At 40.5% G+C, this 57,671-nt stretch carries 53 protein-coding genes and 1 tRNA gene (1 of these 54 only partly in view); 33 read left to right on the plus strand and 21 right to left on the minus strand.

Going from position 1 to position 57,671, the window contains the following annotated elements:
- Positions 1–96 precede the first annotated feature (96 nt).
- The 4 genes from cmk to SD427_RS10275 all read left to right on the plus strand — a co-directional run bounded on the left by cmk (position 97) and on the right by SD427_RS10275 (position 2,096).
- The gene (cmk, locus tag SD427_RS10260) at positions 97–771 is read left to right on the plus strand and encodes a (d)CMP kinase (protein WP_320557698.1); all 675 of its coding nucleotides are present in this window, start codon (positions 97–99) and stop codon (positions 769–771) included.
- A 94-nt stretch (positions 772–865) separates the two neighbouring features.
- Positions 866–1,210 (plus strand): YtxH domain-containing protein, encoded by a 345-nt coding sequence (locus SD427_RS10265; protein ID WP_320557699.1) that lies wholly within the window; start codon positions 866–868, stop codon positions 1,208–1,210.
- Between the two features lie 76 nt (positions 1,211–1,286).
- Positions 1,287–1,595: a phage holin family protein gene (locus SD427_RS10270; RefSeq protein WP_320557700.1), complete on the plus strand. Its 309-nt coding sequence runs from the start codon at positions 1,287–1,289 to the stop codon at positions 1,593–1,595.
- Positions 1,596–1,598: 3 nt separating this feature from the next.
- On the plus strand, positions 1,599–2,096 hold the full coding sequence (locus tag SD427_RS10275) for a phosphoribosyl-ATP pyrophosphatase (protein ID WP_320557701.1): 498 nt from the start codon (positions 1,599–1,601) through the stop codon (positions 2,094–2,096).
- A 74-nt stretch (positions 2,097–2,170) separates the two neighbouring features.
- On the opposite strand, the gene SD427_RS10280 is transcribed toward SD427_RS10275, so the two are convergent.
- Positions 2,171–2,896 (minus strand): RNA methyltransferase, encoded by a 726-nt coding sequence (locus SD427_RS10280; RefSeq protein WP_320557702.1) that lies wholly within the window; start codon positions 2,894–2,896, stop codon positions 2,171–2,173.
- Between SD427_RS10280 and SD427_RS10285 the strand changes: the two genes are divergently transcribed.
- Positions 2,882–5,479 carry a BamA/TamA family outer membrane protein gene (locus SD427_RS10285; RefSeq protein ID WP_320557703.1) on the plus strand — a complete coding sequence of 866 codons (2,598 nt, stop codon included), beginning with the start codon at positions 2,882–2,884 and terminating at the stop codon, positions 5,477–5,479. The two genes, SD427_RS10280 and SD427_RS10285, sit on opposite strands and share 15 nt — an antisense overlap.
- 18 nt (positions 5,480–5,497) lie before the next feature.
- Positions 5,498–6,211, plus strand: coding sequence for a methyltransferase domain-containing protein (locus SD427_RS10290; RefSeq protein ID WP_320557704.1), 714 nt, complete (start codon positions 5,498–5,500; stop codon positions 6,209–6,211).
- On the opposite strand, the gene SD427_RS10295 is transcribed toward SD427_RS10290, so the two are convergent.
- The 3 genes from SD427_RS10295 to SD427_RS10305 are packed head-to-tail and all read right to left on the minus strand — an operon-like array spanning position 6,208 to position 9,020.
- Positions 6,208–7,242 (minus strand): hypothetical protein, encoded by a 1,035-nt coding sequence (locus SD427_RS10295; RefSeq protein ID WP_320557705.1) that lies wholly within the window; start codon positions 7,240–7,242, stop codon positions 6,208–6,210. The two genes, SD427_RS10290 and SD427_RS10295, sit on opposite strands and share 4 nt — an antisense overlap.
- Positions 7,243–7,281: 39 nt before the next feature.
- Complete coding sequence (locus tag SD427_RS10300) at positions 7,282–7,899, minus strand: vancomycin high temperature exclusion protein (protein ID WP_320557706.1); 618 nt, start codon at positions 7,897–7,899, stop codon at positions 7,282–7,284.
- The gene (locus SD427_RS10305; protein WP_320557707.1) at positions 7,896–9,020 is read right to left on the minus strand and encodes a ferredoxin--NADP reductase; all 1,125 of its coding nucleotides are present in this window, start codon (positions 9,018–9,020) and stop codon (positions 7,896–7,898) included. Before SD427_RS10305 ends, SD427_RS10300 begins: the two co-directional genes overlap by 4 nt.
- A 31-nt stretch (positions 9,021–9,051) precedes the next feature.
- Between SD427_RS10305 and SD427_RS10310 the strand changes: the two genes are divergently transcribed.
- The 12 genes from SD427_RS10310 (at position 9,052) to SD427_RS10365 (ending at position 21,867) form a co-directional block, all read left to right on the plus strand.
- Positions 9,052–9,606 (plus strand): TlpA family protein disulfide reductase, encoded by a 555-nt coding sequence (locus tag SD427_RS10310; RefSeq protein WP_320557708.1) that lies wholly within the window; start codon positions 9,052–9,054, stop codon positions 9,604–9,606.
- A 20-nt stretch (positions 9,607–9,626) separates the two neighbouring features.
- Positions 9,627–10,598 (plus strand): iron ABC transporter permease, encoded by a 972-nt coding sequence (locus SD427_RS10315; RefSeq protein WP_320557709.1) that lies wholly within the window; start codon positions 9,627–9,629, stop codon positions 10,596–10,598.
- A 45-nt stretch (positions 10,599–10,643) separates the two neighbouring features.
- Positions 10,644–11,567, plus strand: coding sequence for an ABC transporter ATP-binding protein (locus SD427_RS10320; RefSeq protein WP_320557710.1), 924 nt, complete (start codon positions 10,644–10,646; stop codon positions 11,565–11,567).
- 165 nt (positions 11,568–11,732) lie between these two features.
- The gene (locus SD427_RS10325; protein WP_320557711.1) at positions 11,733–12,179 is read left to right on the plus strand and encodes a MarR family winged helix-turn-helix transcriptional regulator; all 447 of its coding nucleotides are present in this window, start codon (positions 11,733–11,735) and stop codon (positions 12,177–12,179) included.
- A 74-nt stretch (positions 12,180–12,253) separates the two neighbouring features.
- Positions 12,254–14,647 (plus strand): 3-hydroxyacyl-CoA dehydrogenase/enoyl-CoA hydratase family protein, encoded by a 2,394-nt coding sequence (locus tag SD427_RS10330; RefSeq protein ID WP_320557712.1) that lies wholly within the window; start codon positions 12,254–12,256, stop codon positions 14,645–14,647.
- Between the two features lie 86 nt (positions 14,648–14,733).
- The gene (gene tnpA / locus SD427_RS10335; protein ID WP_320557713.1) at positions 14,734–15,246 is read left to right on the plus strand and encodes an IS200/IS605 family transposase; all 513 of its coding nucleotides are present in this window, start codon (positions 14,734–14,736) and stop codon (positions 15,244–15,246) included.
- A 117-nt stretch (positions 15,247–15,363) separates the two neighbouring features.
- Positions 15,364–16,542 (plus strand): acetyl-CoA C-acyltransferase, encoded by a 1,179-nt coding sequence (locus SD427_RS10340; protein WP_320557714.1) that lies wholly within the window; start codon positions 15,364–15,366, stop codon positions 16,540–16,542.
- A gap of 63 nt (positions 16,543–16,605) precedes the next feature.
- A complete protein-coding gene (locus SD427_RS10345) occupies positions 16,606–16,971 on the plus strand; it encodes a four helix bundle protein (protein ID WP_320557715.1) in 366 nt (121 codons plus the stop codon).
- Between the two features lie 78 nt (positions 16,972–17,049).
- The gene (locus SD427_RS10350) at positions 17,050–18,819 is read left to right on the plus strand and encodes an acyl-CoA dehydrogenase family protein (protein WP_320557716.1); all 1,770 of its coding nucleotides are present in this window, start codon (positions 17,050–17,052) and stop codon (positions 18,817–18,819) included.
- A gap of 151 nt (positions 18,820–18,970) precedes the next feature.
- Complete coding sequence (locus SD427_RS10355) at positions 18,971–19,243, plus strand: hypothetical protein (RefSeq protein WP_320557717.1); 273 nt, start codon at positions 18,971–18,973, stop codon at positions 19,241–19,243.
- A 120-nt stretch (positions 19,244–19,363) separates the two neighbouring features.
- Positions 19,364–19,810, plus strand: coding sequence for a phosphohydrolase (locus tag SD427_RS10360; protein WP_320557718.1), 447 nt, complete (start codon positions 19,364–19,366; stop codon positions 19,808–19,810).
- Between the two features lie 8 nt (positions 19,811–19,818).
- Complete coding sequence (locus SD427_RS10365; RefSeq protein ID WP_320557719.1) at positions 19,819–21,867, plus strand: M48 family metallopeptidase; 2,049 nt, start codon at positions 19,819–19,821, stop codon at positions 21,865–21,867.
- 25 nt (positions 21,868–21,892) lie between these two features.
- On the opposite strand, the gene SD427_RS10370 is transcribed toward SD427_RS10365, so the two are convergent.
- Together SD427_RS10370 and SD427_RS10375 are read right to left on the minus strand one after the other, a co-directional pair.
- A complete protein-coding gene (locus SD427_RS10370; RefSeq protein ID WP_320557720.1) occupies positions 21,893–22,609 on the minus strand; it encodes a DUF2490 domain-containing protein in 717 nt (238 codons plus the stop codon).
- Positions 22,610–22,685: 76 nt separating this feature from the next.
- The gene (locus SD427_RS10375; protein ID WP_320557721.1) at positions 22,686–24,497 is read right to left on the minus strand and encodes a TonB-dependent receptor plug domain-containing protein; all 1,812 of its coding nucleotides are present in this window, start codon (positions 24,495–24,497) and stop codon (positions 22,686–22,688) included.
- Between the two features lie 622 nt (positions 24,498–25,119).
- Here SD427_RS10375 and uvrA point away from each other — a divergent pair.
- Positions 25,120–27,912 (plus strand): excinuclease ABC subunit UvrA, encoded by a 2,793-nt coding sequence (uvrA, locus tag SD427_RS10380; protein WP_320557722.1) that lies wholly within the window; start codon positions 25,120–25,122, stop codon positions 27,910–27,912.
- A 488-nt stretch (positions 27,913–28,400) separates the two neighbouring features.
- Positions 28,401–28,475: transfer RNA gene (locus SD427_RS10385), tRNA-Arg, on the plus strand.
- A 153-nt stretch (positions 28,476–28,628) separates the two neighbouring features.
- On the opposite strand, the gene SD427_RS10390 is transcribed toward SD427_RS10385, so the two are convergent.
- Positions 28,629–29,546 carry a ClpXP adapter SpxH family protein gene (locus tag SD427_RS10390; RefSeq protein WP_320557723.1) on the minus strand — a complete coding sequence of 306 codons (918 nt, stop codon included), beginning with the start codon at positions 29,544–29,546 and terminating at the stop codon, positions 28,629–28,631.
- Between the two features lie 227 nt (positions 29,547–29,773).
- Here SD427_RS10390 and SD427_RS10395 point away from each other — a divergent pair, with 227 nt between their 5' ends.
- A complete protein-coding gene (locus SD427_RS10395) occupies positions 29,774–30,133 on the plus strand; it encodes a helix-turn-helix domain-containing protein (protein ID WP_320557724.1) in 360 nt (119 codons plus the stop codon).
- Between the two features lie 180 nt (positions 30,134–30,313).
- On the opposite strand, the gene SD427_RS10400 is transcribed toward SD427_RS10395, so the two are convergent.
- From SD427_RS10400 to SD427_RS10410, 3 genes are all read right to left on the minus strand, one after another.
- Positions 30,314–30,817 carry an endonuclease V gene (locus SD427_RS10400; RefSeq protein ID WP_320557725.1) on the minus strand — a complete coding sequence of 168 codons (504 nt, stop codon included), beginning with the start codon at positions 30,815–30,817 and terminating at the stop codon, positions 30,314–30,316.
- 32 nt (positions 30,818–30,849) lie between these two features.
- Complete coding sequence (locus tag SD427_RS10405) at positions 30,850–31,218, minus strand: glyoxalase (RefSeq protein ID WP_320557726.1); 369 nt, start codon at positions 31,216–31,218, stop codon at positions 30,850–30,852.
- 187 nt (positions 31,219–31,405) lie between these two features.
- The gene (locus SD427_RS10410) at positions 31,406–32,452 is read right to left on the minus strand and encodes a M28 family metallopeptidase (RefSeq protein WP_320557727.1); all 1,047 of its coding nucleotides are present in this window, start codon (positions 32,450–32,452) and stop codon (positions 31,406–31,408) included.
- An 88-nt stretch (positions 32,453–32,540) separates the two neighbouring features.
- On the opposite strand from SD427_RS10410, the gene SD427_RS10415 reads away from it, so the two are divergent.
- Entirely contained in the window at positions 32,541–33,680 is a 1,140-nt protein-coding gene (locus tag SD427_RS10415) for an aminotransferase class I/II-fold pyridoxal phosphate-dependent enzyme (protein WP_320557728.1), read from the plus strand.
- A gap of 123 nt (positions 33,681–33,803) precedes the next feature.
- Here SD427_RS10415 and SD427_RS10420 read toward each other — a convergent pair whose 3' ends face one another.
- From SD427_RS10420 to SD427_RS10430, 3 genes are all read right to left on the minus strand, one after another.
- Positions 33,804–36,527, minus strand: a complete 2,724-nt coding sequence (locus SD427_RS10420; RefSeq protein WP_320557729.1) for a sodium-translocating pyrophosphatase — start codon at positions 36,525–36,527, stop codon at positions 33,804–33,806.
- A gap of 365 nt (positions 36,528–36,892) precedes the next feature.
- Positions 36,893–37,504, minus strand: a complete 612-nt coding sequence (locus SD427_RS10425; protein WP_320557730.1) for an inorganic pyrophosphatase — start codon at positions 37,502–37,504, stop codon at positions 36,893–36,895.
- A 24-nt stretch (positions 37,505–37,528) separates the two neighbouring features.
- Positions 37,529–38,041, minus strand: a complete 513-nt coding sequence (locus SD427_RS10430) for a hypothetical protein (RefSeq protein WP_320557731.1) — start codon at positions 38,039–38,041, stop codon at positions 37,529–37,531.
- Positions 38,042–38,276: 235 nt separating this feature from the next.
- Between SD427_RS10430 and SD427_RS10435 the strand changes: the two genes are divergently transcribed.
- Together SD427_RS10435 and SD427_RS10440 are read left to right on the plus strand one after the other, a co-directional pair.
- Positions 38,277–39,077: a hypothetical protein gene (locus tag SD427_RS10435; RefSeq protein WP_320557732.1), complete on the plus strand. Its 801-nt coding sequence runs from the start codon at positions 38,277–38,279 to the stop codon at positions 39,075–39,077.
- Positions 39,067–40,881, plus strand: a complete 1,815-nt coding sequence (locus tag SD427_RS10440; RefSeq protein ID WP_320557733.1) for a S8 family peptidase — start codon at positions 39,067–39,069, stop codon at positions 40,879–40,881. The genes SD427_RS10435 and SD427_RS10440 overlap by 11 nt, the downstream gene beginning before the upstream one ends.
- A gap of 55 nt (positions 40,882–40,936) precedes the next feature.
- Here SD427_RS10440 and SD427_RS10445 read toward each other — a convergent pair whose 3' ends face one another.
- The 6 genes from SD427_RS10445 to pdhA form a co-directional block, all read right to left on the minus strand.
- Positions 40,937–41,803: a hypothetical protein gene (locus tag SD427_RS10445; RefSeq protein ID WP_320557734.1), complete on the minus strand. Its 867-nt coding sequence runs from the start codon at positions 41,801–41,803 to the stop codon at positions 40,937–40,939.
- Positions 41,800–42,477, minus strand: coding sequence for a RadC family protein (radC, locus tag SD427_RS10450; protein WP_320557735.1), 678 nt, complete (start codon positions 42,475–42,477; stop codon positions 41,800–41,802). Before radC ends, SD427_RS10445 begins: the two co-directional genes overlap by 4 nt.
- An 89-nt stretch (positions 42,478–42,566) precedes the next feature.
- Positions 42,567–43,025: a murein L,D-transpeptidase catalytic domain-containing protein gene (locus SD427_RS10455; RefSeq protein ID WP_320557736.1), complete on the minus strand. Its 459-nt coding sequence runs from the start codon at positions 43,023–43,025 to the stop codon at positions 42,567–42,569.
- A gap of 18 nt (positions 43,026–43,043) precedes the next feature.
- Positions 43,044–43,712, minus strand: a complete 669-nt coding sequence (locus SD427_RS10460) for an ABC transporter ATP-binding protein (RefSeq protein ID WP_320557737.1) — start codon at positions 43,710–43,712, stop codon at positions 43,044–43,046.
- Positions 43,713–43,882: 170 nt separating this feature from the next.
- Positions 43,883–45,505 (minus strand): pyruvate dehydrogenase complex dihydrolipoamide acetyltransferase, encoded by a 1,623-nt coding sequence (locus tag SD427_RS10465; protein WP_320557738.1) that lies wholly within the window; start codon positions 45,503–45,505, stop codon positions 43,883–43,885.
- A 109-nt stretch (positions 45,506–45,614) separates the two neighbouring features.
- Complete coding sequence (gene pdhA / locus SD427_RS10470) at positions 45,615–46,616, minus strand: pyruvate dehydrogenase (acetyl-transferring) E1 component subunit alpha (protein WP_320557739.1); 1,002 nt, start codon at positions 46,614–46,616, stop codon at positions 45,615–45,617.
- 126 nt (positions 46,617–46,742) lie between these two features.
- Between pdhA and SD427_RS10475 the strand changes: the two genes are divergently transcribed.
- Both SD427_RS10475 and SD427_RS10480 read left to right on the plus strand, forming a co-directional pair.
- Positions 46,743–47,345, plus strand: a complete 603-nt coding sequence (locus tag SD427_RS10475) for a phosphatase PAP2 family protein (RefSeq protein ID WP_320557740.1) — start codon at positions 46,743–46,745, stop codon at positions 47,343–47,345.
- A 9-nt stretch (positions 47,346–47,354) separates the two neighbouring features.
- Positions 47,355–47,840 carry a BlaI/MecI/CopY family transcriptional regulator gene (locus SD427_RS10480; protein WP_320557741.1) on the plus strand — a complete coding sequence of 162 codons (486 nt, stop codon included), beginning with the start codon at positions 47,355–47,357 and terminating at the stop codon, positions 47,838–47,840.
- 62 nt (positions 47,841–47,902) lie between these two features.
- Here SD427_RS10480 and SD427_RS10485 read toward each other — a convergent pair whose 3' ends face one another.
- Positions 47,903–48,343, minus strand: coding sequence for an RNA-binding protein (locus SD427_RS10485; protein ID WP_320557742.1), 441 nt, complete (start codon positions 48,341–48,343; stop codon positions 47,903–47,905).
- Between the two features lie 439 nt (positions 48,344–48,782).
- Here SD427_RS10485 and SD427_RS10490 point away from each other — a divergent pair, with 439 nt between their 5' ends.
- The 7 genes from SD427_RS10490 to SD427_RS10520 all read left to right on the plus strand — a co-directional run bounded on the left by SD427_RS10490 (position 48,783) and on the right by SD427_RS10520 (position 56,978).
- Positions 48,783–49,184, plus strand: a complete 402-nt coding sequence (locus tag SD427_RS10490) for an acyl-CoA thioesterase (RefSeq protein WP_320557743.1) — start codon at positions 48,783–48,785, stop codon at positions 49,182–49,184.
- Complete coding sequence (locus SD427_RS10495; RefSeq protein WP_320557744.1) at positions 49,181–49,741, plus strand: AraC family transcriptional regulator; 561 nt, start codon at positions 49,181–49,183, stop codon at positions 49,739–49,741. Before SD427_RS10490 ends, SD427_RS10495 begins: the two co-directional genes overlap by 4 nt.
- Positions 49,742–49,845: 104 nt before the next feature.
- Positions 49,846–52,677: a heavy metal translocating P-type ATPase gene (locus SD427_RS10500; protein ID WP_320557745.1), complete on the plus strand. Its 2,832-nt coding sequence runs from the start codon at positions 49,846–49,848 to the stop codon at positions 52,675–52,677.
- A gap of 4 nt (positions 52,678–52,681) precedes the next feature.
- Positions 52,682–53,416: a DUF72 domain-containing protein gene (locus SD427_RS10505; protein ID WP_320557746.1), complete on the plus strand. Its 735-nt coding sequence runs from the start codon at positions 52,682–52,684 to the stop codon at positions 53,414–53,416.
- Positions 53,417–53,477: 61 nt separating this feature from the next.
- Entirely contained in the window at positions 53,478–54,137 is a 660-nt protein-coding gene (locus SD427_RS10510; protein ID WP_320557747.1) for a YggS family pyridoxal phosphate-dependent enzyme, read from the plus strand.
- A gap of 57 nt (positions 54,138–54,194) precedes the next feature.
- Positions 54,195–55,379: a sigma-54 dependent transcriptional regulator gene (locus SD427_RS10515; protein ID WP_320557748.1), complete on the plus strand. Its 1,185-nt coding sequence runs from the start codon at positions 54,195–54,197 to the stop codon at positions 55,377–55,379.
- A 237-nt stretch (positions 55,380–55,616) separates the two neighbouring features.
- Positions 55,617–56,978, plus strand: a complete 1,362-nt coding sequence (locus SD427_RS10520) for an MATE family efflux transporter (protein WP_320557749.1) — start codon at positions 55,617–55,619, stop codon at positions 56,976–56,978.
- A gap of 292 nt (positions 56,979–57,270) precedes the next feature.
- Here the strand turns inward: SD427_RS10520 and SD427_RS10525 are convergent, their stop codons facing one another.
- Positions 57,271–57,671: the 3' portion of an N-acetyltransferase family protein gene (locus SD427_RS10525; RefSeq protein ID WP_320557750.1), read on the minus strand. Its footprint extends 103 nt past the window's final position; the window shows 401 of its 504 coding nt (coding positions 104–504); the start codon falls outside the window, past its right edge — the gene reads right to left on this strand; it ends in the stop codon at positions 57,271–57,273.

The following is a 57,671-nucleotide window of genomic DNA, read 5'->3' on the forward strand; positions in this document are numbered from 1 at the left end:
AGTTTAAATCAGAAAAAATGCACCAAAAATAAAAACGGCCTCAAGAAATTTCTTGAGGTTTTCTTATTTTTAAGAAAAATTCTTGAAATTTGCAGTATGAAAAAATCTGTTATAGCAATAGACGGCTACTCTTCCACCGGGAAAAGCTCAATATCTAAAATCATTGCCGAAAAACTCGGGCTTGTTCATCTGGATACAGGAGCCCTGTACAGAGGCGTAACCTGGTTTGCGCTGATGAACTGTCTTGATGAAGAAGGTAAGATTGACCTTAATAAGCTATTTTCATCATTCAGCCGGATTGATCTTGAGTTCAGGAATAACCAGGGTGAACTGATTCTTTTTCTTAATCAGGACGATATCTCAAAATCCATCAGGACGAACGAAGTCTCAGAAAACGTAAGCTTTATTGCAAAACAGAAAGAGGTAAGGGATTTTCTGCTCCGGTACCAGCGCAGCCTGGCAGATAACGGCGGGATTATCATGGACGGCCGGGATATAGGTACCGTGGTACTGCCTGGCGCCGATTATAAGTTTTTCATGACAGCCAGTATAGAAGAAAGGACAAAAAGGCGCTATCAGGAACTCATCAGCCTGGGTATTGAAGCGGATGAAAAACAGGTCATGGAAAACCTGATGATCCGTGATAAAATTGACAGCGAACGCGAAATAGCCCCGCTGAAACAGGCTGATGATGCGATTGTTATTGATAATACCAATCTTACCAAAAGAGAGACCATCGACGAGATTCTGTCCTATATCAGTAAGATTTAATATTTTTATAGGGCAGAAACCCCTTTTGGTATGTTAATTGTACATTTCACCACAAGTAAAAGCTAGTATTTATTAACTATTAAAAAAACAAAAAATGTCTAAGAAAAACAATACAGCAGGTGTTTTGGCAGGTCTTCTTGCAGGAGCCGCAGCAGGTGTTATTTTAGGAATGCTTTACGCTCCGGAAGAAGGTAAAGAAACAAGAAAAAAAATCAAGGAAAAGGCAGGAGATCTTAAAGATCAGGCTAAAAATAAGTACGGAGAAGTATCTGAGAAAGTAAAAGACCAGTACGGGAATATTTCTTCAACTTTTAAAGATACCGCCAGCAATGTAGCTCATACGGTAAAAGACGGATATGACAAATACAAAGATCAGATCGTTTCAAAAACTGCGGATGTAGTTAAAAATGTAGAAACTGAACTGAATGACTTAAAATAATAATTTATTCATATAAATTATCCAAAAGGAACTTTATAAACAAAAGTTCCTTTTTTTATAACTTTAAAGAAAAACAATGATTGAAACTTTAAAAGAATATGCGTCTAAAAGGATCGATCTCCTGAAAATTGAAGCTACTGAAAAATCTTCACTTTCAGCCGGAATGATTACGTATTTCGTTCTTATGCTGGTTGCGTTTAGTTTTTTTATCATCCTTTTTAATTTCGGGATTGCCTTCCTTATCGGTGAAGCATTGGGAAATAATTCTTACGGCTTCCTGATTGTAGCAGCTTTTTATATGCTGATCATGATCATCATTATGATATGTAAAAAGAGAGTTGTCAACTTTGTGGCAGACAAGGTTATTAAATTTTTAAATCATTAAACTATGGGCAGAAAGTATGATAGCTTAGAAGAATTAAGAAGAAAGAAAAAGCTGCTGAAAGACGAAGTCAGCGAGCTGGAAAATCTTCTTACATTCAAGAATACGAAAGAAAGCCTGAGTGCATTTACAAATGGTTTAACAGATCAGTACCTGCAGGAAAAAGTAGATGAAGACGGTGAAGAAAAGGTGGTTTTGAGAAAAGATGTGATCGCCAAGCAGATTTCGTCCGAAATCAAAGATGCCCTGATCAGTAAAAAAGCTGCCATGAGTATTGCCAATACAGCAATTAAAAGCGATGCTTTTGATACCCTGATCAAGCTGGGAGTCACTGCCATTGTAGGAAATTATGCCCGGAAAAGCCTGAAGAGTGCCAACTGGAAAAAGAAAATCCTGGGAACGGCAATGATTTACCTCGCCCCTATCGCACTGAGGTTTTTACGTAAAAAACTGGAAACATACCAGAAAAACAAAAGTGTTTCAAGCATGGAACAGTTAATCTGAAAGTCAGACTTAGATTTTAGAAGTCGATAAGATGATGTTTGATTGTAAACTGACTTCTAAAATCTAATGTCTTTCTATTCAGAAAACAGCTGGCCTAAAATAATTCCTGCAGCCATGGAGACATTGAGGCTTTCCGTAGAGCGGGATTTCCCGAATCTTGGGATCATCACACTTTTCTTTAAGTGTTTTTCTGTTTCCGCACGCATGCCGTTTCCTTCATTACCCAGAATAAGATTCATCTTTTCGGGTTTTTGGAAATTATAAATATTCTCCCCTTCCATATCGGTACCAATGTTTACATTTTCTGTTCCGGTTAGATACCCGGTTAAATCTGTATATATTACATTCACTCTGGTAAACGATCCCATACTGGCCATAATTACTTTTGGGTTATAAAAATCTACAGTATCTTCGCTGCAGATGATCTGCTCAATCCCGAACCAGTCTGCCAGCCGGATAATCGTTCCCAGATTGCCCGGATCCTGGATACCGTCCAGCACAAGCTGTATATTCCTGTCTTCGTATTTTACCGCTTCAGAAAGGTAGCAGACTGCTACGGAATCCTTAGGGTTCTGCAGGAAACTTATTTTTTTAAGTTCATTTTCAGAGATATGAATAACAGGGGCATCTGCACGTTCCAGCTTTTGCGGATCGGTAGAAAATATTTCTTTAATTTTAAAGTCAGAATTAAAAAGTTCGCTGATGATTTTGTTGCCCTCAACCAAAAACAAATTGTATTTTTGCCTGAACTTCTTTTTATCTAAAGACTGTAAAACTTTTATTGTATGAGCTGTAAGCATTATAAGAATTCTCCTCAAAAGTATTATAAAATTATATCATTTGCAACATTTGTAGGGCTCCTTTATGCTTGTAGTACCACTAAAAAAGTTCCGGCAGGCGACTTCCTGCTGACGGAGAACAGTTTTGAGTTTGAAGATAAAAAAGCCTTTTTCGATGGCGAGTTAAAAAATTATGTACAGCAGAAACCCAATAAAAGGCAGTTTCTCTTTATGCCGTTAAGCTTATGGCTGTACAACACTGCAGACCCGAAATATGATACGATCCTTAATGAATACATGACCTATCCTAATGAACTGAGAAACCAGAAGCTGAGGGATTCTCTTTTTGTTAAATACAACATGAAAAGCAGTGTCGGGAAAAGCCTCTTCTTTGACAGGCTGTACCACAGCTGGGGCTCTCCTCCGGTAATCCTTGACCAGACAAAAACAGATAAAAGCGCACAGTCCATTGAGAAAAGACTGACCTACCGGGGCTATTGGGATGCCGAAGTGAAGTTTAAGCATGATCTGGATTCTGTTTCCAAGAAAGCTGCCGTTACCTATTTTATCACACATAAAGATCCTACGTACATTAAAGAATACTATTATAATATACCGGATCCGGCTGTGAAAAACGTGTATCAGCAGAAAATCCATGAGAGCCTGGTAAAGCAGGGAGAAATCCTGGATCAGACCGTTCTGGAAAAAGAAGTGACCAGGATCAATGACCTGATGAGGGAATACGGGTATTATAAATTCAATAACCTTGGTGATGAAATTTATTTTGTTGCAGACTCTCTTAAGAGCAGGAAACAGGTTCCTGTAACCCTTGAAATCCACAAGGATTCTCTTAACTCTCCGTATAAAATAGCGACCATCGGCAATATTGATGTGGCTATTGTAGATGACAGCAAAGATTATCCGAAGAACACAAGAATGGACAGCCTGCGGGGCATCAGATTCCATAAAGCTAATAACCAATACGACACAAGGGCAATATGGAGGGCGATAACCGTTGGCTATAAGCAGGTGTATGATCAGAAAAAATTTGATCTCACTAAAAGAAACCTTCTGTCAATGAATAACTTCAGCATTTTAAAATCAAGGGATTCTTTGCGGCACGGCGGCGGCACGGCTCCTAACGACAGCATTATTGATGTGATATACGTACTGAAGCCACTGCCTAAATATGAACTGAAACTGGGAACGGATATCAATTATTCCCAGCTTTTGAATCTTGGAGTCTCGCCTTCTGTGGATTTAACAACCAGAAATATTTTCGGAGGCGCGGAAAACCTTTCCACCAGCCTTGCAGGGACCTTCGGATCGATCAGGAGTACAAAAGATATCGATAAAAGGGTTCTGGCGTACGAAATATCTGCCCAGGCCTCGCTGAATTTCCCAAGGCTGCTGCTTCCTTTTGATTATTATAAATTGCTGCCTAAAAGATACAGCCCTACTTCATCCATTGTACTGGGAGCTTCGGTACAGAACAACATAGGGTTAGGAAGGATCAATTTCAACACAGGGCTTAACTATCTGGCCACGGTCAATGATAAGGTATCCCACAGGCTTACGCTGTTCAATACCCAATTGAGCTTAACAAAGAATAAGGATGCCTATTATGATTATTTCGTGAATGACAAAGCAGTTCAGGAAGAGATTTTCAATGATTATTTCATATCCAATCCTTCACTGCAGCAACAGTTCAATTCCGGACAGCTAACCATAGATGAGGTTTCCCGGCTGATTACTTTAGATCTGAATTATGTGTCCAATCTTGATCAGGCAGGCGCCGACCGTTTTATTGCATTTGTCGGGACGCTGGTTAACAAAGACCGGCAGACCCAGGATGTCTTGATTTCTTCCTTTATCTACAATTTTGTGTATAACGAAATCGGGAATAAAGATTATCCGAACGCCTTTTATTTTAACGGAAAAGTGGAACTGGCAGGAAATATATTCAGCATCTTCAATCAGAAGACCAATGAAGGAGGGATCATTTCAAGTCCGGAAAAAACCATTTTCGGCGTTCCGTATGCCCAGTTTGTAAAATTTGACTTTGATGTCAGAAAATATTTCAAATTCAACAACAATACGCTGGTTCTCCGCCAGTTCCTGGGACTGGGGATTCCATATGGAAATTCGTCCAGCATGCCGGTAATACGCTCCTATTTTAACGGTGGATCCAATGACATCAGGGCATGGGTAGCTTTCGGAGGTCTTGGCCCCGGAGATTCCCAGATTGATGAAAGAGTACGTGCTTATCAGACGGAGAATATGAAGCTGACCACGAATATTGAATTCAGGGTTCCTTTCAGTGATATGTATGAAGGGGCCGTCTTTACAGACATCGGGAATACGTGGAGCCTGAAAAACGATAATGCAGGATCCGGGAACGAGTTTAAGTTCAACAGGTTTATAAGGCAGATGGGCGTCGGCAGCGGATTCGGATTGAGGGTAAACGTTGCCTATATTACATTGAGGGTAGATCTTGCCTATAAAATGTATGACCCGAACCAACCGGAAGGCGACCGGTGGAGGCTGAAAAACTTCCAGCCGTTTAAGCCTACTTTAAACATTGCATTCGGTTATCCTTTCTAAACCATATAAAAACAAACTATGAGCGATCAGTGGAAAAAATTTTGGGAGAATTATAATGTTATTGAGCCTGCCAGTGAGGATGATCTGTACATTCAAGTGGGTAAAACGGCCAACAGAGCACCGGTTTCAAAGGAAGTTCTTGCGGGTTCCGTCTATGATGTTGTGGAAAAATTAGAGTTGAGCAGTTCTGACATTCTTCTGGAAATGTGCTGCGGGAATGGTCTTATAACCTATCCTTTGTCTCAGACGGTAAAGCAGATCTATGCCTTTGATTTTACAGAAACGCTTATTGATGCGGCTTTAAAATATAAGGCTAATAAAAACATTGAATACGCAACAGGAAATGCCAAAGAAGATTTCACTAAAATTTTCAGGCACGAACTGCCGGTCATCCACAAGTTCTTGATTAATGATTCCACTGCTTATTTTTCTCCTGAAGAGCTTGAAAAAATTATTGAAAGGTTGCTTAAGATTTCAAAAGATTTTAAATTTTATCTTACCAACGTGCCTAATGATGAAAACAAATGGAATTTTTACAACACACCCGAAAGAAAAACCAATTATGAAAAAGCAGTTCAGTCAGGAGATATTTTTCTGGGAGGGATCGGGAGATGGTGGCAAAAATCTGAATTTATAACGATTGCTGAAAAATTTAATTTTAAAATTGAAATTTTTGATATGAACAATGAATATTCATACCGAATGGGGATCTTGCTGTCTGCACAAAACTAATTTCTGTACAGCGGAAAAAAAGTATTTACTGATTTCCAGATATTCATATAGGCTACCAGTTTATCATATTGTTCAATATTCGTAATATGCTTCCATACAGAAAACTGCAGCCTCTTTTTCGAGAATCCGGATTTAAAAAGGTAAAGATTGTCATTATCACGCCCCGCAAACCCGCCGCCCAGATGTAAAAAATGGAGATTTTTATTTTTTGCAATAATTCTTGCTTCATCAAGGATCAGTTTCATAGGCGCATCTTTTATACTGTCTTCCGCCGTGGTCGCAAGATGATACTGCATAATATTTCCAACTACAGTAAAAATTCCTCCCGCGACATACTGCCCCTCCTTTTCTGCCATCAGCAGGATAACTTCATAGTCGTCATTATTTAAAAATCCGTGAAAGTAATCCCTGTCGTAATAATACCGGTCAAAAGCACGCACTTTTTCCATGGTCTTGTAGTACATTTCAATAAAATTATCAATGTCTTCAGGATTTTTTGTTTCAACAATATAAAAATCACGTTCTCTTAAATATTTTATTTCATATTTAGTAGATTTTCTGTACTGCTTCACCTGTTCCTGCGTAGACTGATCTAAGTCTATGACCACTGTTTTATTAATGTCTGCCACTTCTCCAAAACCTTTAAAAAAAGTACTGTAATCACAAAGCGGATGCAGCCTTGAAAAAACAGAAACAACATCGTTTTTACGACAGAACTTAGAAAATTCATCATGAAAAAAAGAAAAATGCTCTTTTGATAAACCGTTAAATTCTTTATTTGAAATCGGACCGCAATATCCATATACTGAAGTGAGATCGAAATATCCTGTGTCTTCTATATTCCTTATCTTAAAAGGAAAAACAATCAATTCGTCATTAAATTCCGAAACCAGTAAAATAGAAGGAAAAGAACTTTCCAGCGAATGATAAAAATAAGTATGGTAGATATCGTAAAAGATGCACTTTTTAATGGTTCTATCCCAGCCCAGCTTATCTGTGATCTCGATAGTATAAAATTGTTGGACGTTCATATAGTATAGTCGTGTGTTCAAATATAAAGGAAATATCGTCTAATCCGGTGAAATACCGAAAGCAAAATACACCACCGCCACCGTTCTCGCAAGGATTTCCCTGAACTGGTTCCGGTAGTAGCTTTCGGGTTTACTTACATCTTGGGCATCAAAGCCCAAGGCATTCATATTGTTGTTTCTGGCAAAAAGAAGGGCTCTCAGGTTGTGGAATCCCTGGGATACGATGATCACATTGTCTTTTTTATAGACATCTTTGCAGCGCAGGATACTCTGGTAGGTATTGAATCCTTTCGGGTCTTCGGTAATGATGTCTTCCGGGACCCCTTCCTGATAAATCAGGTAGTTTTTCATGGCTGCCGGTTCATTGTACCCTCTGCTTTTTTCACCGCTTACAATAATTTTTCTGATCCGTCCGTGGTGGTATAATAAAGCTGCCGCGTCCATCCTTTTGGTAAAGTAAGGGTTGGACTGGCCTGATCTCATCTTAGGCGATGTCCCGAGCACCAGGGCTATTTCCCTGGGCGGAATCTTGGAAATCTTGGTGTAGGTCCTTCCGTCGGTAAGGGCAAATACCCATGCATTGGCAAGGCATATCAACAGAACTCCTATTTCTATTGATATACATATCAGATTAAATATGTTTTTTATGATTCTCAACTGAGATCAAAGTTAAGCTTTATTTTCCTGCTTTTTGCTATAGACATGCAGGCAAGGATATGACCTTTCTCCTCTTCTTTTTCCGTTAAGTATTCATTTTCCAGCAATTCCACTTCGCCTTCTTCAAGGATACATTCACAGCTTCCGCAGATGCCCGATTTACAAGAGTAAGGAACATTGAATTTCTGCACCAGTAACTGCTGGAGGATCCTGTCTTCATTGGTAGGAAGTTGGGTGCTGTAGTGTTTGCCCAACATGGTGAATTCCACTTCAACGTTTTCTATCAGGGGAAATTCTTTTTCCACAGGATAGATATCGTCATTATATTCTTCAAAAAGCTCAAAATGGATGTTTTTCTTCGGAATCCCATGATGATAACATGCATTGGCCAGCGTCCTGATCATTTCGCCTTTGCCGCAGATCAGCACTTCATCCACAGCATCCCAGATGGTAGATTCTTCATCTGTATCATCCAGGTGGAGAATCTGGTTGATAATCAGGCTTAATCTTTTTTCGTCCAGCCTTCCGTAAAAAAGACTATTCGGCTGCTTTTCCTGAGAATAAAAATGGAAAATCTGAAGCCGGCCTCCATAGGTTCCGGCAAGGTTATCCAGCTGTTCCCTGTACATTAAATCCTCAGAAGTTTTATTTCCGTAAAATAAAAACATCCTTGTTCTGGGCTCATTATGAAGGATATTTTTGAAATGGCTCAGGATCGGGGTAATTCCTATGCCGGAAGCAAATCCTACAATCGTACGGAATTCGCTGGGTTTTGACACCAGGGTAAACCTTCCGGCAGGCTCGCTTACTTCTATTGCATCACCCACATGATAGTTTTTAAATAAATGCGAAGCCGCTCCCTCTGCGGAGTTCATTTTAATCCCCAATGCTATTTTTCCTTCGTAAGGTGCTGAGGTCATTGAGTAGTCATTGATGACTTCTTCACCCCGGAACTGAAATTTTATACTGATAAACTGACCGGCATCAAACCTGAAATTTTCTTTCAGATGCTCCGGAATCTTAAATTCCAGCGCGAAAGTATTTTTGGTCAGTTCTTCCTTTTTCGTTATTTTTAGCCAATGAAACCGTGTGAGTTTCCCTTTATAGATTTGTTGTTCCATACTTCAATTCAAAAATAAATAAAAAATAATTATGAAAAATATAATTTTATCCACGCTTGTTCTTTTTGCTTTGGCAGCCTGCAAAAAAGAAAGCGAGAAAAATAATGATGCCGCGGCCGCAACAGATTCTGCTTCTGTCCCGGAAACACCTTCTTCAGCGACTTCATTAAAAGTTCTTACTCCGGATCATATTTCAAAAATACTGAATAACAAAAACGATACCTTATATGTAACGAATTTTTTTGCTACGTGGTGTGGTCCCTGTGTCAAGGAAATTCCTCATTTTAAAAGTAAAATTGAAGAATTGAAAGGAAAGCCTGTGAAAATTACTTTTGTAAGCCTGGACCAGAAAGACATCTGGACTACGGAAGTTCCGCGTTTTACCGCAGAGCACGGCATTCAGGATTATACGGTGCTGATGGACGGGCAGCTGATGAATGCCGATTTCTATAAAACTAATTTTAAGCAGTGGGACGGCGGCGCCATACCTTTCACATTTATGAGAAAAGGTGATAAAACAGATGAAACTTTGGGAATGATCAGTGAAGACATGCTTACTTCAAAAATCAATTCCTTTTTAAAATAAAAGCACCTGCATTTCCGGCAATGTCAAAAAAATTTAAAATCCTGTGTCTGCTTTTACTGATTGCCATAATTTTCACTGCAGTTGTTAATCTGAACACAGGATTTTTAAGTCTGAACATTAACGATTTCTTCGGAGAAGCAACCAACAGCCAGATTGCAGAAATCCGGGTAAACCGTGTACTGGTAATGTTTTTAGCAGGAATTTCCATTCCTACTTCCGGGTTTCTCATGCAGGAATATTTTCAGAACCCTTTGGCCGGACCGGATATCCTGGGCATCACTTCCGTGGCAAGCCTTTCCGTCGCTTTTTATATTTTGTTTTCGTATAATATTGACCTTCCCGAGTTTCTCCAGAACAGTTTCCTAAGCCTTTCTTCGATTGCAGGCAGTTTCATTCTCATGCTGTTGCTGCTATCCATGTCTAAAAGGTTTACAGATAAATCACACCTGATTATTTTTGGTTTCCTGATCTCGGCTTTTGCCGGCGCAATCGTTTCCCTGCTGCAGTTTTATGCCGAAAATCAAAGCCTGAAAAATTATGTCTTATGGTCTTTCGGAGCCAATAATATGGTTTCCAGAAGCCAGATATACGTATTGTCGTTACTGGTGCTGGCCGGATCGTTTATGTGTTTTAAAAGCATCAGGCCTTTAATAGGAAATTCTCTGGGAGCTGCCTATGCGCAAAGTTTAGGCGTTAATTTAAATCATTTAAAGCTGTTTATCATCATTGCCTCTTCCCTGCTTTCGGCCTCTGTTACGGCATTTTTAGGGCCTGTTTTATTTATCGGGATTATTGTGCCGCATTTTTGCAGGCTGATTTATAACCCCGCAAAGCTCTGGCAGCAGTGGGGGCTGAACATGCTTCTGGGCATGCTGATGATGCTGTTGTTTTCAATTATGGCTGAAAAATCCCAGATCCCTTTAAATGTAATAAGTTCCCTTTTCGGGATTCCTGTTATTCTTACCATGCTGCTGAAACAGAATAAAGCGTAAAATGATAAACAAACATAACCCGTTTGAGAAAAATAATTGAATAAAATGCACCTACACATCAAACAAGCGGACATAGGCTACGATAAAACCCTGATTTCAAATGCAGATGCAAACCTGAATTTAGGGGAAGTATGCCTGTTAATCGGGAATAATGGTGTAGGAAAAACCACTTTGATTAAGTCTGTGCTGCACCAAGTTCCTCTACTGAATGGGGAAATCTCAATCAACAATAAAAATATAAAACATCTTTCCGTAAAGGAGATTGCAGAACATATTGCTGTTGTTTTTTCAAAATCGGTCATCCCTCAGAATCATACGGTTGAGGATCTTATCTCATTGGGAAAATACATTTATTACCCATATTATTTTGAACTCAAAAAAGAAGATAAAAAAGAAGTTTCGGAAATTATCCGTGAACTGGATCTGGATCAGTACAAACATATCTTTTTAAGGAACCTTTCAGACGGGAATCTCCAGAAAGCATTTATCGGAAGAGCTCTGACCCAGAACTCACCGATCATTATCCTAGACGAACCGACAACCCATCTGGATGAAAAAAATAAAATCACCATTCTTAAGACACTCCGGAAGCTGGCGAAAGAACAGAATAAACTGATCCTTTTCTCCTCTCATGACTGGCGGCTGGCCAAGGAATTTGCAGATAAAATCTGGTATATAAAGGATAAAACGCTGTATTCAGGAATGGTGGAGGACGTTTTGCTTCAGCATGAAGAGCTGATCAATCCCTCTCTGTTTGAAGTCAATAAAAACTTTATTTCCCCGCATATCTTAGCACCTGGCTTACACAAAGAAATGCTGTACTCGCTGCTCCAGAAAAATTTCCAGGAAGATCTTTCATCTCTGCATTTCGAGCTTCAGCAGAAGATTTGGGTTATTTCATACAATTCCTTAAGACATCAATGCGAATCTTTTGAAGAAATTGTTAATTTCGTGAAAACCATTTATTAACAGGCACTTTTCCTTGCTTAATTCACATACTATGCATGCATAGTATTATGCTAATCATACAATTTAATCCTTTAATAATCAGATTGTTAACAAATTTTAACGTTAATAAATACTATGCATGCATAATATTTGCTACATTTGAGTAACACCTTTTTCAATAATAACATGGATAACAAAGATAAAATAGAAAATGTAGATTTAATTTTAAAACAGACCTGGCTTGCTGTTTCTAAAATGTATACAGATCTTGCTCAGGAACATGATTCTACAGCCGTACAGGCACTTACTCTTCTTAAAATAGATCCTAAAGAAGGTACAAGAAGTACAAATCTCGGACCTAAAATGGCTATCGAGCCTACTTCTCTTACAAGGATCATCAAACTTCTTGAAGATAACGGCTATATCTATAAAGAAAAGACAACCACAGATAAACGCGAAGTGATTATTAAGCTTACCGATAAAGGGCTTAATTCCAGGAACATGTCCAAAGAAGTCGTGGTAAACTTCAATAAAAGGATCATGGAGAAAATTGCTCCGGAAAAGCTTGAAACTTTTAAAGAAGTAATGACTGAGATTATGAAAATTGCAGTAGATCTTAATAACAGAAAATAAGTATCTGTCTGGTAAGGATAAGCCATTCAGAACAACAGATACATAAACCAAAATAAATAATAAATATAAGTATAATGAAAAGAAGAATCAAACACGTTACCGTTCTTGGTTCAGGAATTATGGGAAGCGGTATTGCGGCGCACTTTGCCAACATTGGTGTGGAAGTTTCGCTGCTGGACATCGTTCCGTTTGAACTGTCTGAAGCAGAACAGAAAAAAGGTTTGACCAAAGAAGACAGAGCCGTTCGTAACAGAATTGCTTCGGAAAACTTTGAAAAACTGAAGAAGGCAAGTCCGGCACTGCTCTATTCCCCGAAATTTGCGGAGAGGATCAGTGTTGGAAATTTTGATGACGATTTACAGAAAATTAAAAATACGGACTGGATTATTGAAGTGGTGGTTGAAAAACTGGACATCAAAAAATCAGTATATGAGAAAATTGAAAAGTTCAGAAAACCGGGAACGCTGATTTCTTCAAATACTTCAGGCATCCCTATCCACCTTTTAACTGAAGGAAGAAGCGATGATTTCAAACATTATTTTGCAGGAACTCACTTCTTTAACCCTGTACGGTACCTTCCTTTGTTAGAAATTATTCCTACCCAGGATACTGCCCCGGAAGTCATTGATTTCTATATGCATTACGGCGCCAAGTTCTTGGGAAAAACGACCGTTTTAGCAAAAGATACCCCGGCTTTTATTGCCAACAGGATCGGGGTATTCTCCATGATGGACCTTCTTCACAATGTTCAGAAGTTGGGTCTTAACGTTTCCGATGTTGATAAATTAACCGGTCCGGTAATCGGACGACCGAAGTCGGCAACCTTCAGAACAGCTGATGTGGTAGGGCTTGATACTTTGGTGATGGTGGCAAACGGTGTCAGCCAGAGCGGTTTTGAGGCCAATGATTTCAATAATGTCTTCTCCCTGCCGGATTACATCCGGAAAATGGTTGATAACAAATGGTTAGGTTCAAAAACACAACAGGGATTCTATAAGAAAGTAAAAAATGCTGAAGGAAAATCCGAAATCCACGGATTGAACCTTGATACGCTGGAATATGAGCTTCAGGGAAAATCTTCATTCCCGACCTTGGAACTTACCAAAACAATCGACAAGCCGATTGACCGTTTTAAAGTCCTGATCGGAGGAAAAGACAAGGCCGGAGAGCTGTACAGAAAGTCTTTGGGGGCGCTGTTCGCTTACGTTTCACATAAAGTTCCGGAAATTTCCGACGAGGTTTACAAAATAGATGATGCCATGAAAGCCGGCTTCGGCTGGGAAAACGGGCCTTTTGAAATATGGGATGCCGTAGGGATCAGGAAAGGGATTGAACTGGCTGAAGATGCAGGTTACGAAGTTTCCGGCTGGGTTAATACCATCGAGTCTTTTTATAAAGTCAATGAAGAAGGGCAAAGTATTTACGTTGATAAAAATTCAGGGGAATACAGCAAAATCCCGGGACAGGATTCATTTATCATCCTGGATAATATCAGAAAAAACAAGACCCTCTGGAACAATTCCGGTGCTGCCATCGAAGATCTGGGTGATGGCATCATCAATTTTGAAATCCGCTCTAAAATGAATTCTCTCGGTGGCGAAGTGCTGGACGGATTAAACCGGGCCATTGACCTGGCTGAAAAAGAATATGACGGACTGGTCATCGGAAACCAGGGTACCAACTTCTCCGTAGGCGCAAACCTGGCCATGATCTTAATGATGGCCATCGAACAGGACTGGGACGATCTGAATATGGCCATTGCCTATTTCCAGAAATCCATGATGCGGGTGCGATACTCCTCTATTCCTGTAGTCGTGGCTCCTCACGGGATGACGCTGGGCGGCGGCTGTGAAATGACCATGCATGCAGACCGGGTGGTTGCCGCAGCAGAAACCTATATCGGATTGGTAGAAACCGGAGTCGGTGTAATTCCCGGCGGTGGCGGAACCAAAGAACTGACGCTAAGGACATCAAGGGAATTCCATAACGACGATGTTAAGAACAACAGGCTGCGTGAAGCATTCATGAATATTGCGATGGGTAAAGTGGCCACATCTGCCTATGAAGCCTACGATATGGGAATCCTTGAAAAGGGGAAAGACATTGTTGCGGTTGACAAGCGATCACAGGTCATGACGGCAAAAATGCTTGCTAAAAGCCTTGCTGAACACGGATATACCCAGCCTGTCGAACAGAAAGTAAAAGTTCTGGGCAAAGATGCACTGGGGATGTTCTATGTAGGAACCGATCAAATGTTAACCGGAAAATATATTTCTGAGCACGACAAAAAAATTGCAGATAAACTGGCCAACGTTATGGTCGGCGGAAATCTTTCCGAACCTACCGTTGTCACTGAACAGTATCTGTTGAACCTTGAAAGGGAAACGTTCTTGCAGCTTTGCGGGGAACGGAAAACACTGGAAAGGATTCAGTATATGTTACAGAATGGGAAACCGCTGAGGAATTAAAAATAAACTCCGTAGGAGCGAACTATTAATAGTTAAGAATAATTTACAGATTTTAAACCGCCTCGTAGAGGCGACCTGTTAATTTTATGGCAAATACGTACACAAAAATTTGTATTCAAATTGTTTTCGCTGTTAAAGGCAGACAAAATCTGATTCCAAAAGAAAACAGAGAAGAATTGCATAAATTTATTACAGGTATTGTTTCCCATAGAAACCAAAAATTGTTTGCAGTGTTTGCCATGCCAGATCACATACATATTCTTGTAAGTATGAGCCCGACAGTTTCAATTTCAGATTTGGTAAGAGATATTAAAGCAGGTTCATCCAAATTCATCAATGAAAAGAAATGGATAAACCGGAAATTCAACTGGCAGGAAGGTTATGGAGCATTCTCTTATTCTAAAAGCAGCGTGGATTCAGTTGTTAATTATATTTTGAATCAGGAACAGCATCATAAAAATAAAACTTTTAAAAGTGAATACCTGGATCTTTTAGAAAAATTTGAAATTGAATACAGTCCGGAATATTTATTTGAATGGATTGAAGATGAACAGGCCGCTCCTACGGAGCTCTATAAATTGCAAAACAAAAATCTATGAACAGTTTACCTCTATGAGGCAGAAAATGCTCAAAATATGATAATTAAATTAAAGCAAATTTATTCTAAATAACGTACACTGTACTTTTTACATTGTACATAATACATTTTACATAAAATGAAAACAGCATATATAGTAAAGGGGTTCAGAACGGCCGTTGGAAAAGCGCCAAAGGGAAGTCTGAGATTTACAAGACCCGACGTTATGGCAGCTACTGTAATTGAAAAATTAATGGCTGAGCTGCCGCAATTGGATAAAAACAGGATTGACGACCTTATTGTAGGAAACGCAATGCCTGAAGCCGAACAGGGATTAAACGTAGCCCGTTTGATTTCTTTAATGGGATTAAATACCGATAAAGTCCCAGGAGTGACAGTCAACCGGTACTGTGCATCAGGAAGTGAAGCGATTGCCATTGCTTCGGCAAAAATCCAGGCCGGCATGGCCGACTGTATTATTGCGGGCGGAACGGAATCCATGTCATACATTCCGATGGGCGGTTACAAGCCGGTTCCCGAAACGGATATTGCCAAAACCAATCCTGATTATTATTGGGGAATGGGTTATACGGCCGAAGAAGTGGCCAAGCAGTATAAAATTTCCCGGGAAGAACAGGACCAGTTTGCTTTTGAATCCCACAGGAAAGCCTTAAGGGCGAATCAGGAAGGACGGTTTGCGGACCAGATTGTCCCGATTCCCGTAGAATATAATTTTCTGGATGAAAACCAGAAAATGCAGACTAAGAAATTCGATTTTTCAGTGGACGAAGGCCCCAGGGCCGATACGTCTCTCGAAGGTCTGGCTAAATTAAAACCGGTTTTCGCAAATGGAGGAAGCGTAACGGCAGGAAACTCTTCGCAGATGAGCGACGGTGCCGCTTTCGTAATGGTCATGAGCGAAGAAATGGTGAAAGAATTAGGATTGGAACCTGAAGCCCGACTGGTAGCCTATGCCGCTGCCGGGCTGGAACCCAGAATTATGGGGATGGGACCATTATACGCCATTCCGAAGGCACTGAAACAGGCCGGTTTGGAACTTAAAGACATTGAGCTGATCGAAATGAATGAAGCATTTGCCTCTCAGTCCGTAGCCATCGTAAAAGAACTGGATATCAACCAAGACATCCTGAATGTCAATGGCGGCGCGATTGCTTTAGGCCACCCGCTGGGATGTACCGGAACCAAATTAACCGTTCAGCTGCTTGATGAAATGAAAAAACGCGGCAACAAATACGGCATGGTGACCATGTGCGTAGGAACCGGACAGGGCGCAGCGAGTATTTTTGAACTTTTATAGATCGTTAGATAATAGATTATGAGATAATAGACTGATAGATAATAGAATATAAGCGTATTGAAGATGAGTAATTTTAAAAGGCATAATTTTAAAAGACTTAAAATTTGGCAAATGGCATTGGATCTATCAAAAAGCACTTTGGATTTGACTGATACTTTTCCGGCTTATGAAAAATATGGTTTGAAAAGCCAGATGGACAGATGCGCAATTTCTATTCCTTCAAATGTAGCTGAAGGCTCAAGCAGGACCAATAAGTCTTTCAGTCACTTTTTAGATATTTCTCTAGGATCTTCATTTGAACTTCAAACACAGATTTTATTGGCAAATCACAGAAAATATGTATCTGATGAAAAAAGTGAAATCTTTGAAGCCAAAATAGAAGAATTTCAAAAAGCAACGATGGTATTTCAAAATACATTAAACCCTTAACATAATCTATTATCTATCCGTCTATATTTATTTATCAATTATCTAAAACATCTTCACAGTAACTTAAAAAATAAAACAATGAACAACATACTAAAAGGAGGAGAATTCCTGATCAAGGAAATTCCTGCAAACGACATCTTTACGTTAGAAGAACTTTCAGAAGAACAGAAAATGCTCCGGGATTCCGCAAAAGAATTTATAGACCGGGAAGTAATCCCTCAGAATGTGAGGTTTGAGAAGAAAGATTATGCCCTGACAGAAGAAAAAATGCGTAAGCTGGGCGAAATGGGCCTTCTCGGTGTAGCAGTTCCGGAAGAATACGGCGGCCTGGGAATGGGCTTTGTGAATACGATGCTCGCCTGCGATTACTGCTCCGGGGCAAACGGTTCACTGGCAACGGCTTATGGCGCGCACACCGGAATCGGTACCCTTCCGATCCTGTTGTACGGAACTGAAGAGCAAAAGCAGAAATACCTTCCGGATCTGGCTACAGGTACAAAATTCGGAGCTTACTGCCTAACGGAGCCGGACGCAGGTTCTGATGCCAATTCAGGAAAAACGAGGGCCAAGCTTTCCGAAGACGGGAAACATTATATCATCAACGGACAGAAAATGTGGATTTCCAATGCCGGTTTTGCAGAGATTTTCATCGTCTTCGCTAAAATTGAAGATGATAAAAACATCACAGGGTTTATCGTGGAGAAAGAAGGTACCGAAGGATTAAGTTTCGGTGAAGAGGAACATAAGCTGGGAATCCGTTCATCTTCAACAAGACAGGTATTCTTTACGGATATGAAAGTGCCCGTTGAAAACCTTCTGGGGGAAAGAAACAACGGTTTCAAGATCGCCCTGAATGCTTTGAATGTAGGAAGAATCAAACTGGCAGCGGCCAACCTGGACGGACAGAGAAGGATTCTGAACCATTCCCTTCAATATTCCAACGAGAGAAAACAGTTTGGCGTTTCGATCTCAACATTCGGAGCCATCAGAAAAAAGCTGGCGGAAATGGCTACCGGGATTTTCGTTTCCGAAGCCGGTTCCTACAGAGCGGCAAAGAATGTGGAAGATAAAATCAATGAACTGGTTGAAGGCGGCATGAACCACCAGCAGGCTGAATTAAAAGGCGTGGAAGAGTTTGCCGTAGAAGCTTCGATCCTGAAAGTATTCGTTTCAGATTTAACACAGCATACTGCTGATGAAGGGATACAGGTATACGGCGGAATGGGATTCTCTGAAGAAACCCCGATGGAAGCAGCATGGAGGGATTCAAGGATCGGAAGGATCTATGAAGGAACCAACGAAATCAACCGTCTTTTATCCGTTGGCATGCTGATTAAAAGAGCAATGAAGGGTGAACTTGATCTGTTGTCACCGGCAATGGCGATTTCAAAAGAATTGATGGGCATCCCGTCATTTGAAGTTCCAGACTATTCTGAATTCATGAGCGAAGAAAAAGCAATCATTGCCAACCTTAAAAAGGTATTTTTAATGGTTTCCGGTGCTGCACTTCAGAAATACATGATGGATATTGAGAAGCAGCAGCATCTGTTACTGAATGCATCAGAAATCCTTAACCAGATCTACATGGCGGAATCTGCAGTTTTAAGAGCTGAAAAACATTTTTCCGCAGATTCTGTTGAAGCGTTGATGGCTCAGCTTAACCTTTATAAAGCCGTGGAAAAAATTATTACATCCGCAAAAGAAGGAATCGTTTCTTTCGCAGAAGGCGACGAACAGAGAATGATGCTTTCCGGATTAAGAAGGTTTACAAAATATACCAATACACCGAATGTAGTGGCACTGACAGAAAAAATAGCTGCCCATTATATCAGTAAAGGAGCATATTAGTCTTTTATATATCAATTTGATTTCTTAATCAAGCGCCCCATGATCTGGGGCGCTTTTTATTTATATGTAATTTTTTCCGGAAAGTAAAAATGAAGAGAGGTAATAAAACCGTTTTAAAAATTATTTTTATTTTTATCAAAAATTACCACCTATGAAAATTGTATTATTTACCCTTCTTTTTATTTCAGTTTCATTCTCGGCACAGAGAAAAAAGTTAATGTTTAAAACGGATACGGTAGGGATGAAAAAACCGGATCCAGGCAAACCTGCAGGCTCTCAGAAAGATGTTTATAAAATGCCCAACGCAAAGCCTGCCCATGATTCCGTATATTCCGGCATGAAGGATAAAAGAATTGACACGACGGACTATAAAATACTTAACGGAATAACTCCTGATCCTAAAAACAGTTCCAGACTAAAATAATCATTCTTTAGACTGACTTACGACTGAACATCCTGTCTTTAGAGATATTTATTAAAAATAATCTTAAAATATAGCCTCCGGATTTGAGGCATTTTTTATTTTTGCACTTTATAAGTTATAATGACAAAAGAAGAACTACTGCACCGGGCTATAAAGATTGCTGATAAAGCACACAAAGGGCAGACGGATAAATACCATGCTCCTTATATAGCTCATGTCATGCGCGTTATGGAGTACGGCAAAACCATGGATGAGAAGATTGTAGGCGTTTTGCATGACGTTGTGGAAGACCACCCGGCAGAATTCAGTCTGGATTATTTAAGGGATGAAGGATTTCCGGAATACATCATTTTTGCAATCAGCTGTCTCACGAAGTTTGATCCTGAAGAAGAATACGATGATTTTGTAAAAAGAACCGAACGTTCCCCTCTTGCTGTGGCCGTAAAATTAAATGACCTCCGTGATAATATGGATTTGAGAAGGGTAAACCGCGAGCTAAGCCAGAAAGACATCAAAAGATTCAATAAATACCTGAAAGCTTACCATTACCTGACAGATAAATATTAAAAAACCACATGACTAATAACCTCCCTCCTGTTTCAGCAGCTTACAGATCTAAGCTTATATCTGCCATTGCCTCGGTTTCACTATTTTTCTTCGTTTACTTTATCTTAATCCTTATTTCCCTGTCGTTCATTTTCCTGTTGGGTTACGGAGCCCTGCAGATTGTCAGGCTTCATGCCAACTATTTTACCATTGCCATTGCGCTGGGGCTGGTAAGTGTGGGGCTTGTCGTATTTTATTATCTGATCAAGTTTATTTTCAAAAAAAGCAATTACAGCAATAACCATTTAATTGAGGTGGACCGCAAAAACCAGCCTGAGCTTTTTTCCATGATCGATGAAATGGTAAAGGAAACAGCAGTAAGACAACCCGGCAAGGTATTTCTTTCCTCAGAAGTAAATGCGAGCGTAAGCTACAGCTCCACTTTCTGGAGTATGTTTTTGCCCGTCAGGAAAAATATCACTATCGGCATGGGCCTGATCAATGCCACGACGGTTGGCGAACTTAAGACCGTCCTGGCACATGAGTTCGGGCATTTTTCCCAGAGAAGCATGAAAATCGGCGGATATGTAAACCAGGCTGAAAAAATTATTTTTGATACAGTTTACAATAATCAGGATTTTGAAAATTCTTTGAAATACGGTTCCGGACATTGGATCTATCAGCTTTCAGCGTGGATCTCAATAGCCTTTATTAATGCATTCCAATACATCCTGAAGATTTTCTCTGATTTCCTGTTTAAAAACAATGCTTCTTTACGGCGGGAAATGGAGTTCCATGCGGATTCCGTTGCCACCTATGTTACCAACCCGAAAGAACAGGCTGCTGCATTATTGAGATTAAGTTTAAGTGATACTGCATTCAGCAGTTCACTGATGTTCTATGCAGAAAGCAGTCAGGCATACTTCCCGGAAAACCTCTTCGGGAACCAGACTTCAATAATGAAAATTTTAAGTGACCGGAATAATTATCCTTATGAAAACAGTTTGCCAAAAGTAAGCCTTGAAGACCTGACCCGCTACAATAAATCAAAAATTGAAATTGAGGACCAGTGGTCATTCCATCCTGAGAATGACAAAAGGATTGAGATAATCCGGAAAAACAAGACAAAAAACCTTCCGGAAAACAATGAACCGGCAAAAAGTGTCATCCGCGGTTTTGATGAGGTCTGCAAAGCTTTGACGAAAAAGCATTTAGCGATGTGTGGGATTGAAAGCACCGGTGAAATAATAAGCGATGAAAGATTTGTGCAGCTGTATAATGAAACCTATCCGTATAAAAAGATCAGTTCAGCCTTCAACGGATATTATGAAAACCACAATCCTGTATTGGAAAATATTGAAGATCTTACCCGTACACCTGCCAATACAGAAATCTATGATTTTTTTAACGATGAAAACCTGTCGTTGGTGTACGAGAAGGCCGGAATCAGCAATGACCTTTATACACTGGAATATCTTGCTGCCAATTCCAAAACAGTTAAAACGTTTAAATGTAACGGCAGGCTTTACAAGGCCAATGAAGCCAAAATTTTAATCCCGAGGTTTACAAAAAATTTCGAAGAATTGAATTCCATGCTTGTTGAAAACGATAAGAATGTCTTTAAATATTATTACAGTAAGGCAGATGCATATGATAAAGAAACTTTAGTGGCAAAATATAAGAAATTTGCCCTGCTCGACCATGAGTTTGATATATTCCAGAATTCTATCACTGAATTCATCCGGCATCTGCAGTTTATTTCCGTTACTTTGCCTGTAGAGGAGATTAGGAAGCACAGAGCGGTACTGCTGAAGAATGAGAAACCATTCAAGGAGATCCTGAGGAAATTCGTTGAAGAATCCGGTTATCAGGGGCTTATCACTCCGGAAGACCAGCAGGTTATTAAAGAATTTATCAATTCAGAATACATTTATTTCAATAATGACCGGTATATTCAGCCGGAAATCGATGCGGTAATCAATCTGGTGAATAGGTACCAGGAAATCTTAAATACAGCCTATACAGAGTACAAAGAAGGGCTTCTTGATTTTCAGACAAGACTTGACCAGGCTTCCTGATTGATTGATTATTATTGATTGATTATTAATCTGCTCCCGGGAAATGATAGGTTTTTGCAGGAGGGTTGGTATCATCTATATTGATGTTGATGGCAAGATATATGAAGTGGACGTTTTTATTTCCTTTCGCTTCAAATTCTCTTTGCCAGAGGTACCCGCCCAAGATCCCGAAATGTTCATCGATTTGGTACCCGAAACCTCCGTAGACCCTGTTTCTTGCAAAAGCAGGTTTTATGGGGCTTACAATAAAGATTTCGTCATAGGCATTGGCAAATAAAGTACCGGGCTCAATTTTTTTGGCATTCAGGGGAACCGAAATATTCAAGCGGTAACGGTACCGCATCCTCTCGGAGCTTTTATCAGTCTGCGGCTCGTAAAACCATGATTTTTCAGCACGGAACCTGTTTTCAAACTTTACCACGCCTTTCTTGAAGTCAATAACATCCTGCAGCCAGACCCTGAACTCTTCTTTATTGATAGCATGGTCTTTATAGGTAGCATATCTTCCCAATCCGATAAACGGCTTGTGATTCTTGGTGAGATTATATCCTAAACCGCCTTTTATTTCATAATAATCAGGATAGCTGTAATCTTCGATGCTTCTCATCTGGCTCTCGGCGTATAGGAAGAATTTTGGGTGAAACTTATACGTTAATGTCAGTGCATTGAAGTTGGAAATATGTTCCTGTGCTTTAATAAACGTCAGGCAGAACAACAGACCAAGACTTAGAAAAAGTTTCATCTTAAAAAAAATTTCTGCAAATTTAAATCAATTAACAATTTCGTAATATTAACTTTAATTCATCCTGAATTAACATTTACTTAATATTGATCATATAAGAAAGTCCTACATGGAACCACCGCTGCGGCATGGCCACGCCAAAGGTTTCCGTATATGAAGTATTGGTTACATTATTGATCAGAACATAGACTGAAAAGTCTTTCTGAACAAAACTTAATTTTTCATCCAGCAGATTATAACTTCCGTTATTCATACGCTGGTTATACCGGTAAACAAGTTCATTGGTAAAATTTTTCAGGAATTTCGTTTCCAATTTTGCAATCAACTGGTGCTTCAGGTTATCCAGAAGATACCTTGCAGAAAATTCTCCGGCAGAATTCAGCTTATTGTCCAGATAAGTATACCCTACCGAATAATTCAGCCATTGCTTCCAGCGGTGGTTAAGCTCAATTTCCACTCCCTTGCTGCTCGTATCGCCAATATTCCGGGCGTACCAGACAGGATCGTTCAGTGACATTTTGGTCCAGTCTATGGAATTGTTGGAATCCCTAAGGAAACCGCTGACTTTCGCTAAAATATTTCCCGCCTGATACTGGTATCCTGCTTCTGCAGAAACTGCATTTTCTGGCAGCAGATCAGGATTTCCCTGCTCCGTTTTGCTTACATAATAAAGATCGGTAAATGTAGGCACCCTTGAAACCCTTGAAATATTCCCGTAGATCTTATGATTCTGATTAAAATTGTAGCCTACATCCAGTCCCGGATAGAAGAAATTCCCTTCCTTGGAATAATTTGCCCATGAAAAACCCGGACTGATATTTAATTTTTTATCAAGCAGCGAAAAATGGTGCTCAAAGAACACCTGGGAAACAAAACGGTTCCTTTGTCCGAGATTATTACTGGCCAGAAATTCCTTTCTCAGCTCTACGCCGACTCCTGTAGTGCCTAATCCCCACTTATAGCTGGAATTCACTTCGCCTCCTACATTGTTCCCTATGTGCATATTCCGGTAGATTTCAGGCTTCGCCCTGTTGAACAGGTACATATCCTGCCCTCTCCGCCAGTATACATTGGAATGGATTTTCAGGTTTTTAAAGGTTTGCTGATGCGCCAGGCTTACTACGGAGGCCTGCGTTTCCTCATACTGTTCGGTTGCTTTCGGAGAAGAATAAAACCCGTTGGCCCCGAATTTTTTCTCAGAAAAACCGGCCTGCAGCATGATGTCCCCGTCTTTTACGGCTAATTTGCTCTGATAAAATATATTTCTGATCTCATAATCCGTATTGTACATATACCCCTGGGATGAATTGGAATTTGCCGTAAGCGCATTTGAAAATTTCTCATTTCCGATCTGTGCATTCATTCCGAAACCGAACGTTTCATAATCTCCGGCTTCAGCACTTATCTTTACCCTTTTCCCGATATGGGTTTTCGTAATCACATTGATGACTCCGGCATAGGCATTTTGTCCGAACCGTCTTGCACCCGGGCCTTTAATAACTTCTATTCTTTCCACATCTTCAAGGTCTATTGGTAAGTTCAGAGAATTATGGCCCGTCTGGGAATCGCTCATCCTGATTCCGTTTAAAAGGAGGAGCACCTGCTCTGATGAGCTGCCGCGGAAAGCAATATCGCTTTGTACGCCGTTTGCCCCGCGCCTTCTGATATCCATCCCGGAAACCTGCTGCAGGATTTCATCAATGCTTTTGGCAGGAGAATTTTCTATGTTTTCCCTGGTAATAACACTGATATTCTGGTTGGCGATTTTATACGGGATGGAAATTATTTTTCCCTGAATTTCAATTTGGTCAATATCCGCGGATTTTTCCTGGGCCTGTGCAAAATACAAGGCTCCAAGAAATAAAATGCTTCCTGCTTTTTTAATCATTTTTATCAGAATTATCTCAGTGAGTTCACAGGTCCAAAAATAATGGAGTTTGAGAATACATACAAATGATAGATGTCATAAAAAAAGATGCAGTTTCAGCTGCATCTTTCCGGAAGGATTTATCTTTTTTTCATTAAATGTGTAACCAGATCTCTGAATAATTTTCGCATTCTGTATTACTTATTTGTAAATACAATTTTAAATAATTATTAAATATAAAACAACAGGGTAAGCTTAAAAAAAAGTTAAAAATTAAAATTTAACACAGCTGATAAATTATCTTCAGTCAATCCCGGCCCTTAACTGATAATTAGTCAAATTTCAAGGTCATTGCAAGCCTGTATTTGCGGATTTATTAATTCTGAAGAAGTACTTAAAACATACATACCGCTTATCCGGGCTGTTTTCATTAAACATAACATACTTAATCCGCACATTGCAGATTTTTACAGGCAGTAAAACCATAATGGAAAGTAAAAGATCTTATTTGTCATTTAAAATTCTACCCTGTAATGAAGTGATGAAATATGAAAATACCGATGGAACTGATTTGCATGATTTGTGTTTAATTAAAGATCAGAATCCATCAAAAAGTCGTAATTTTGTTAGTCTTAATTTTACTATGGCTCATACAACAGATATAGATATTAAAAAGCAGATTTTTGTTAAGAATGCACATCTCAACAATCTGAAACACATTGACGTCCTCATCCCTAAAAATAAACTGATCGTCATTACAGGAGTTTCCGGAAGCGGAAAATCTTCACTGGCATTTGACACCATTTATGCGGAAGGACAAAGAAGGTACGTGGAAAGTCTCAGCTCATATGCGCGCCAGTTTTTAGGGAAACTGGAAAAGCCTAAAGTTGATGACATCAAAGGCCTGGCTCCGTCCATCGCGATCCAGCAGAAGGTGATTTCTTCAAACCCGAGATCAACGGTAGGCACATCTACGGAGATTTATGATTATATGAAACTTCTTTTCGCAAGGATCGGGAAAACATTTTCACCGGTTTCCGGGGAAGAAGTGAAAAAAGACTCGGTTTCCGATGTAGTGGATTTTATCAGATCATCAGAAAAAGACGTGTCATTCCTATTGACGGCGCCGCTTACCTATGATGCGGAAAATTTCACTGAAAACCTGAACGTTTTAAAACTGGCCGGTTTTACAAGACTGGAAATCAGCGGAAACGTTGCCGGAATTGAAGATCTCGAAAGTTTCGGGTTTACCCCTGAAAAAGGAATGGAGATCAATCTGGTGATCGACCGCTTCTATTATGAAGAGGATGAAAGCTTCCTGCAGCGCCTGGCAGACTCTATCCAGATGGCTTTCTATGAAGGACGCGGATACTGCTCGCTCAAAAACATGGATACCGGGAAAGCAAAAGAATTTTCAAATAAATTTGAGCTGGACGGCATAGAGTTCCTCGAGCCCAATGTCCATTTTTTCAGTTTCAACAATCCGTACGGTGCCTGTCCTACCTGTGAAGGCTACGGTAAGGTAATCGGGATTGATGAAGACCTGGTGGTTCCCAATAAAACCCTGTCTGTTTTTGAAGACGCGGTGGCCTCATGGAGAGGGGAAAGCATGAGCGAATGGAAGAAAGACTTCATTAAAAAAGCAAAAGACTTCCCGATCCACAAGCCTTACCACCAGCTGACCAAGGAGCAGAAAAAATACCTTTGGAAAGGCGACGGGAAAAGTACATTTCCGTCCATTGATAATTTCTTCAGGATGCTTGAAGAAAACCTGTATAAGATCCAGTACCGTGTCATGCTTTCGCGTTACCGCGGGAAAACGCTCTGCCCTACCTGTGAAGGCCTCAGGCTGCGTGAAGAAACTAGCTGGGTAAAAATAGACGGACACAATATCCAGTCTATGATCGAGCTTCCCATGGACGAACTTTCCCCTCTGATCAAAGAACTGAAATTATCAGAACATGATCAGGAAGTAGCAAAAAGGCTGTTATATGAAATCAACACCCGACTGGAATTTTTATTGAAGGTTGGTTTGGGCTATTTAACGATAAACAGGACCTCTAATACGCTTTCCGGAGGAGAAAGCCAGCGGATCAACCTGGCTACCAGCCTCGGAAGCTCTCTGGTAGGCTCCATTTACATCCTGGATGAGCCGTCTATCGGATTGCATTCAAGGGATACGGAAAATTTAATCGAAGTCCTGAAAAACCTGCGGGATCTGGGGAATACGGTGATTGTGGTAGAACATGATGAGGATGTGATGAAGGCAGCAGATTATATTATCGACATTGGTCCGGAAGCAGGCTATCTGGGCGGTGAACTGGTATTTGCCGGAGATTATAAACAGCTGAAAGATGCAGACACCCTGACCTCAAAATACCTGACCGGAAGGCTGGAAATTAAAGTTCCTGCCAAACGGAGAAAGGCAAAAGAATGGATCCATATCAAAGGTGCCCGCCAGAATAACCTTAAAAATATTGATGTGGATGTCCCTCTTGAAAACCTGGTGGTGATCTCAGGCGTTTCAGGAAGCGGTAAATCTACTTTGATGAAAGAAATCCTGACCAATGACATCCAGATCCAGCTGGGCATGGGCGGAAAAAAAGGCGACTATGATTCTGTCGATTTTCCTAAAAAGCTCATCAGGCACATTGAACTGATCGACCAGAACCCGATCGGGAAATCTTCCCGTTCCAATCCTGTCACCTATCTTAAGGCATATGATGATATCAGAGACCTGTTTGCCAAGCAGAAGGTATCAAAAATGATGGGCTACAAACCGAAACACTTCTCTTTCAATGTGGACGGCGGAAGGTGTGACGAATGTAAAGGCGAAGGCGTCATCAATGTATCCATGCAGTTTATGGCAGATATTGAGCTGGAATGCGAAGTCTGCAAAGGAACCCGTTTCAAAAATGAAATTCTGGAGGTACGGTATGACGAAAAAAACATTTCTGACATCCTTCATATGACGGTGGATAATGCACTGGATTTTTTCCGAGACAACCATGAGGAAAAGATAGTAACTAAGCTGAGGCCATTACAGGATGTCGGTTTGGGATATCTTCAGTTAGGACAGAGCTCCTCCACCCTTTCCGGAGGCGAGGCACAGCGTGTAAAACTGGCATCGTTCCTGGTAAAAGGTGTCACCACGGATAAAACACTGTTTATCTTTGACGAACCTTCTACGGGACTGCATTTTCATGATATCCAGAAACTGCTGACGTCTTTGCAGGCGCTGATTGACCTGGGGCATTCGGTTATCGTTATTGAACATCAGCCGGACATTATCAAGTCTGCAGACTACATCATAGACATCGGGCCGGAAGCGGGAAAACATGGCGGCGAAGTGGTTTTCACGGGAACCCCGGAAGATTTAGCCAAGAATAAAAAATCCCATACAGCGAAATACGTAAAAGAAAAGCTGGAAAATTAAATACAGAGAGAGTCGGATAAACGGCTCTCTTTTTATTTATCTAAGTTTAATTGCACTAATTTTTCAAATTATTTTATTTCCGGAATTTGATGATTATATTTAAAAATAATTAGTTGAACTTTAAAAATGGATGTTCCAGAAATATAAAATATTAAACTTCCCTGATGAAGCAACTGAGAAAATCCGTTAAAAACTTATTAACAATTCTTTGTGGATAACTTGTGAGTTTTAACATTTAATTCACTGAACGAAAGAAATTTATTCCTACATTTACGCTGTAATACATCTGGAATGAATTCAATTTTTGCTTTTTTCAGTTTTGAAATTGCATTTAAATTATAAAAATTTAAGCACAGCGCTGTCGGCTGTGCTTTTTTATTGTTGTCTAATTAAAAAAATGAGATGTATTTATCTACTGGATCCGTTCCTAAAGAACGGATTCTTTTATTTTTAAATTTTAAAATTATTTATTATCTTTGCGCCTTTAAGGTCTCATAGTTCAACGGATAGAATAGAAGTTTCCTAAACTTTAGATCCAAGTTCGATTCTTGGTGAGATCACCAGCCATTACAAAAAACAGACAGGAAGTTACCTGTCTGTTTTTTTTGCTTCCATCCTGATGCATGCTCCAATTAATAATATAACGACAGGCTGCAAAAAAACCGGAGACTTAAAATCTCCGGTTAAAAAAAATTGCTAAATATGATGAAATTAATCTATGATTTGAGTGTCCAGACCGAACCGTTTTTGGTGGTCAGCTTTTCAAGGGTGCCTTTTTCAGAAAGCTCATTTAAAACCTTTTCGCTTTCCATTCTCGGGGTGCCTGATAATTCTGAAAATTCCTTTGCGGTAAGGGAATGATACTTCCCAAACAGGGTTTCCCAGTTTTTGGAATATTCTGTTTTCTTTGTATCTGCATTTACTTTCAGGATGGCTGTTTCGTAGAAAGCATACGGTTTTGATCCGTACACCATTTCCCTGCTTCCTTCTTCATTGGTGAAAAACATCGTAGGAAAGCCACGTACGCCCATTGATCTCGCCATATTCAGGTCTTCCTGGAAAAGTTCCTTTGCTTTCCCTTCGAAATCTGTTTTCAGCTGATCGGTATCAAGTCCGGTTTTCTCTGCTGCCGCAGCAATATGTTCCCATTTTGTGATGTTCTTTTTCTTCAAAAACACCATTTCACGAAGCTCCCTCATGAAATCAACAGCTTTAGTCTTATCCTGAAGCTGTGCTGCTTTAAAGGCAATCGACGGCGGATAGGAAGAATCCAGAGGATCCTGAAGCCATACGTCCCCGTCTATCGGCATATCATAATACTTGCTTGCGTCATCCCAGTGGTGTGCAACATCAGACGGCTTGCTGATGCCTCCGCTGTTGTAGCTCCAGTCCGGAAGAAGCCCGCCCATCCTGTATTCAATCTCCACGCTGTTCCCGTATTCAAGTTTAAGCTTTCTCAGCTGCGGCTCAATCCCCCAGCAGGAAGAGCAGATTGGATCTGTAAAATAAATAACTTTTACGGGTTTATTATTAGCCTGAACATGGATGTTTCCGATCTCCGCTTTTTCGCCCGGCATTTCACAGATCCCTGTAGCAGGATCACACAGCAGTGGGTTTGATGTTTTGTTTTCCATTTTTTTACTTTTATTGTTCTGTCCGTTGCAGCTGCCTAACGTTACTGTAAGGAAAAAGAATGTCAGTATTCTGTAATTTATCATTTCAGGTGATAATCTTAATCACAAAACTAATATTTAATGATGACACCTGCACGGCAGATTTCCTTTTGGAAACCGGTTTCCTCTATGAAACTACCCCGATAATTTTTTATACCTTTACCTCATCATATGATACAGTTTGAATTATGAAAAAAGAACCGCAGCTGAATACCACAGTGGTGTGCAAACACCGGATGAACGCCATAAAAGATGCCATGGAAATCCTGTCCGGAAAATGGAAATTTCATATTTTAGGGACCTTGCTGCAGGGAGGAAGAATGCGCTTTATGGATCTGCTCAGGGAAATTGACGGGATTGCTGCCAAAATGCTTTCCAAAGAACTGCAGGATATGGAAATCAACCGGCTCATTACCCGGACAGTCCTGGATACCAAACCTGTTACGGTAGAATATGAAGTTACGGAATACGGCAGGACCATAGAACCGATTATTGATGAAATTGCCAACTGGGGCATTGAATACAGAAAATCGCTTTATCATAAATAATAAAAACCGGCAATTTTAAGTTGCCGGTTGGAAAAACAAAAATTGATATGGATATGATTGATATGTGTTTTTGTTGTTACAAATTTATATTTATTTAGAATTAATAAAAATAATAAATCTGTGATATTCGTCAGCTTTTTGATATTTGCTGTCAGCAATCCTACTTATTTCTGGTATGATTTATCGCATCCTTGTCAGCTGATCCAGTTTTTTCAGCAGTGCGGGCATCCTGGAATTTCCATGCATTTTTTCTACTTTTGCTTTGATTTCATCTGCATCGGCACCTTTCACCGTGAGGAACAGCGGCGTTTCACTTTCTCCCCTAAAGATTATCTTCCGTTGAAGGTCAGGAGTATTGAATTCATTTTTGGCAATTCCGATAACCGGGAACCTTTCTTCCAGTGCTTCATAAAGATACTCTCCCAGCCCCATTTTACCTCCATTGCCCAGCGTAACATAGCCGTCAACAATAATGAGGTCGCCTTCATGCAGCTTAATCTGTTTTAAGAGACTGAGGATACAGGGCAGCTCCCTTTTATAGAATGCACCGCTTTCATATCCGGAGGCAGTTTCCGTTTTCTCCATGAAAATCCGGGTTTCTTTTTCAGAAGTCCATTCTTCAAAAACAATGCACACAGTATGGGCATGGTCATCAAAATAATAGGTATCAAAAGCGTAAATCATGTCCTGTTTATAATTATTTATTACTGCCAGGTTTATTTACTGAAAAATTCCCCGAAATGCCATAAAATTCCGCTGGGGTCCTGCACAAAACATTCTTTCCCCCACGGCATGGTTTTAACAGGTGTCAGCCGGACTGTCTCATATTTTTCCGGCAGCCTGAGACCTGTCAGATAATCCCAAAATGCATCTGCATCATCCACTTCGATAAAAAGCATTGTATTGCCGATCCAGTCTTTTACGTAAGCATCCTGAAGATAGAAACCCGTCCTGTTCCACTGGAATAAAGACAGGTTACTTTCAAGAACGGTCTCTTCGAAGCCGAGATCTGAATAAAATTCCCTGCTGATCTTAAAGTTTTCAGAACCTACAAAAGGCCGGATTGATTTTATATTCTGTTTCATTTTGTACGGTTCTTCCTGTGTTTAAAAGTCATTTCAAGTTTTATTTCTTTTTTTCAGTGCATTCAGACAACGCATTTTCTGTAACGGTATTTCTTACAGCCTGAATCTGAGGAATATCTTCAATTCCTGATTCAGGATTTTTATTTGACCGAAACCTGACTAAAGAAAACGGCTTTTCGCCTGTTTATTATTTTTTGTCAACTACAATTCTTGCCGGCCTGTTGGCGATTTCCCAGGCTGTGGCGAAAACAAGCTGGGTCCTTTTTTTCAGCAGCTCATAATCAATTTTCTCAGCATCATCAGTCGGCTTATGGTAGTCTTCATGGATCCCGTCAAAGAAAAATGCGACAGGAACATTATTTTTTGCAAAATTATAATGGTCCGATCGGTAATACAGCCTTTGGGTATCTTTGGGATCATCGTATTTATAGTTCAGTTCCAGGGTATTGGTTTTCTTGTTGGCGGCTTCATTAATAACTTTTAATTCAGAGCTTAACATTTCAGACCCGATTACATAGACATACTGTTTGCCTCTGTTTTCAGGATCATCGCGCCCGATCATATCAATATTTAAATCAACCACCGTATTGGCCAAAGGAAAAACAGGATTGTCCGTATAATATTCAGATCCGAATAACCCGTGTTCCTCTCCTGTTACATGCAGGAATAAAATGGATCTCTTCGGGCCGTTCCCTGCTTTCCTGGCACTCTGGAAGGCTTTGGCGATTTCCATCACGCCTACCGTACCGCTTCCGTCATCATCTGCCCCGTTATATACTACGCCATTCTGGGTACCTACATGGTCATAATGCGCAGACACCACTACAATTTCCTCAGGCTTTTCAGAACCTTCGATAAATGCCAGGATATTTTCGGAATCAGGAAGGTTTCCTCCGCCTCTTTTTTTCATGAAATCTGCAGGTACTTTCTGATAATAGGAGCCGAGGGCTTTCGGATATGAAATACCGAGGCCTTTATAATAATTGATCATGTACTCGCCTGCTTTCTTCTGACCTGGACTTCCGGTGTCCCTTCCTTCCATTTCATCAGAAGCAATAACATATAAGTTTTTCTTCAGATCAGCTGTTGTAATTTCCTTATAGGCAGCAAGAAAGGCTTTATCGCCTTTTGCATCAGATGAAGTGGCCGGCGAAGCTGCACCGCCGGAATTTTTAGCTGTTCCGCAGCTTACCAGTACCGCTACCGAAAACAGGGGAATGAATAGTTTTCTCATTATAGAATAATTTGTTTAAAATTAACAAAATTTATTTAATCCGTAATGAACGGCTAATTTCTTATATTTGAGATACCAACAATAACCTATGGAGAAAGTTTACGGATTTACCCATTACTCATTTTTTACGGAAATGTCTGAGCTTGCCTCCAGACACAACAGCTTTGATCTCTCGCTGGGCCTGGCAGACTTTGATATTGACCCGCGCTTGAAAGGTTTTTTAAAAGAAGCCGCAGAGCAGAACACCCATAACTATGAACCGCTGGCAGGAAATCCCTTGCTGATTCAGAATGTTATTAATTTTAACCTGGAAAGAAAAAACAGCATTAAGCTGAAGGAAAATGAAGTGACCATAACACCCTGTGCAACCTTTACTTTGTATACAGCGCTTAAATGTATTTTAAACCCGGGAGATGAAGTGATTGTCATTCAGCCTTCCTATTATACCTACAGCCCTTCTATTGTACTGAATAACGGCGTTCCGGTCTACTATGATCTTGACACTGATTTCAGCATAAACCCGGAAAAGCTTCAGCACTGTATCTCTGACAGGACGAAAGCCATTATCATCAACTCACCGCAGAACCCTACAGGGAAAATGTGGACTGAGAATGACTGGAATATTGTATACGGATTGATAAAAGACCGGGACATTTACCTTATTTCAGAGGAGATCTACGATACGTACTGTTATGACGGAACGGAACATTACAGCTCATTCATGCATCCTGAACTCAGGAAACTGACGTTCTGTATTTTTTCGTTCGGTAAAATGTTCCATTCCACAGGCTGGAAAGTAAGTTATTTATTAGCTGATCCGGATCTTACCGCTAAATTCCGTTGCCATCAGCAATACATTTCCTATAGTGCCAATGCGCCTTGCCAGTATGCCATTGCCAGATACCTTGAGGTTTTTGACCCGTCTGAAAACCGGATCCTGATGCAGAAAAAAAGAGACCTGTTTAATGAGCTGATTCAAGATACCCCTCTAGTTGCAGAACGTATAGCTGAAGGGGCTGTTTTTCAGGTCGTCAATTTCAGGGATGTATCAAAAACCATGACGGATGTAGAATTCTCTAAATGGCTTACCGTTGAAAAAAAAGTTTCCTGTCTTCCGCTGTCGGCTTTTTATGATTCAAAACAAAATTCTGATTACATCCGGTTCAGCTTTGCCAAAAAAGATGAACTCATTATTGATGCCCTGGAACACCTGAGGAAAAATTTATAATTGGTTTTAGCTATACAATTTCGGCAGATGGCTTATTGCCTGTGAAAATATCTTATCAGATATTTTTTTTATAAAATGATAAAGCACCGCTGATGCAGTGCTTTACCTGTTATTTCAATAGGTTTAGAGTGATAAAACCCTGATGTCAATCCTCCTGTTTTTTGCCATACATTCGTCTGTATCGTTGGCTTCGCAGACCGGATGCTGAGCCCCGTACCCTTCTGCTTCCAACCGGTCTCCGGCAACACCCAGCTCCAGCAATTTCAGCCTGGCTGTCTGAGCCCTGAGATTGGAAAGGGTCTGGTTGCTTTCTTCATTTCCTGTATTGTCGGTATATCCTCCCAGTTTTATTTTAAGATTCGGATAAGCATTAAGAATTTCCGCTAAATTCAGCAGCTGTGCTTCGGAACCTGCACGTAATTCGCTTGAACCGGTCTCGAAATAAAGATTTTCAATCGTAAACCATTTGTTCGGATCCAATAATGACTGGTCTTTGTTCTTTATCAGCTGGTACATCTGAAGCAGTCGGCTGTTCCCTCCAATGGAAATTTTCTTTCCGCCTTTCAGCTGTACTTCCTGAAGAGTTCCGGTATCATAGACGAAGTCGCCGTTTTCATTTAAATACCCTTTAATCTCCGCCGGAACCAGTATTGCTGCCGTATTTCCCACAGTTTGGGTACTCTTCATTCCGGTTAAGCTTTCAATTTTAGCGGCTCTGTTTGCTTCTATTTTGTCTTTATGCAGTATGGCTAGGGTCGGGGCAATAACCAGCGAAACAATAGACATGAGTTTGATCAGGATATTCATGGACGGCCCTGAAGTATCTTTGAAAGGATCTCCCACGGTATCACCTGTTACTGATGCTTTATGCGGTTCTGAGCCCTTGTAGTACATCTGGCCGTTGATATCCACTCCTTTTTCAAAAGATTTTTTGGCATTGTCCCAGGCCCCTCCTGCATTGTTCTGGAACATACCCATCAGTACCCCGCATACGGTTGCACCGGCTAAGAAACCGCCCAATACTTCCGGCCCGAAAATAAATCCGATCAACAACGGTGAAACAATGGCAATTGCTCCGGGAAGCATCATTTTCCTGATGGACGCATCGGTAGAAATCGCAACGCATTTTTCATATTCGGGACGTGCCGTGCCTTCCAAAATCCCGGGAATTTCCCGGAACTGCCTGCGTACTTCCTCTACCATCGCCATGGCTGCCTGCCCTACGGCTGTAATGGCAAGGGATGAAAATATGAAAGGAATCATTCCGCCTACAAACAATCCGGCCAGTACGTCGGCTCTGTAAATATCAATGCCGTCAATGCCTGCAATGCCTACGAATGCGGCAAATAAGGCTAAAGCGGTTAAAGCGGCGGAAGCGATGGCAAATCCTTTTCCTGTAGCGGCTGTTGTGTTTCCCACGGCGTCCAGTATATCGGTTCTTTCACGGACTTCTTTCGGGAGCTCGCACATTTCCGCAATTCCGCCTGCATTATCTGCAATCGGCCCGAATGCATCAATGGCAAGCTGCATGGCAGTTGTGGCCATCATTCCGGCGGCGGCAATCGCCACACCGTACAGTCCGGCACACAAGTAGGAGCCATAGATGCCTCCGGCCAGAACAATAATCGGCAGCAAAGTAGACTCCATCCCAACGGAAAGCCCGCCAATGATATTGGTGGCATGCCCTGTTGAAGACTGCCTTACAATACTGGAAACGGGCCTTTTCCCCATTGCCGTATAATATTCTGTGATAATGCTCATTAAGGTTCCTACAATCAGACCGACCATAATTGCCCCGAAGACACCCATTTTAGTAAATTCGTGGCCTCTTAAAACCATTTTATCCGGCAAAATATAAGTTACGAGAAAATATGAAACGATTGCGGTAATGACAATACTTCCCCAGTTCCCCAGATTCAAAGCATTCTGAACATTTGACGTTGATGATCCTTCATGATCATTGATTCTTACCAGTAAAGTCCCGGCCATTGAAAAAAGAATTCCTGTACCTGCGATAAGCATCGGCAAAAGGATCGGGGCAAAGCCACCGAAAGCATCTTCAGACATGGTTTCCCTTCCCAATACCATCGTAGCTAAAACCGTGGCTACGTAAGACCCGAATAAGTCGGCTCCCATTCCGGCAACATCCCCAACATTATCCCCTACATTATCTGCAATGGTAGCGGGATTCCTTGGATCGTCTTCAGGAATTCCGGCTTCCACTTTTCCTACCAGGTCGGCGCCTACATCAGCTGCCTTGGTATAAATACCGCCGCCTACCCTGGCAAATAAGGCAATTGATTCTGCACCCAGGGAAAATCCTGTAAGGATTTCAATGGTTCTTTTCATTTCATCAGAATCCACTGTGGCATCAGGTGCAAAAATCTGTCTGATGATTAAAAATAAAGCACCCAGCCCTAAGACAGCCAATCCGGCAACGCCCATTCCCATTACGGATCCTCCGGTAAAAGAAACTTTTAAAGCTTTAGACAGTGAAGTTTTTGCGGCCTGTGTAGTCCTTACATTGGCTTTTGTGGCAATCTTCATCCCGATGAACCCGGCAAGTGCAGAGAATACAGCGCCGATAGCGAAGGCAAGGCCGATGGTCCAGTGGGAATCTGCGTTGCTCGCACCCATTATGGCTAATAAAACAGCTACAATAACTACAAAATACAACAAAATTCTGTACTCGGCTTTCAGAAAAGCCATAGCACCGTCAGCAATATAGCCGCTGATTGTTTTCATCTTTTCATCTCCGGCATCCTGCTTACTTACCCAGTTACTCTGAAGAAATGTGTACAGTAGAGCAATGACACCAAAAATTGGCACTAATAAGAATAAATCCATAGTTTAATATTTTTTTGGTAATAGATTATTAAATATAACAAATAATTTACTTGAAAAGAATATAAATATGTACAACTTTCAGAATCAGATATTTAAAAGCTGTTTATATTTATCAAAATGTACAATTCCCGCTGACAATGGCGGTTATGGAAATTATTCTGATCACTTATTACTGAATATGAAAATCAAAAGATAACCGCAATCAGGCTTTAAAAGTTTCAGGCTTCAGAACTGGCATAAACAAAATCTTCACGGAAAGCTTTTTCCATAGCCGGAAGTTTTTAAAAACTATTTTAAATGATGTCCAATAAAAAAGGATAAACGAAATTCGTTTATCCTTTTTATTTTTAAAGAGAATATGATAACTATCCTCCGTATTTGTTGGCATAATCTTCCTGAGAAGCTGTAATTACTTTTCTGGCGTGCTCGGCACCGTATACTTCCTGGATTCTGCATTTTGCAGGCTCATCCGGCAAATTTTTGTAAGTCAGGAAATAGTGCATTAATCGTTTCACTTCTGCGTCAGGCAATTCTGAAATATCCCTGAAGTGCCCGAAAGCATGGTCTCCGATCATTACAGCAACAATTTTATCATCAGCTTCCCCTCCGTCAATCATTTTAAAGCCGCCGATCGGAATAGCCTCCATCAATAAACCTCCTGAATGGATGTTGTGGGAACTCAAAACACAGATATCAAGCGGGTCATGATCTCCCATAGTCACATCTTCCGCCCCTCTTTCAACTGCCAGTTTCATGACAGCAGCATCACAGTAGGTTCTCGGAACAAAGCCGTACAGAGCCGGGATAATATTTGAGAATTTTTGAGGCCTGTCCACCTTCAGAAAACCGGTTTCTTTATCTACTTCATATTTAATGGTATCAGAAGGAACAATCTCCACGAAAACATTAACAACATTCGGCGCATCTGGTCCTGCAGAAATCCCGTGCCATGGATGTGCTTTAAAATTTGGAATCATTATTTAATTTTATTTATTTTTTAGTTAAGCTATTATTAAAATTTCTTTTCTCATATCATCCAGGGTTGCTGAAATATAATCATCACCGTTCATATAATTCATGATAAAAATGGTTTTAAATTCATCAAGATCAGCATTCCCGTTAATCTCTTCATACGTTTTATGAAGCAGGCCCAGTACCGCATTTTTTGAATCGACAATATTGTTCCACGAGCTTTTTGTTACATAAAGCTGTTGCGAAGAATTGTATTCAAACTCTTCGTTTACGGATTTTTCGGTAAGAAATATAAATTCGTGAACGGCCAGTTCCTTGTCAAAGCGCTGAATAAGGTTTGAAGGCTTAATCCTTTCCAGAAAAAGGATCATTCTTTCGTAGGACTGGCTCTTGTTTCCTGAATTTGACTTTACGGAAAGAAGTTTTATTTCCTGCTCCTTCAGCCTGATATAGGTAAATACAAATTGCCTGAGCAAAACCAGAAAAGGGATTGCAATAATCAATGCAAAAGCATACGGCAGATATCCTGAAAAATTTGTCATAATTTGAGCTAGCAAAATTACTGATAATTTCTGAATTTATTATTGAAAATATTTCCAGGTATCTTTATTCTTGTTTTCAAATTATATTTCTCCGGATTTTATACTGATGTATCAAATAACTGAATTTTATACATTTCAATACATCAGACATTTTGCTAAAAAAAATAATATAAAAAGAACCCGCCCATTAAAATATATCACTACCTTTAGAAAACATAAAAATTATATTTTAACCATGAAAAAAACAGTCCTTTTATTAGCTACAGCAGCTGCGTCCTTTTTGCATGCCCAACAGTCCTGGAATCTGACAGGAAATTCCGGGACATCTCCGACAACAAATTATCTTGGAACTTCAGACAGTCAGGATTTGGTATTAAAGACAAATAATCTTGAAAGAATAAGGATCAGTTCAACAGGCAATATTGGTATAGGCATGAATCCTGATCCTAATATTGCTTTCAGAACATATGGGCGAAGCCAGTTTTCATCCGACACTGACAGTGATACTTTTACCGTTAGAAATTCAGGTACTAATGTTGATAGCGGTTCTTCTTTAGTCTGGCTGAATTACACCCAATATCAGCCAAATAATCCGGGAGTCTTAGATGTCAGCGGACCTACAGCACCAGGAAATTGGGAGTCTACCTTTTCATTAAAAGCAAACGGAAAATTACTTATCGGAAATTATGGCCAATATCCTAATTGTTCAGACTGTAATGATTACAGGGTCTTTATAAAAAACGGGATCAGAACTGAAAAGGTAAAAGTAGATATCGCTGCAAATAACGGATGGGCAGACTATGTTTTTGAAAAAAACTATAATCTGATGCCTTTACATGAGCTTGAAAAATTCATCACTGAAAATAAGCACTTACCGGAAGTACCGACAACGGATGAAGCCATAGAAAATGGAATCGAACTGAAAGAAATGAACATCCTTCTTTTAAAGAAAGTAGAAGAATTAACATTATATGTAATTCAGCAGCAAAAAGAAATCCAGGGACTTAAAAATAAAGTATATCAAAATGAAAAGTAAAATACTCCCGTTGGTATTGTTGGCAGGTTTTTTTTCATATGCTCAGAACAAACTTTATTACGTTCAGGTTTCCAATGAAAGCAGTGCCCCAAAAATAACTGACATTAATGGCAAGATTGCCATAATGCATTCTGATGAGCGGATTACGAGAGTTTTTTCAAAATATGATGTGCATACATTTGAAAAAGCATTTCCGACCACCCGGACCCCTTATCTGCAAAACATATATTTACTGGAAGCCGGTAAAGAAGGAATTGCAGAAGAGCTGAAAAACTATGCGGGATATTTTCCTTTAGTTGAAGAGACATTCAGGCCTGGCCTGCTGTATATTCCGAATGACTATAATTTCCCTTCAGGAAGTTCAAACCCGATAAAAAGCCTGGAACTGATCAATGTAAAAGAAGCCTGGGATTATACACACGGAGATCCGAACTTCAAGATAGGTATAAGCGATACACCCATCAGAACAACTCATGAAGATCTGTCCGGGAAAGTTACCAGCCTTACAACGACTTCCATGGTTCCGGATTTTCACGGAACTGCTGTTTCCAGCCAGGCTGCCGCAAATACGGATAATAATAGAGGAATTCCGGGCACAGGTTTCAACTCCAGTATTTTATTTAAATATATGAACGACGGCAGTTTAATGAATACGCTGTTGGTTTTATCACAGAACGGAGCCAGAGTAGTGAATGCGAGCTGGTACAACTCATGCAGCTACAGCGCAATAGATCAGCTTGTAATTGACGAAATACATGATAACGGCACCGTAATTATTGTGGCTGCAGGCAATGGCGGAACTTGCGGCGGGCCGGATAATTATGTTTATCCTGCAAGTTACAATAATGTCATCAGTGTTTCCACTGTCGGCTATTTTGATGTAGGGTATACTTATAACAATATTCCGTATTCTTGGCAGGACCGTGTCGAAGAAATAATCGGAAATCCGAATACCACCCATCAACATAATGATATGGTCGATTTAAGGGCACCCGGGATCAATGTTTTAGGAGCATTAGCTGACAGTGACAGTTCCTATGGAGGCGCTTGGGGAACTTCAATAGCGGCACCTCAGATAGCCGGTGTAGTGGCCCTTTTGTTTTCAGTAAACAGTTGTTTGAATCCTGACGAAGTAGAAACCATTTTAAAACTCACATCAGCCAATTTAGACAATATTCCTGAAAACCAGCCTTATGTGGGAAAATTAGGTGCCGGAAGAATCGATGCCGGAAAAGCTACAAAAATAGCCTGGCAGATGAATCCTGCGAACGGCGGAGAAGTTTTGATAAAAGATAGAAGTTTCAGCAAGTGGGATTTTGAACTTACAAATTCTGCAGAATTTATAAGAATTCAAAATGAAAGCTTCACACAGAATGCCAATGTCAGATTCAAAGCTAAAAAAAGCATAACCTTAGATACGAATACGGTATTGGAGCCGGGGACAGGCAGCAGCCATTATCTGTACATCGATGATACAAACAGCTGTTATGCTTTTAGTCCGCGTCCCGGTAAATCTGAAGATTTGGCTAAAAAAACAGCAAAAATTACTGAAGTGACTCGTGATGACATTACTCTTTATCCGATTCCCGCTAAAGATAATCTATTCGTTAAAACGAATAAAGAATTAAAGAACAGCACAGTTAAAATCTTTGATATGAGCAACAGACTGGTATTTGAAAAAACCATGTCAATAAACAATACAGCTTCAATAGATATTTCACTCCTGCTGAAAGGGGTTTATTTTATTGATATTACAGACAGCAATTCTAAATCACATTACGCTAAAAAGTTTATCAAGCAATAAGGTATTTCATATAAAGATCGCTTCATAATCTGGAGCGATCTTATTTAAAAATCTTTTAAAAAAATTTCTTCAGCGTCTTATTTTCATAATAAGCATATTCCTGAAGTTCTCCGCCAAAACTTTTAAAAAAGACTTCTATCCCGCGGATATTGCTTCCCATGAAATTGAATTGCTTTTCATGAATGTAAAGGCTTAAAATTTTATCGATCAGAAAAGAAGGTCCGTTTTCATTTCTGTATGTTTCATCATTGATGAGGCCCAGCAGCGAGAGTTGATTATTTTCCGAAATCAAAACGGCAACGTTTATCAGTTCTTCTTCCAGGTAAGCAGCACAAAGCTTTAAGGTATTGTTCTGCCGGAGAAAATTCATATAGTTTCTAAATCCGTTAATGTCGGTTTCTTTAGTAATCCCTTTAAAATTATTTTCAATAAAATTAATATGTTCAGAATTTAATTCAATCTGCCTGTATTGAAGATGCTGTGCGCATTTTACTGTGGATTTTCTTCCTTTAAAATATTTTGTCCTTCTTAAAGTCGGGTAATCTGACACAGGAATAATATAGTTTTTCTTTAATATCAATTTTTCTGATAACGAATTGAGATGATTGAAAGAATACGAAAACACTTTGTATTTTCTTTTTAAAAACTTTAAAAACTGATCATTAATTTCTACATTATCCTTTTGTGAAAAAACGCCTAACTGCTGACAAAAAAGAGGCATAATCACAAAAGTGATTCCAAATTTTTTTCTCAAAGGAACGGGTAAAACTGCTTCATAATCACCATACATCAGAATTTCCCAGTTTCCTGAAAGCTGGTCCAGAACTTCTTTCTTTGCATACCAATTCCGCTGTTCAGAATTTCCCAGGCACTGCGTATATTTGTCAAAATCAATTTCATTGTATTTCAATCTTCTCATCATAATATGCCGTCATCTGAAAAACTGAAGTAAGAATTTTGGGTAATAATCAGGTGGTCCAGAAGCTGGATGCCCAGTATTTTCCCGGCCTCTTTTATCTTTTGTGTAATATCCATATCTTCCCGGCTCGGTTTTAAATTTCCTGAAGGATGGTTGTGCGCAACAATAATACCTGTTGAAAAATGATCCAAAGCCGTTTTAAATAAAACCCTGACATCGACAATCGACTGGCTGATTCCGCCTTCAGTCAGTTTAGCCGTATGAATGATCTTGTTTCTCTGATTAAGAAAGATGGCCCAGAATTCTTCTGTGCGCAGATCCGCCATCTGGTTTTTGAAAATCTGATAGGCATCATTGCTGCCGGAAATCACTTTGATCTCCGAAATTTCCTGCCTGGCCCTTCTTCTGCCAATTTCCAGTGCTGTTGCAATAGAAATGGCCTTTACCTGTCCCACGCCTTTAAATTTCATAAGGTCCTGGATTGAGAGCAGGCTCAGCAGGTGCCAGTCATTATCAACCGAAGCCAGTATTTTCTGGCCCAGCTCCACTGCCGTTTCATCCCTATTGCCGCTTCCCATAATAATGGCCAGCAGCTCGGAATCAGATAGCGAATTTTTACCTTTCTGTAAAAATTTTTCGCGGGGACGGTCGTCTTCAGCTAAGAATTTTATAGACATAATTAATTATTCAAAACCTTTCATTTGCGGAGAAATTTTAAACGTCATTTCACCTGTTTCTTTCATATTCAAGGACTTTTTGCCTGAAACTAATAATCCTGTTTTCCTATCCAGTACATATGCTCCGATAATTTCCTGGCATTGTTGTTGGTTTCATCCAGGCCTTCCAGACGGTAAGCTTTACCGAATTTCCCGGAATAGCTTTCCCTGATCTCATATTTGCCTAAAGACGACTGATGGGAACCGTCTGTATTGCTAAACTTTAAAAGTCCCGACTTTCCGACAACAGAACCTTCCCCGTGTGCGACAATCGCTTTTTGTAAAACTTTATCATTCCTGAGATCATACACAAAATACCGGTACTTCCCGGAATGGATCTTGAAATTGATGAAAACCGCAAGGTCCTGATGATAATTTTTTCCTTTGATGAAATTTCTGATCTCAGAAATTTTTGATTTGGGCAGATATTTTTCGGCAGCAGATGATGGCTGAAATTCAATTGCTGAATAGGAACCCAGCATAATCAATAAAAAAATAAGGTGTTTCATCTGTGCTTTACGAGGATTTTATTCGATAATCAATCCGTCTTTCATCACCAACTTCCTGTCGGTAATTTCTGCAAGGTTGGGATTATGGGTTACAATCACAAATGTCTGGTTGTACTTGTCTCTCAGGTCAAAAAAAAGTCGATGGAGGTCATCTGCATTTTTTGAATCCAAGTTACCGGTAGGCTCATCGGCAAAAATAATTTTAGGGGAATTGATCAGAGCCCTTGCTACGGCCACCCTCTGTGCTTCACCACCCGAAAGCTGGTTGGGCTTATGGTGCAGCCTCTGTTCAATTTTCAGGTCTTCAAATAAAGCATAAGCCTTTTCAACCGCTTCTTTTTCATTAGCACCGGCAATCTTAGTCGGGAGCAGGACGTTTTCCAGAGCCGTAAATTCAGGAAGCAGCTGATGGAACTGAAATACAAACCCGATGTTCTGGTTTCTGAACTTAGAAAGCTGCTTATCATTCATATTGATAAAAGACTCCTGCGCAATGGATATTTCAGTACCGAATTTGTTTGAATGGGAAGGCTGGTCCAGTGTTCCCAGGATCTGCAGCAACGTAGATTTCCCGGCTCCGGATTCTCCCACAATAGATACCACTTCACCCATTTTGATATGAATATCAACGCCCTTCAATACTTCTAAATTCCCATAAAATTTATGGATATTCCTTGCTTTAATCATAATTCAAAAATAGTAAATTGATTTTAAATAATGACAATTTTAAAGCTAATAGTACATAAATCCGGGATTGGCTTCTCCAATTGTTTGTCGCCATAATATTATCCTTAGTTTACGTAAAAAAACCTCTCATAACTGAGAGGTTTTTATCTATATTTTAAAAACTTGGAAATTTACAGCAACAGTGTTAAAGGACTTTCCAGATATGTTTTTAAAGTCTGTAAGAACTGAGCTCCTGTAGCACCGTCTACCACTCTGTGGTCACATGCTAAAGAAAGCTTCATGATATTTCCGACTACAATCTGTCCGTTTTTCACAACCGGCTTCTCGATAATGGCTCCTACTGAAAGGATGGCCGCGTTCGGCTGGTTGATGATGCTGGTGAACGTTTCAATCCCGAACATTCCCAGGTTGGAAACAGAGAAGGTGGAACCTTCCATTTCATTGGCTTTAAGGCCTTTGGATTTTGCTCTTCCTGCCATATCTTTTACCGCAGCAGAAATCTGCGTATAGTTCATCTGGTCTGTGTTCTTAAGCACAGGCACAACCAACCCGTCAGGAATAGCTACTGCTACGCCGATGTTGATGTTTCCTCTGTGGATCACCTTGTCGCCTGCCCAGCTTGAATTCACCTGCGGATGTTTTCTCAATGCAACCGCCGTTGCCTTAATGATCATATCATTGAAAGAAATTTTCGTATCCGGCAAAGAATTGATTTCTTTTCTGGCTTCTATGGCTTTATCCATATTGATCTCTACCATCAAATAGTAGTGAGGCGCAGAGAATTTGCTTTCAGAAAGACGCTTGGCAATGATATTTCTTACCTGTGAGTTCGGCGTTTCAGTATCTTCTCCCTGAACAAAGCTTACGGCTACCTGCGCTGCCGCAGATGATGATACCTGCGCCGGTTCAGAAGTTTGTTTCCCGGCTGAAGGCTGGTAGTTTTCAATATCTTTTTTAACGATTCTTCCATTTTCTCCGGAACCCTGAAGGTTATGGATATCCACTCCTTTATCCTCAGCCATTTTTTTAGCTAACGGAGAGATGGCTACCCGGTCAGAAGAAGAAGCATTTTCAGCCGGAGCGGCCTGTTCTTTCTCTTCTTTTGCCTCAGGCTTCTTTTCGGCCGGCTTTTCTGAAGACTGGCCGGCTGGTTTCGGAGCACCAACTCCTGAAACATCCGTTCCTTCAGGCCCGATAATGGCCAATACGGAATCCACAGGAGCGGCACCGCCTTCTTCAACACCCTGCTTCAGCAATACGCCGTTAAACTCAGACTCAAAATCCTGAACGGCTTTATCGGTTTCGATTTCCGCAAGAAGGTCTCCTTCTTTCACGGTATCGCCTACGTTTTTGTGCCACTTAGCCACTTTACCTTCCGTCATGGTATCAGAAAGTCTCGGCATGGTAATCATTTCTACCCCTGCAGGAATTTCAGCATCGGTCTGCTCTACACTGGTAGCATTATTTTCTGTCTTTAATTCTTCTTCAGATTTTTTTTCTTCAGAATCATCAGCCTTAGGAGCCTCCCCGCCGGTTAACCCGGAAATATCTTCTCCTTCTTTACCGATAATCGCTAAAACAGAATCTACAGCAGCTGCACCGCCTTCTTCCACTCCTACATATAAAAGAGTACCTTCTATCTCAGATTCAAAATCCTGAACGGCTTTATCAGTTTCAATTTCAGCTAAGATATCTCCTTCTTTTACCTGATCTCCTATTTTTTTATGCCATTTTGCCACTTTCCCTTCTGTCATTGTATCAGAAAGGCGCGGCATTGTAATTACTTCTGCCATATTTTTATTAATTTGAAAATTTGAGAATTTGTTAATCTGAAAATTAAAAAAGGATGTCTTTAAGATCTCATTTTCAAATTTTCAAATTTTCAAATTGACTCATTATCTTTTAGTTTTCTAATTTGTTTAAGAACGGATAATTTTCCTGAGCATATACATACTCGTAGATTTTTTCAGGATCCGGATACGGGGAATTTTCCATGAACTCAATGCACTCTTCAACAAAATCTCTTGATTTGCTGTCTGTTGCTTCCAGTTCTTCTTCGGTTGCCCAGTTGTTTGATAAAATTCTTTGTTTGATCAGCTCAATCGGGTCATCGCTTTTATGGATCGACACTTCCTCTTTGGATCTGTAAGGCTCTGCGTCAGACATGGAATGCCCTCTGAAACGGTATGTTCTTGCCTCAATAAAAGTAGGCCCGTCTCCTCTTCTTGCTCTTTCAATAGCTTCGTAAGCTGCTTCGGCAACTTTTTCAGGATCCATTGCATCTACCGCAAGACAAGGCATTTCATAGCCCAGACCTAATTTATAGATGTCTTCATGGTTGGCGGTTCTTTTTACAGAAGTCCCCATCGCATACTGGTTGTTTTCTACCACAAATACCACAGGCAATTTCCAATTCATCGCCATGTTAAACGTTTCATGCAGTGAACCCTGTCTTGCAGCCCCGTCCCCGAAAAAACAGATATTCACCGCTTTTCTGTCGAAATACTGGTCTGCAAAGGCAATACCTGCACCTAAAGGAATCTGTCCTCCCACAATACCATGACCACCGTAAAATCTGTGTTCTTTGCTGAAAATGTGCATAGATCCGCCCATACCTCCGGAGGTGCCCGTGGCTTTTCCGCAAAGTTCTGCCATGATTCTTTTAGGATCTACTCCCATAGCCATAGGATGGATGTGGCACCTGTAGGCAGTAATCATACTGTCTTTAGTTAAATCCATTGCATGGGTAAAACCTGCAGGAATAGCTTCCTGACCGTTGTACAAATGTAAAAAACCTCTGATTTTTTGTTTTAGATAAAGAGAACGGCATTTGTCTTCAAACCTTCTCCACATTGTCATATCTTCATACCACTTCAGGTATACCTCTTTAGAAAATTCTTTCATGTGCTAGCCTTTGCTTATTTATATATGAAATAGTTAAGCAAAATTATAAAAAAAACTTTGTTTTTATTGTATTTACACCCATTGTTTTTTACTTATAATATTATATTTACAGGATCAAACTTAGTTATGCAGGAAAAATACCCCCCGTTTGTTTATAAAACTTCAAAAATCATATCAGATTTCTTCAATCCTTTGGTCTCTTTGGTACTCTTTTTCTTCTACATGAGCATCAAATCTTATTCTTTACATGATTCCCTGACCTATTTTGTTCCGATACTGCTGATCATCATAATCCCTGTGGTTATCTGGCTGGTATGGAACGTAAAAACCGGCCGGTATACCAATATGGATGTATCCAACCGCGTTCAGCGGATTTCCCTGTATTTCTTCATCGCAGCATGTGTCATCGCTTACATTGCTTTTGACTATTTCAGAAAAGGGCATGTTGATCTGATCATGATCTTTATTTTGATTCTGCTTCTGGTCATGCAGCTCAGCAATTACTTCATCAAAAGTTCCATGCATACGGCATTTAACGTATTGGTTGCCGCTTTATTTTTTGCGCTGAATACGGTATTGGGAATTGCCTGGCTCGGTATCGCAGTTTTAGTCGGGATTACTAGGGTTATTGTAGGAAGGCACACCCCGAAAGAGGTGATAATGGGCGCTGTAATTGCTTTTATGGTATCTTTTATCTATCTTTATTGCCATATACAATTTCAACCGTAAGGATCTCATATGAAAATAAATCATCTCACATCTGCTGAAGAAAACCTGATGAGGCTGTTATGGAAGCTTCATTCATTTTATTTAAAGGACATTATGGACCAGCATCCGGAACCTAAGCCCCACCAGAACACCGTTTCTACCTATCTGAAAATACTGGTTGAGAAAGGTTATCTGTCTACTGCAAAAGAAGGACGGATTTTCAGATATACTGCAGTTGTACCGTTTGAAGAATACCGGAAGTTTTTATTACAGGAACTTGCAGACCGTTTTTTCAGCAATTCCGGAAAAGAGGTTCTGGAACTTTTAATAAATGAGCATATGGTTTCTCAGGATGATATAAAAGAACTGGGCATTGGCATTGCCGTCATCAGTCCGGAAGAAATAAAAGAACCGACTTTTGAATATGCAGATGAAATCCTGAACCCGAAAAAAACAAAGGATAAAAAGAAAGTAAAAAGTAAAGAAAAAGATAAAAAGAAGAAGAAAAATAAGTAACGGGAAGATTTATTTGGTCTGTGCATAAAAAAAGCGGCTTCAAACTGAAGCCGCCTATATTTTTACCAACGTTTTCCACCGCCGTTTCCGCCACGGTCTCCACCGCCGCCGTAACCGCCGCTTCCACCTCTGTTGCTGCTTCCGCCGTAACCACCGCTACCGCTTCCACCTCTGTTTCCGCCACCGCCGTAACCGCCGCTTCCGCCTCTGTTACCACCGCCAGCGTTACCACCACCACTTCCGAAAGGCCTTCTCGGCTTCTCTTCTCTTGGCTTAGCTTCTGAAACATTAAGTGTTTTTCCGTTGAATTCTTTTTGATTAAGAGCTTCAATAGCCTGCTGCCCTTCAGCATCTTCCATTTCAACAAAACCGAAACCTCTTGAACGACCTGTCTCTTTGTCTGTAATGATTTTTACTGAAGAAACTTCTCCAAATTCTGAAAATAAATCCTGCAACTCATAATCTTTAGTTGCGTAGTTGATGTTTGAAACAAAAATGTTCATCTGAATAAAAAAATTAAAAATGTTAAAAATGATTTGGTTTATAAAAGAAAAACAACATATAGAATGAACAAATATTGATTCCAGATATAAGACAGGTGCAAGATACAACTATTAATTTCATATCAAAATTTTTTTTCAGAAATTTTAAGTAAATTTTTCAATTAGATTGTTATTTCACTAAAAACTATTAATTATGATGAATTATCTGTTAAAAAACCCACATGAATGTTAATTTTTAATTAAATCCAATCAGGTAAACATCAAAAATTCATAACATTGAAAGTATAATTTTAGATATTGTAATACTTTTTAAAAGAGCAATCTAAATATTCCGATCAGGCAACTGCCTTTGTAAATAATGCTTTTTTATTAAGTCAATCCACATGAACAGGACATGTCAGTTTTTAACCTTAAATTTGTGCTTCAAAATTATAAGATTATGAATTATCACACCAGAAAATGGGTAAAACCTGAAGATTTAAATCCCAACCAGTCACTCTTCGGAGGAAGGCTGCTTCAATGGATTGATGAAGAAGCTGCTTTGTATGCCGTGATTCAGTTGGAGAACAAAAAAGTGGTGACCAAATTTATTTCAGAGATCAATTTTGTAAGCTCTGCCAAACAGGGCGATATCATAGAAATCGGCATTGAGGTTTCGGCATTCGGCTCCACTTCCCTTACCTTACGGTGTGATGTCCGAAACAAGATGACCCACCAGACCATTATTACCGTTGACAGAATTGTGATGGTTAACCTCGATGAAGACGGAAACCCTGCGCCGCATGGAAAAACAAAAGTTGAGTTTGTAAAAGACCGGCTGAGCAATCAGAACACTTTATGACAATTTTTATAAAAAATATGGTGTGCGGGAGATGCATTTCTGCTGTTTCGGATATTTTTGAGAAAACCGGAATTAAAGTTAAATCCATTTCCCTGGGCGAAGTGGAAACAGAATCCGGTGTTTCAGATGAAGACCTCCGCACTGTCGAAAAACATCTGGAGGCAACCGGGTTTGAAAGGATCAGGGATTCTGCCCGTCAGCTGACTGAAAAAATCAAGACCCTGATCATCACAAAAATCAGCGGGCTGGACATCAATGAAAATTTTCTTTTATCCGAATTTTTAAGCGCAGCACTCCATAAAGACTACAGCTCGCTTTCCAAAACATTTTCGCATAATGAGACGATGACCCTGGAACAGTTTTTTATCCTTCAGAAAATCGAAAAAGTAAAGGAGCTTCTTCTGTATAATGAATCCACGCTGACGGAAATTGCCGGAAAACTGGGTTATAAAAGCGTGCAGCATCTCTCTTCCCAGTTCCGCAGCAGCACCGGCTTTACCCCTACCGAATTTAAAAAACTGAAAATCCGTCACAGGAAACCGCTGGATCAGGTTTAATTTGATTGCCGTCCGGCCTAATTTTATAATCATTATCCTTAAATTTATAACACGTTTCCATTTGTATTCCGGAAATTTGTACTGTAAATTTAAAAGGACTGATCATGCAGCAACAATATAAAATCCTCGGAATGATCTGTTCGGGATGCCGGAAGAAAATTTCCGAAAGACTGAACAGCATAGAAGGCGTAACAGCAGATATTGACTTAGATAACCATACAGCGACCATTACTTCTGATAAAACAACTGAATTAGCTGTTTTAAATAAAGCTCTGGAAGAAATCGGGAATTATAAACTTGAAGATCCGGCCCATCCTGGGCAGACTTCTTTTGTAAAACCGCAGGACCGTATTTCCCCCTCTTCCGTTTATTACTGCCCGATGGAATGCGAAGGTGATAAAGTGTATTTCCGGCAGGGGGAAAGATGCCCGGTCTGCAACATGTACCTGGTGCCCGTTGAAGAAAAACACACACAGGACCCTAATTACCAACCTGCTTACTCATCAGCCCATCTCCCTGAAAATTTCAAAGACCATATCGGCAGCTATTACTGCCCGATGTTTTGTGAAAAGGACAAAGTATATGAAGAAAAAGGTGACTGTCCGGTTTGCCATATGCACCTGGAACCGATTACGGAAGAGCTGGTTAAAAACGCGGAAACCCATGCCCATGCCCATCATAGCCATCATCACGAAGCTCCTAAAGTTACCGATGAAATGGCCGGGAAATACTATTGCCCGATGTATTGTGAAGGCGACAGAGTTTACGACAGCAATGTAGGATGCCCGGTATGCGGGATGGACCTGGTAAAATACCCGGAAAAGAAGACGGCAACCTATACCTGCCCGATGCACCCCGAAATCATTATACATGAACCCGGGGACTGCCCTGTCTGCGGGATGGATCTGGTAAGGATGCCTGATAAAAATGAAGATGAAGACGAAACATATCAGATCTTAAGAAAAAAGTTCATCGTTTCACTGGTTTTTACCGTTCCTGTTTTTATTCTTTCAATGGGCGGGATGATGCTGGATTTCCCGTTTTCACATGAGCTGCAGGGGCTTTTTGAACTGGTTTTAACGCTTCCCGTTTTGTTTTATTCAGGCTGGTTCCTGATCAGAAGGGGCTGGGTATCTTTCAAGACTATGAACCTGAACATGTTCAGTTTGATCATTTTAGGAGTGGCTGCCGCGTTTATTTTCAGTATCGCTGCGCTTGCTTTCCCGGATATGATTCCGCATGAAATCAGGGGGCATAATCACGGGGTCCCGTTGTATTTCGAGGCGGTCTGTGTAATTTTAACCCTGGTGATTCTGGGCCAGTTGATGGAAGCCCTTGCCCATAAAAAAACAGGGAACGCCATCCGTGAACTCATGAATTTATCCCCTGATGAAGCAACCCTCCTGATTAACGGGGAAGAAAAAAAAGTACTGATCACCCAGGTAAAAGCCGGTGATTTATTAAAAGTAAAACCGGGTGAAAAAATTCCGGTGGACGGGCATATTACGGAAGGGACTTCCAATGTGGACGAAAGCATGATTACAGGCGAACCGGTACCTGTTGAGAAAAGTATCAATAATAAGGTTTCGGCGGGAACCATCAACGGCAATCAGGTGTTTATCATGAAAGCTGAAAAAGTAGGCGATGAAACCTTACTTTCCCAGATTATCAGGCTGGTCAATGAAGCGAGCCGGAGCAAAGCCCCGATCCAGAAACTCACGGATAAAGTAGCAAAAATATTTGTCCCTGCGGTTATTTTAACTGCTGCAGCCACCTTTATCATCTGGCAGTTTTTCGGTCCTGAAGGCAAAAGAAGCCTGTTTGCTTTTGTAAATGCCGTTGCCGTATTAATTGTTGCCTGCCCGTGTGCATTAGGTCTGGCTACTCCGATGTCTCTAATGGTGGGAATCGGTAAAGGAGCCAAAAACGGCATCCTCATCAAAAATGCGGAAGCACTTGAACAGATGAACAAGGTAAATGTTTTGATTACCGATAAGACCGGAACCCTGACCGAAGGAAAGCCTTCCGTAGAGCATATTGAAACCGTTCAGGAAGACCGCGCTCTGATCCTGCAGCTGGCATTTTCATTAAACCGGAACTCAGAACACCCTCTGTCGGGCGCCGTGATCAGAAAAGCACAGGATGAAAATATTCCCCCGTTAAAAACAGAAGGTTTTGAAAACATTTCCGGAAAAGGAATAAAAGGAAACATCGGTGAAGAAACGGTTTATCTGGGCAATGAAAGCATGTTGACGGTCTATCATATCTCCATTCCTGAGAATTTAAAAAAGAAAGCAGTTGAAATCCAGTCAAAAGCCCATACCATTTCATATGTAGCGCAGGGAAATGAAGTACTGGGCTTTATCAGCTTTACCGATAAGATCAAGGAAAGCTCTAAAAAGGCCGTTAAGCGGCTTTTCGACGAAGGCATTGAAGTCATCATGCTGACCGGAGATAATGAACATACGGCAAAAGCAGTCGCAGATGAACTGGGAATCAGGAATTTTAAAGCGAACTGCCTTCCTGAAGACAAGTTAAATGAGGTCAAAAGGCTGCAGCAGGAAGGAAAAATTGTGGCAATGACCGGTGACGGAATCAACGACTCCCCTGCTTTGGCCCAGGCCAATATCGGTATTGCGATGGGAACCGGAACCGGCGTGGCCATCGAAAGTTCGGAAATTACCCTGTTGAAAGGTGACCTTTCCGGCATTGCGAAAGCACGGCTTTTAAGTGAAAAGCTCCTGAAGAATATCAGGGAAAACCTGTTCTTTGCTTTCATTTACAATGTATTGGGCATGCCGGTTGCGGCAGGCTTATTGTATCCTTTTTTCGGAATTTTACTGTCCCCGATGATCGCGGCAGCGGCCATGAGCTTCAGTTCCCTGTCGGTGATTCTGAATTCTCTGCGGCTGAATTCCGTTAACCTAAGCAAATAAAATCATGGAAAAGGAAAATTTGTATATCGGATGTTCAGGTTTTTACAATAGCGACTGGAAAGGATCACTGTATCCGGAAGATGCCAAAAACAAAGACTTCCTGACATTATATTCCCAGGCGTTCAACTGCGTGGAAATCAATTCTACCTTTTACAGAAAACCAACGGCTAAAACGCTCCTGAAATGGACCGGGGAAACGCCTGATGATTTCCGGTTTTTCATCAAAATCCCCAAAACCATCTCCCATGAGAAAAGACTTGAAGGCTGCAGGGAAGAAATTTCGGAGTTCTGCCTTCATATTCAGGAACACCTGAAAGAAAAACTCTCCGGATTCCTGTACCAGTTTCCGCCTTCATTTAAGAACACGCCCGAAAATATTGATTTGATTGTTAATAATCTCGATTTCAATTATCTCAATGTTATCGAATTTCGCCATGAATCCTGGTGGCGGGATGAAATTCTTAATCTTTTTAAAGACCACCAGATTGTTTTTTCAGGCGTAAGTTTCCCCGGTAACCTTCCTGAAGATGTGGTGGTGAATCATCCCGGAATTTTATATTACAGGCTGCACGGAACTCCTGTTCTCTACAAATCAGAATACAGTGATGAGTTCATTGGGCGCCTGGCTGAAAAAATCAGAACAGGCGATCACCAAGCCTTTGTTTTTTTCAATAACACCTGGGGTACGGCAGCGGTTAAAAACGCGCTTTACCTGAAAGAAATTGTTGGTCAGCCCTGATAAATATATATTCCAGATCCAGTATTATTGTTTTATGCTTTAAATTTCAGAAATTTGCCTTATGAATATTCAGGAAAATTACAATGATATAAAAAAACAGCTGCCGGAACATGTACAGCTGGTTGCCGTCTCAAAAACACACCCCGTTTCAGCGATCCAGGACGTATATGATCTCGGACAAAGGATTTTCGGCGAAAACAAGGTGCAGGAACTTACGGAGAAACATCCGCTTCTTCCCAAAGATATCCAGTGGCATATCATCGGGCATCTGCAGACAAATAAAGTAAAGTATATTGCTGAATTTGTGGACACCATCCAAAGTGTGGATTCTGAAAAGCTGGTCAGGGAGATCAGTAAGGAAGCAGCGAAGCACAACCGGACGATTAAGCTGTTACTTCAGGTAAAAATTGCTGAAGAGGAAAGCAAATTCGGGCTGGAACCTGCCGAAGCAAGGGAGATTTTCAGCAAGTACCTTCAGGATGAATTTTCAAACATTGAAATCACAGGACTGATGGGCATGGCTACTTTTACGGACGATAAAGAACAGTTAAGAAATGAGTTCCTTACATTAAAACATCTTTTTGACGAATTTTGTCAGCTTAAACCCCTTGAAACATTGTCCATGGGAATGAGTGACGATTTCCCTGTTGCGGTTGAATGTGGTGCCAATTCAGTGCGTGTAGGATCCGCTATTTTCGGGCAGCGGGATTATTCAAAATAGAATCATTTAGGTATAGTTTTTGCTAATAATTCAATCAAAAAATCTAAATTTGCAACTATGCAAAAAATCCTTATTGTAGAAGACGAAAAAGCAATTTCAGGAGTACTCCAAAGTATCCTATCCGACGAACTTACTGAATACGAATTTATCATCGCTGAAGATGGCCTTGAAGGCTACAAACAAATAGAAAAAGAAGATTTTGCCCTGGTAATTTCTGATATTAAAATGCCTAAAGTTTCGGGGACCGAGCTTCTGAAACAGAGTTTGGCTTTAAAACCGGAATCTACTTTCATTATGATTTCAGGCCATGCGGATATTGATTCTGCGGTTTCCTGCCTGAGGGACGGTGCCTATGATTTTATCTCTAAGCCTATCGATATCAACAGACTGATTACGAGCGTAAAAAATGCGCTGGCTAAAGAGCACCTGAAAAAAGAAAACAAAAACCTTCAGACGGAAAACAAGACCCTGAAAAAAAAGGTCAATAAAAAATACCAGATGATCGGCGAATCGGCAGGTTTGAAGAAAATCCAGGATATGATTGAAAAAGTTGCGGCTTCCGATGCAAGGGTTTTGATTACAGGCCCGAACGGTGCAGGAAAAGAACTGGTAGCCCATGCCATCCATAACCAGAGCGACCGCGCAAGAGGCCCGATGATTGAGGTTAACTGTGCTGCGATCCCTTCAGAGCTGATTGAATCTGAATTGTTCGGACACGTAAAAGGGTCTTTTACAGGAGCCATTAAGGATAAGCAGGGAAAATTTGAACAGGCCAACGGAGGCACGATATTCCTTGACGAGATTGGTGATATGAGTTTGATTGCCCAGGCAAAAGTATTAAGGGCTTTACAGGAAAGCAAAGTTTCCCCTGTAGGAAGCGATAAAGAAATTAAAGTGGATGTAAGGGTGCTTGCAGCTACCAACAAAAATATGCAGAAGGAAATTGAAGCCGGAAGATTCAGGGAAGACCTTTACCACAGGCTTTCTGTTATTGAAATCTATGTACCTTCCCTGGATGAAAGAAAAGAAGATATTGCCTTGCTGGTAGATCATTTCTCCGGAGTAATTGCTGATGAGCACGGTACGGCTGTAAAAAAATTCGATGATAAAGCGGTTGAATCATTGAAAGCACTTTCCTGGACCGGAAATGTCAGAGAATTGAGAAATGTGGTGGAAAGGCTGATTATTTTAGGAGGAAATACTGTTTCTGCCGATGATGTCGCAAGTTTTGTAAGGAAATAAATAATGTAATTATTACTTTAATAAATTATAAAAATTGCAGTATCACTGATTACTGCAATTTTTTTTGTGTTATGCATAATTAAAAAACCGGTAATGTAAAACGGATCGGGATTACGTTCAATCATTATATCTTTAATGATTTAATTCATTGTAATACCAAAACTGGTCTTAGCCCTCGCTGACATGTTGTTTTTAATCCAATACAATCAAAAAAGAAAAACTGAACAATAAACTGTTATGAGATTTTTACATAAAAACTATACCAAAGAATGCCTTACGCTGGCGCTTCCCGTGATGCTGACCCAGGTCGGCCAGGTATCGGTAAACCTTTTTGACAATATCATTGTCGGGAGATTACTGGGAGCAGATGCCCTGGCTTCCGTTTCATTGGGAAATGCGGTATTTTTTTCCATATTCGTGCTGGCTTTGGGATTTTCATTTGCCATTCCGCCGCTGGTATCAGAAGCCCATTCAAAACAGGACCATAAAACCATCAACTCGGTTTTCAGTCACGGGTTCATCATCAATATGACCGTCGGGATCCTGCTGATGGGAATCCTGCTTCTGGCCATGCCCCTGCTCTACCATTCCGGGCAGCCTGCGAAAATCATTCCTGATACGGTTGATTTCTTAACGATCATGGCCATCAGCATTGTTCCGTTTATGGCCTTTCAGACCCTCAGGGAAGTTTCGGAAGGATTATCTTATACGATTGGTGTGACCAAAGCTACTATTATTGCCAACATCATTAATATTGTACTGAATTATGTTTTTATCAAAGGCCTCTTCGGATTCCCGGAAATGGGCGTAAAGGGCTCGGCGCTGGCAGGTCTGATCGCCAGGGTTTTTATGGTAATCTTCCTGTATTTTGTCCTTTTACATGAAAAGAAAACGAGGCAGTATATTAAAGATTTTTCATTGAAAGTAGCGGTTTTTTCAAAACAGATGTTTGAGAAGATGATCCGTTTGGGACTGCCTACGGCACTGCAGATGTTTTTTGAAGTAACGGCATTCGCAGGAGCCGCATTTATATGCGGACTGATCTCGGCCCACGATATTGCCTCCCACCAGATTGCTTTAAGCATGGCTTCCTTTACCTTTAATTTATGCATCGGGTTCAGTGTGGCTTCTACGGTGATGATCGGCAGGAAACTGGGCGAGAGAAACTTTACGGAACTGAGAAAAGTAGGGATCAACAACCTGAAAATTGCTTTCATTTTTATGTGCATCTGCGGACTGCTTTTTATCATCGGGCGCAATATCCTCCCTGCTTTCTTTACGAAAAAAGAGGAGGTTGAAGTGATTACCCTGGCCTCGAAACTGATGATTATTGCCGCTTTATTCCAGCTGTCTGACGGGATCCAGGTAACGGCGCTGGGAACATTGAGAGGCTTACAGGATGTGAAGATCCCTTCCATTTATACTTTTATTGCCTACTGGCTCATCACCATCCCTCTGGGTTATTTCTTGTGTGTTACCCTGAATATGGGCGCTTTCGGGATGTGGATCGCATTAGGGCTGGGCCTTACCATTTCTGCCGTGATGCTGGTCAAACGGTTTCTGAACCTGTCTGCAAAAAGAATTACGCAGAATATATAATTGAAAAGGCGGTCACAAAAGACCGCTTATTTTTTTCTGTAAAGTTCAAGCCCGCTTCTGTACACCAGTATTTTCTTATTATCTTTATTTAAAACCTCCGATACGAAAATACCTATCACGGTACCCTAATCTCAGCCCCGATTGAACGGCATGTCTGAGCTCTTTTTACCGCAGTGGCAGAAAGAAAGGCGTAAAAAAGCGAGTAGTGAAAGCGGGATTAAGCTCCAAAAAATAACGGATCAGAAAATCTGACATCAGTTATTTTTATGTGGATTTGTCAGGTACTCATCACTCATCCTATCCTCTTTCCTAAGATAACCAGCGTGCGCTCTACCCCATCCAGCACCGCTACATCAGGAAACGTACCCCATGCTTCAAACCCGAAATGGCTGAACAGTTTTAAGCTTGGCTCATTGTGTAAAAAGATGAATCCCAGCAGTGTTTTCACACCAAATTTCCCGGCATTGCCAATACAGTATCCGAGTACCTGCCTGCCTAATCCTTTTCCGCGGCAGCTTTCATCCATGTAAATACTGACTTCCACAGTCCCGTTATAAGCAGGACGTCCGTAAAACGAAGAAAAGCTTACCCAGCCCAGCGTATTATCCTGTTTGTCTTCAACAATCCAGAGCGGGCGCGTTTCAGCGTTGTGCTCCCGGAACCACTGCACCCTGCTCTCTACAGAAACAGGTT

This window comes from Chryseobacterium sp. JJR-5R, from assembly GCF_034047335.1.
Taxonomy (GTDB): Bacteria; Bacteroidota; Bacteroidia; order Flavobacteriales; family Weeksellaceae; genus Chryseobacterium.

Bases quoted from the DNA above. Each gene is read 5' to 3' on its own strand.
- cmk (WP_320557698.1), top strand. From the start codon at position 97: ATGAAAAAATCTGTTATAGCAATAGACGGCTACTCTTCCACCGGGAAA.
- SD427_RS10265 (WP_320557699.1), top strand. From the start codon at position 866: ATGTCTAAGAAAAACAATACAGCAGGTGTTTTGGCAGGTCTTCTTGCA.
- SD427_RS10270 (WP_320557700.1), top strand. From the start codon at position 1,287: ATGATTGAAACTTTAAAAGAATATGCGTCTAAAAGGATCGATCTCCTG.
- SD427_RS10275 (WP_320557701.1), top strand. From the start codon at position 1,599: ATGGGCAGAAAGTATGATAGCTTAGAAGAATTAAGAAGAAAGAAAAAG.
- SD427_RS10285 (WP_320557703.1), top strand. From the start codon at position 2,882: ATGAGCTGTAAGCATTATAAGAATTCTCCTCAAAAGTATTATAAAATT.
- SD427_RS10280 (WP_320557702.1), bottom strand. From the start codon at position 2,896: ATGCTTACAGCTCATACAATAAAAGTTTTACAGTCTTTAGATAAAAAG.
- SD427_RS10290 (WP_320557704.1), top strand. From the start codon at position 5,498: ATGAGCGATCAGTGGAAAAAATTTTGGGAGAATTATAATGTTATTGAG.
- SD427_RS10295 (WP_320557705.1), bottom strand. From the start codon at position 7,242: ATGAACGTCCAACAATTTTATACTATCGAGATCACAGATAAGCTGGGC.
- SD427_RS10305 (WP_320557707.1), bottom strand. From the start codon at position 9,020: ATGGAACAACAAATCTATAAAGGGAAACTCACACGGTTTCATTGGCTA.
- SD427_RS10310 (WP_320557708.1), top strand. From the start codon at position 9,052: ATGAAAAATATAATTTTATCCACGCTTGTTCTTTTTGCTTTGGCAGCC.
- SD427_RS10315 (WP_320557709.1), top strand. From the start codon at position 9,627: ATGTCAAAAAAATTTAAAATCCTGTGTCTGCTTTTACTGATTGCCATA.
- SD427_RS10320 (WP_320557710.1), top strand. From the start codon at position 10,644: ATGCACCTACACATCAAACAAGCGGACATAGGCTACGATAAAACCCTG.
- SD427_RS10325 (WP_320557711.1), top strand. From the start codon at position 11,733: ATGGATAACAAAGATAAAATAGAAAATGTAGATTTAATTTTAAAACAG.
- SD427_RS10330 (WP_320557712.1), top strand. From the start codon at position 12,254: ATGAAAAGAAGAATCAAACACGTTACCGTTCTTGGTTCAGGAATTATG.
- tnpA (WP_320557713.1), top strand. From the start codon at position 14,734: ATGGCAAATACGTACACAAAAATTTGTATTCAAATTGTTTTCGCTGTT.
- SD427_RS10340 (WP_320557714.1), top strand. From the start codon at position 15,364: ATGAAAACAGCATATATAGTAAAGGGGTTCAGAACGGCCGTTGGAAAA.
- SD427_RS10345 (WP_320557715.1), top strand. From the start codon at position 16,606: ATGAGTAATTTTAAAAGGCATAATTTTAAAAGACTTAAAATTTGGCAA.
- SD427_RS10350 (WP_320557716.1), top strand. From the start codon at position 17,050: ATGAACAACATACTAAAAGGAGGAGAATTCCTGATCAAGGAAATTCCT.
- SD427_RS10355 (WP_320557717.1), top strand. From the start codon at position 18,971: ATGAAAATTGTATTATTTACCCTTCTTTTTATTTCAGTTTCATTCTCG.
- SD427_RS10360 (WP_320557718.1), top strand. From the start codon at position 19,364: ATGACAAAAGAAGAACTACTGCACCGGGCTATAAAGATTGCTGATAAA.
- SD427_RS10365 (WP_320557719.1), top strand. From the start codon at position 19,819: ATGACTAATAACCTCCCTCCTGTTTCAGCAGCTTACAGATCTAAGCTT.
- SD427_RS10370 (WP_320557720.1), bottom strand. From the start codon at position 22,609: ATGAAACTTTTTCTAAGTCTTGGTCTGTTGTTCTGCCTGACGTTTATT.
- SD427_RS10375 (WP_320557721.1), bottom strand. From the start codon at position 24,497: ATGATTAAAAAAGCAGGAAGCATTTTATTTCTTGGAGCCTTGTATTTT.
- uvrA (WP_320557722.1), top strand. From the start codon at position 25,120: ATGGCTCATACAACAGATATAGATATTAAAAAGCAGATTTTTGTTAAG.
- SD427_RS10390 (WP_320557723.1), bottom strand. From the start codon at position 29,546: ATGGAAAACAAAACATCAAACCCACTGCTGTGTGATCCTGCTACAGGG.
- SD427_RS10395 (WP_320557724.1), top strand. From the start codon at position 29,774: ATGAAAAAAGAACCGCAGCTGAATACCACAGTGGTGTGCAAACACCGG.
- SD427_RS10400 (WP_320557725.1), bottom strand. From the start codon at position 30,817: ATGATTTACGCTTTTGATACCTATTATTTTGATGACCATGCCCATACT.
- SD427_RS10405 (WP_320557726.1), bottom strand. From the start codon at position 31,218: ATGAAACAGAATATAAAATCAATCCGGCCTTTTGTAGGTTCTGAAAAC.
- SD427_RS10410 (WP_320557727.1), bottom strand. From the start codon at position 32,452: ATGAGAAAACTATTCATTCCCCTGTTTTCGGTAGCGGTACTGGTAAGC.
- SD427_RS10415 (WP_320557728.1), top strand. From the start codon at position 32,541: ATGGAGAAAGTTTACGGATTTACCCATTACTCATTTTTTACGGAAATG.
- SD427_RS10420 (WP_320557729.1), bottom strand. From the start codon at position 36,527: ATGGATTTATTCTTATTAGTGCCAATTTTTGGTGTCATTGCTCTACTG.
- SD427_RS10425 (WP_320557730.1), bottom strand. From the start codon at position 37,504: ATGATTCCAAATTTTAAAGCACATCCATGGCACGGGATTTCTGCAGGA.
- SD427_RS10430 (WP_320557731.1), bottom strand. From the start codon at position 38,041: ATGACAAATTTTTCAGGATATCTGCCGTATGCTTTTGCATTGATTATT.
- SD427_RS10435 (WP_320557732.1), top strand. From the start codon at position 38,277: ATGAAAAAAACAGTCCTTTTATTAGCTACAGCAGCTGCGTCCTTTTTG.
- SD427_RS10440 (WP_320557733.1), top strand. From the start codon at position 39,067: ATGAAAAGTAAAATACTCCCGTTGGTATTGTTGGCAGGTTTTTTTTCA.
- SD427_RS10445 (WP_320557734.1), bottom strand. From the start codon at position 41,803: ATGATGAGAAGATTGAAATACAATGAAATTGATTTTGACAAATATACG.
- radC (WP_320557735.1), bottom strand. From the start codon at position 42,477: ATGTCTATAAAATTCTTAGCTGAAGACGACCGTCCCCGCGAAAAATTT.
- SD427_RS10455 (WP_320557736.1), bottom strand. From the start codon at position 43,025: ATGAAACACCTTATTTTTTTATTGATTATGCTGGGTTCCTATTCAGCA.
- SD427_RS10460 (WP_320557737.1), bottom strand. From the start codon at position 43,712: ATGATTAAAGCAAGGAATATCCATAAATTTTATGGGAATTTAGAAGTA.
- SD427_RS10465 (WP_320557738.1), bottom strand. From the start codon at position 45,505: ATGGCAGAAGTAATTACAATGCCGCGCCTTTCTGATACAATGACAGAA.
- pdhA (WP_320557739.1), bottom strand. From the start codon at position 46,616: ATGAAAGAATTTTCTAAAGAGGTATACCTGAAGTGGTATGAAGATATG.
- SD427_RS10475 (WP_320557740.1), top strand. From the start codon at position 46,743: ATGCAGGAAAAATACCCCCCGTTTGTTTATAAAACTTCAAAAATCATA.
- SD427_RS10480 (WP_320557741.1), top strand. From the start codon at position 47,355: ATGAAAATAAATCATCTCACATCTGCTGAAGAAAACCTGATGAGGCTG.
- SD427_RS10485 (WP_320557742.1), bottom strand. From the start codon at position 48,343: ATGAACATTTTTGTTTCAAACATCAACTACGCAACTAAAGATTATGAG.
- SD427_RS10490 (WP_320557743.1), top strand. From the start codon at position 48,783: ATGAATTATCACACCAGAAAATGGGTAAAACCTGAAGATTTAAATCCC.
- SD427_RS10495 (WP_320557744.1), top strand. From the start codon at position 49,181: ATGACAATTTTTATAAAAAATATGGTGTGCGGGAGATGCATTTCTGCT.
- SD427_RS10500 (WP_320557745.1), top strand. From the start codon at position 49,846: ATGCAGCAACAATATAAAATCCTCGGAATGATCTGTTCGGGATGCCGG.
- SD427_RS10505 (WP_320557746.1), top strand. From the start codon at position 52,682: ATGGAAAAGGAAAATTTGTATATCGGATGTTCAGGTTTTTACAATAGC.
- SD427_RS10510 (WP_320557747.1), top strand. From the start codon at position 53,478: ATGAATATTCAGGAAAATTACAATGATATAAAAAAACAGCTGCCGGAA.
- SD427_RS10515 (WP_320557748.1), top strand. From the start codon at position 54,195: ATGCAAAAAATCCTTATTGTAGAAGACGAAAAAGCAATTTCAGGAGTA.
- SD427_RS10520 (WP_320557749.1), top strand. From the start codon at position 55,617: ATGAGATTTTTACATAAAAACTATACCAAAGAATGCCTTACGCTGGCG.